Genomic DNA, 57,671 nt, shown 5'->3' with positions numbered 1-57,671 from the left:
TCGAATAGGACGCTAGGTCTGATGCGGTGCTTATTGACGCTCATGCTTGTGTTGTCGCGACTTCACATTTACGCTTTGCCCCATCGCGGTCAATCCCGCGATCGGGTGTCGCAACCTGTATCGAAACCAAGGCGCGGTACGTGCCATATCGCACAGTCAGCACTTCAAGTGCTAGCTGCTGCTTTTCTATGGCGCACCGTGCAGGGCAGGCTTCGGCCTGGCCGGGTTCCTTGGTTTCCGGTTTGCGACCCCTGTACGGTGTGCCACCCATTCGTGTCGCAACGGTGAATGGCACTCCTTAATCAAACCAAGGAGATAAGGAAAATGCCCCGTCCCCCTTTCAAGCTCGTGCGCCGCCCCGGCTGTTTGTTTCGTACTTCAAACTATCTCGGAGGATTCCGCGATGTTTGATCTCTCGCTTCTAATCGGCCTACCTAAACCCAACACCATCGATACTGCTTCGCTTACCCCCGAAGATGCCGCAGTTAAATTACGGCAGGCTGCCACGCTTCGGCTTAATGGCGCGCAGAGTATTCTGCTTCATTTTCCGCAGGACGTTGATCTGGCTGTTGAGCTGCTGGATGACGCGGCAGTGCTTTTCGACAAGGCCTTTCGATATTTGACTGGCATACCCGCTCAGCGCGTTCATCAACAGCTCGGTGAGTACGTCTCTGTCCCGTCCGCTGAAGGTTCGCCCGCGATCCAAACCCCCTGGGGCGATGAGTTCGCTCCGACGATCAAGGATGGCGTTCGGTGTGCTGAGACCTGGCTCAAAGGCTCGTCATTACCGTTATGGTGGGCGCTGGCGCAGAACCGAAAACGTCATCGTCCTGGTGACTTTCAGGAGGCGTTCGAGGCCGGTTTTCTGCTGCGTTTGCAGCAGACGCTGCTCAATCTGCGTGAAGCTACTACATCTCGACCAGCCAGTTTCGATGCTTGAGGCTCTAATTGACGCTTGAGACTTTTCTTTTCCCGCCAAACCCTCTGATCAAGCGATCTTTGATCGCGCCGATCGGAGGGTTCACTCGCTTTTTCTCGAAGCTACCTCGTTCCACCCTTCCATTTCATATTTGATTAGCGCCACGTCTTCTTTTATCCGATTAATTTCCCACGATCTCTATCGAGCGCAACGCAGAGTCAGCGTTAGAGCCGAGCTTTCGTAGGGCTATGGGTAGAGATGTGGCGAAACCGGCGACAGCGGCGACAACCCACGCCTGACGTGGCCTGGAACGTGGCGACAAAAGTGGCGACAGTCGCCACTTTTTGGGCGCTTTGGCCGTGACGCTTGACCGCGTTTTCGAGTGGGTATAAAAATTGGCGCACGGATCGCTGTCGTTGACAGCACCTGCCCAGGTAGCCAGAACCTTCAAGGCTACGCCACTTGCGTGGTGGTTCTTCCCCAAGTGCGATTAGCGTCCGGCGGCTCGCACGGTCACTCCCCAAGAGTGATGGATGCCTATTCTACCAATCTGCCCACTGCGGCAGACAATGGACCTACCTCGCTGCTCTGCAGCAACCTCACCTCTCTGCACACTTCGCTGCGCCAGGCTGCGCCCGTCTCTTTCTCCTGGAAAGAGACGGGCGCTCGTAGCACTGCTGCAAGCCACGTCGTACAGGGCATTGCCGCAACTCTCCTCGTGACAACCGGCCTGACAAATCTGATTCGTCGCCATCCGCAACTACACAGGCACCGGTGCCGCAGCCAATGGAAAGGCTGCACCTGACTGACAGTCAGGCATGCCCCAGGTGTCTAGGTCTTTGCCTTCTCCCCCCCATGATCTCCAGGCGCCGAACTCGTCAGCCGGCACAGCCTCCACCCGCCCGCATCTTCGGATGCGTCTAAGGAGGCCAGATTCATGGGTTTATGCCCTTGCTCCCGGTCGTAAGGAGCCGTTCGTTCCGCGTCAGTGAACACCTCACAGGCCGCAGGGGCCTTGATCCCTGATAACACTCAACAGCCGTGGCGGGACTACGTGAGGACAACCAGTAATGAACGAGGAGAGGGCCCATGCAGCAGTTAGATCCGAAGCTTGAACTACCACGACCACCTCGACCGTTGATTGAGTCGAACCCCGTGCCCCAGCCTTATCCGGTGCAGGCACTGGGTGGGATTCTTGGGCCTGCGGTTCAGCGCATGGCCGAGGTCATCGGCGTGCCCCAAGCACTGGCCGCGCAGTCGGTGTTGGCTGCCTCGGCCCTGGCCACTCAAGGTCATGCGGGCTTACAACTCGACGGGAGACATTATCCCCTGTCGTTGTACCTGATCACGGTGGCTGCGTCCGGTGATCGCAAGACCGCGGCAGACCGATCCGCACTGCTGCCAGCGCGCCAATGGGAGCGTGAACAGTGGCAACACTATCGTGAGCAGCTCTTTCGGTACCGTGCCGCACAGCGACAAGCGCAGCGTATCAATCCTGCCGATCCCGCCCCCACAAACAGCGTACCGCTTGAAGCGGAGCCTTCGGCCCCTCGGCTGATCACCACAGATCCGACGATCGAGGCCCTGATCAAGGGGCTCTGCCATGACTTGCCGAGCATGGGGCTGTTCTGTGACGAGGGCGGACAATTCCTCGGCAGCAGCACCATGAGTCGGGACAACCGTTTGAAAGCGGTCACGACCTTGTCGTCACTCTGGGACGGTAGCCCGATTGATCGTGCTCGCTCTATGGCAGGCGAAAGCCTACGAGCCTATGACCGACGCCTGAGCCTGCACCTGATGCTGCAACCGTATTTGGCCATGCAGTTACTCAGTGACCCGTTGCTGCAGGGGCAAGGCATTCTAGGGCGCTGCTTGATGACCTGGCCAACCAGTCTAGCCGGGCAACGTAGCTACCAGGCTGTCGACTTGTCCAAAGACGCCGCCCTCAAGCGCTATCATCACCGCCTTTCGGCTCTGTTTTATCAGCCTTGGTCAGTTTCCGCTGACGGAGCCTTGCAGCTGTCAAAGCTGAGCCTCAGTCCGCTGGCGCGTCGTCGCTGGATTGATTTGCATGATGCTATCGAAGCTCAGCTGGGGGAGTTTGGCGAGCTGGCCAGCGTACGGCCCAGCGGATCAAAGGCAGCCGATAACCTGCTACGCATCGCCGGCGTTCTTGCAGTTGTGGAGGAGAGCAGCGTCGTGGAGGTCGACCATATCCAGCGGGCCTCCGCTTTAGTCGGCTACTACCTCACCGAGATCCAGCGCCTGACTGAGCAGGAGCCGGTGTGTCGAGTTAAGGAAGAGGCGGACCGGCTGCTGCGCTGGCTGCAGGTCAAGGGTTGGAAGCGCTTCAGTATTCGAGAGCTGAATCGCAACGGTCCCCGTTTTGCCCGTAAGAGCAGTCGTCATGCTTCCAGGCTGTTGGTTGAGTTGCTTGATCATCATTGGCTGATTACCGACGGCCACACCTACGAGGTGCGCCATGTTCAATCTTGATGAGGCGCTGCGCAACCATCTGGCTCAGCGCCAAAAAAAGCCAAAAGCGCAGTTTGTCGCCGCGAGTGTCGCCACTTTGTCGCCACGCTCAAAACCAGGCAGGACAAGGGTTGTCGCCGCTGTCGCCAGTGTCGCCACCACCCATAAAGCTATCGCCTCTACGACAGCCATTATTCAATGGTTGAAAGAGGAGGGTGCGCATCTTTACGTCACCGACAACACGCTGTGTTTTCGCCCGACTGATTGGGCTCAGTTCGCGATTGTAAGTGCGCACTGGCGAGCCCTTTTGCATGATCTCGCGGCAGTCGATCAGGAACAGAAAAATGGCTCGGGTCGGTAAGCGAGCGGGGCGCAATTTCGGCTTCGGTCGCCAGCTTAGCTTTGCTGGACCGCAAGCACTGAAAGACCTGTTTGGCGACGGCCATTTTGCTACCGTCAAAGCCCATAGTGATCGCTGGCAGGCGTTCGTGCATTGGTGTCGATCCGATGAAGGACCGAGGGTCAACGACGCGCGCCAGATAGACCGCGAGATCCTCATGCGGTATGCCGTCCACGTGCGGGAGCAGGTTGATCAGGGCAACGTCGGCATTGCCACCGCGCAGAACCGACTGTCCAGCGTGAACCGAACGATGGCCGCGCTGCGCGGTGATCAGTACGTCAAAATCCCCAGTCCGAGCAAGACGCTGGGTTTGCAGCGCTCAAGCGTGCGCGGGGAGGCACCGCAAGGCCAAGATCGTGGTCAGATCGAGTTGATCGCACGCGCACTGTCAGAGCGAGGTCAGCAACGAGTGGGCGCAATTGTGCATCTGGCCCGGGAGACTGGTATGCGCCTGCGTGAATCGATCTTGGCGGACCTGCCCCGACTGCAACGTGAGGCCGGGCGCCTGGGCAAGATCAACATCCAGGACGGCACCAAAGGCGGCCGGTCAGGCGCATCAGCACCGCGTTGGATCGCGGTCACGGATCAAGTCCGTGTTGCCCTCGATATGGCCACGGAGGCTTCACCCAAGGGGAGTCGGAACCTGTTAGCACCTGATGAAAGCTATAAAGATTTCTTACAGGCAGTCGTGCGACCTGCACGAGATCTCCTGCATGAGAATGGATTGAAAGGCTTTCATGAGCTGCGGGCGGCTTACGCCTGTGAGCGCTATGAGCAGATGACCGGCTTTTCTGCACCTGTAAATAGCGTTCGTGTTCATCGCGAAGATCGAGAGCTTGATCTGTGGGCGCGACAGCAGATCAGCCAAGAGTTGGGGCATAACCGCATCGATGTGGTGAGTGCCTACATCGGAGGTCGGCGATGACGTCTGAGTTCGACATAGCGTTGTTTCTGTGCCCCGTGCTCAAAGGTGCGCATGCCACGCGGCAGCGGCACATCAGACAAGCAGAAAGGATGCACGAGGTGATTCGTGAGCGCTGGGGTTGCGCGACTCCCTGGTCCTGGAGGGAAAAACACGTGAGATGGTTTCTGGAGCACTATTTGCGATGCTCAGCTCCAGCTACCATCTACTACTACGAGTTAACAGCGGGGTTGATCCGCCGTAGAAAGGCAAAAGTCGTGGTTGCCTGATAGACCTTTAAGCGTGAGCCCCTGAGTATGGGAATGCGGAGCCTTCCCATACTCAGGGGCTTGGCTGAAGAGGCGCAGACATACCAGAGATCTAGCGACCGTCGTCACTCCTTTCTCCCTGCTACACGACACGGATCGTGGCCGGCGTCGCGTACCTTTGGACCTCAGCGAATCGGTACGACGTTGCGGTCCCTGGTTTGATTGATGGCCGATGCCGACAGGCTGCCGGTGGCCGCCTTCTGGATATGTTCACTCCACCAGGCCATCATCGGACGCCGGCGTTCCATGTAATCCGTCCGGTTGTAGGCGCTCCGAACTTCGTCTTTGTCGACATGCGCCAGTGCGACCTCGATCAGCTCCGGATCCCAGCCATGCTCATTCAGGATAGTGCTCGCCATCGAGCGCAAGCCGTGGCTGACTAGACGGTCCTGAAAGCCCATGCGTTTCAGCGCCATGTTGGCGGTCTGGCTATTCGCATGGGTGCGAGGATTTCTATCTGAGGGGAACACGTACTCTCGGTTACCGCTGAGTTGCTTGAGCGTCTCCAGTAACGAAAGTGCCTGATCGGTAAGAGGGATTGTGTGCGGCCGACGCTTTTTCATGCGCTCTGGCGGAATGGTCCAAATGCGCTTGTCGAAGTCGATATCTGCCCATCGTGTGGTGGCTGCTTCGGCAGGGCGGGTCATCGTGTGCAGTTGCCATTCGATCAGGCAGCGGGTCGTGCGCTTGATGCTGGCGTTCGCGATTTCCATCATGAGCTCGGGAAGCTCCTCAGGTGGTAGCGCAGCCATGTTCTCTTTTTTGGGTTTCTTGAACACCGCCCGAATTCCATTGAGGGGGTTCGCGAATATCAGTCCGGAATTGACCCCGTAGGTCATGATCTCGTTGAGTCGTTGGCTCAATCGCTTCACGGTTTCGAGGCTCCCTTTGGCCTCGATTGGACGAAGGATCTTGATGACCATCGGAGCAGTGATTTGAGAGAGCGGCGTTGTTTTCATGCTTGGGAATACATGAAGCGTCAGCGATCTCCAAATGTCTTCGGAGTAGGCTTTGGTTACGGAGTCTTTCTTCAGCTCGAACCAGGCGGTGGCCACCTTCTCGAATGTGTGTTCGGTCTTCGCCAGCTTGGCTTGCCTGAGTTCATCGCGGTGAGCCTTGGGATCAATGCCTAGCGCCAGTAGTTCGCGTGCTTCTTGAGCTTTCTTTCTGGCGTTCGCCAACGAAAGAGCCGGGTAAGGGCCCAGCGCCATATTGAGGCGATTTTTGATTACCGGCTCGCGGTAGTTGAAATTCCATATCATCGAGCCACTGGCTCTGACCCTGAGCTGCAGGCCGTCGCCGTCAGTGAGAACGAAGTCTTTTCCTGTTGCCTTGACTGCCTTGAGCTGGCGGTCTGAGAGGCGGGTTGCATTAGTAGGCATGAGAGCTACCTCCGACACCGTTTTGGTATCCCAAAAATAGCACCGGTGGGTCCGGGATACCAAATGGGATACCAAAAAGCTTGGAATTCTAAATTCTTCTACGGAAGCCAATGGCCCTTAAACCATTGTTTTTACTGGATTTCAGACACAAAAAAAGACGTCCGTGGACGTCTTTAGATGTTGAAGTGGTGGAGCCGGGGGGATTTGAACCCCCGTCCGCCAGTACTCCGCTGTCGGTACTACATGCGTAGCCGTTTCTATTAAGTTAACCCTCAGCGACCCGAAGGGCAGGGTGCTTTGGGCGAGTTGTGTAAGTTTTAGCCGCTTCGTCCACAACGTACTGCACGGCGATTCTGTTCTATATGACAATCACTTTGGGTTTACAGACATCCCCTGGTGATTGCTGGACCCGAAGGTACCAGAAGCTCAGGGCTAAGGCTGCTTACGCAGCGAGAGCGAATTCCTGGCCGTAGTTTTCGTCATTGGCAACTATAAGAAGTTGCAACAGTGGATTTACGAGTTCTGTTACCAACTCGGCATGCACCTAAAGTTTCGCGACCGGCGTCGAATCCTAAACGGCCCCGTGCTTGTAACTCGTTGTTTCTTAGTGAGTGACAAGCCTGTGCAGTGTACGCCAAAAGCTTGGCGAAGGCCAACCCGAAGGTTGGCCCTCTCGCTTACTGGCCGCCTTTCTCGCTGTTCTGCAGGTCTTGCAGAGCCTTGGAGGTGATTTCGATGCACTTCTTCTCATCACCTGCGGCGTGGGCGGCCTTGGCCTGGGAGACGGCGGTGTCTATTTCGCCACTTTTACCGCTGGTGTCGGTGGCGAGCAGGGCTTTGCCGTTGTTGATTTTGTCCAGGTTGATCTGGCACAGGTCTTTGTCACTGGCGGCGAAAGCGGGGGAGGCGAGCATCGCAGCGGTCATGAACAAGCCAGCAAGAGCGGAACGCTTCATAGGGTGTCTCCTTGCGCAAAAGGGCTCGACGCTGCTGGCGTGCAACCGCTGCCAGCGACATCACGGATGGGCCTCGTTTGTCGAGGCCTATGCAGATGACTGCGCCGGTGCGCCAGGGTTCGGTTTTTTTGCCGGGTCAGTGGGCGCGGGCGCGGGTGACGCGGTCTACCAGGTAGACCAGGCCGTGGTAGTCGATGCCGCCATGCTGGCTCAGGCCGATCTCGCAGGTGCGGCTGGTGGAGATGCCTTCGCTGCAATATTGCACGGCGTCCTTGAGGGAGCGCAGGGCGTGGGCGTTGAGCTCTGGGGTGGTGAAGCCTTTGTCGCCGGCAAAGCCGCAGCAATGAATGCCTTCGGGGATCACCACGGTTTTTGCGCAGCGTCGCGCCAGTTCGATCAGTGCCTGGCTCTCGCCCAGGTGTTGGGTGCTGCAGGTGACGTGCACGGCGATGGGCGCTTCCTGGGGTGTGAAGTCGAGGCGGTCCATCAGGTGGGTGCGGATAAAGCGCACGGGGTCGTAGAGGTCCAGGCGCGTTTCTCCCAATTCTTGCACCAGGCGCAGGGTGCAGGGGCTGGTGTCGCAGTAGATCGGGTCGAGGCCGCCGCGGCTGGCGTGAAGCAGGGCGCCGATCAGTTCCTGGCGCTTGTGTTCGGCCTGCTCGGCGTAGCCTTTGGAGGCGAAGGGTTGGCCGCAGCAGAGGCTGTCCTGGTTGTCGGGGAAGACTACCTGGTAGCCGGCTTTTTCCAGCAGTTGGCGGGTTTTGTCGTACAGCGACATTTGCTCTTTATCGCCGGCTGCCGGGCCCATGGCGCGAGAGACGCAGGCGGCCAGGTAAACCACGCGCGGGCGCGCGTCCGTCACTGCCGGGCTGAAGCGGATGGCTTTTTCGGGCTGTGGCATGGCGTTGGTCCACTGCGGAATTTGCCCTTTGGACAGCTTGGTCAGCGTGCTCGAGAGCCTAGTCAGCCGTGGAGCACCCAGCAGCATGCGTGCGCCATTGGCGACGTGCAGGGTAAAGCGCGCACCTTGCAGCGCGGTGGCGAAATGGCTGGCGAGCCAGTCGGCGGTTTTCGTACGGTCGGCTTCGCGGCTGCGCAGCTTTTTCACCAGGTCGCCGGTATTGATGCCTACAGGGCAACGTTGCGCGCATAAGCCGGTGGCGGCGCAGGTGTCTATGCCCTGGTAGTGGTAGGCCGCTTCCAGTTCGGAGGTATCGACGCCTGCGCGTTTTTTCGCCTGGATATCGCGCCAGATCACGATGCGCTGGCGCGGGCTCAGGGTCAGGCCTTTTGAAGGGCACACCGGTTCGCAGAACCCGCATTCGATGCACTTATCCACAAGCTCATCGGCGGCGGGCAGGGGCTTGAGGTGTTTGAGGTGGATTTGCGGGTCTTCGCTGAGCACCACATCGGGGTTGAGGATGCCGTTAGGGTCGAGCAGGCGCTTGAGTTGCCACATCAGTTGATAGGCGTCGCTGCCCCATTCCAGTTCAACGAACGGCGCCATATTGCGGCCGGTGCCGTGTTCAGCCTTCAGCGAGCCACCGAACTCCACGGCCACCAGTTGCGCGACGTCGTCCATGAACGCTTGATAGCGTGCGACTTCTTCGCTGCTATTGAAGCCTTGAGTGAACACAAAGTGCAGATTGCCTTCCAGGGCGTGTCCGAAAAGGATGGCTTCGTCGTAGTGATGTTTGTCGAACAGTGAGATCAGGCGGTTCACGCCAATCGCCAGTTGTTCGACCGGGAAGGTCACGTCTTCGATGATCACGGTGGTGCCGGTTTTGCGTACGGCGCCTACGGCGGGGAAGGTGTCTTTGCGGATCGCCCACAGGCGGGCGTTTTCCAGTGGGTCTTCGGTGAAGTCGACTTGTTTCTCCACGGGAAACGCCGCCAGGGACGCCATGATGCGCGTCAGTTGTTCGTGCAGCAGTGATGACGAAGCGGCGCGGGATTCGATCAGCAGTGCGCAGGCGTTTTCCGATAGGTGCTGTACGAAAGCAGGCATGCCCGGTTTGTCCTGCACCGAACGCATGCTGCGTCGGTCCAGCAGTTCAACGGCGGAGACCGGCTGGGTTTTCAGCACGGTGACGGCGTTGCAGCAGGTTTCGACATCCGGGAAGACGATCAGCGCCGAGGCTTTGTTGGGGTGATCGATCACGGTGTCGTAGGTGACCGCACTGATAAACCCCAGGGTGCCCTCGGAGCCGACCAGCAGGTGGCTGAGGATATCCAGCGGGTCATCGAAATCCACCAAGGCATTGAGTGACAGGCCGGTGGTATTTTTCAGGCGGTATTTGTGGCGGATCTTTGCCGCCAGCTCATTATTTGCCCGTGTTTCGCGACCCAACAGGGCCAGGCGTTCAAGCAGTGCGCTATGTGACTGGCGGAAGGCTTGCACGCTGGCGGCATCTTCGGTGTCCAGGCGGCTGCCATCGGCCAGCACCAGACGGATGCCCGCCAGGGTGTGGTAGGTGTTTTGCGCCGTGCCGCAGCACATGCCACTGGCGTTGTTGGCGACGATACCGCCGATCTTGCAAGCATTGATGGACGCAGGGTCCGGGCCGATCTTGCGCCCGAACGGTGCGAGCCAGGCGTTGGCCTGGGCGCCGATCACACCCGGTTGCAGGCGGATCTGGGTGCCTTGCCCGCGAATTTCGCGGTGATTCCAGTTATCACCCAGCACGATCAGCACCGAGTCGCTGATGGCTTGGCCCGAGAGGCTGGTGCCTGCGGCACGGAAGGTCACCGGTACGCGGTCGCGCTGGGCCAGTTGCAGCAGAGTTACCACTTCGTCTTCTGACTCCACGCGAATCACCAACTGTGGGATCAGTCGGTAGAAGCTGGCGTCGGTGCCGAAGGCGAGGGTGGAAAGTGGATCGTCGAAGCGGCGATCTTGCGGGATCAGTTGTGCGACGTCGCTCAAAAAAGCAGCAGGCAGGCTCATCGGTCCTCCAGAAATAGCAGACGCCGGAAGGATGCCCCGGCGTCGATTCTTACCCTATTACGTGCAGGCCTCAGTGCACCAGCATACCGGTGAACCAGTACGCCTGCGCCAAGGTGATCAGCCCGACGATGGTGGCAAAAAACAGGCTGTGCTTAAGGGTAAAGCGGAACAGGTCGGATTCCTTGCCCACCAGGCCGGTGGCGGCGCAGGCCACGGCGATCGATTGCGGCGAGATCATTTTGCCGGTCACGCCACCGCTGGTGTTCGCGGCTACCAGTAGGGTGTCGTTGACGCCGATCTGGTGCGCGGTAGTGGCTTGCAATGAGCTGAACAGGGCGTTGGATGAGGTATCGGAGCCTGTCAGGAAAACCCCCAGCCAGCCAAGGAATGGCGAGAAGAACGGGAAGGCAGCACCCGTGCCGGCCAGAACCAAGGCCATGGTCGAGGACATGCCGGAGTAGTTGGTGACGAAGGCGAACGCCAGCACCATGCCGATGGACAGGATCGGCCAGCGCAGCTCAAAGAAGGTCTCTTTTAAAGTGGTAAGACCAGTTTTGACGTCGATTTTCAAGACCAGCATGGAGACCAGTGCCGAGAAGAAGATCGCAGTGCCGGTGGCCGAAATCGGATCCAGCTTGAAGACGGCCGGGATGGCGGTTGGGTTGGTCACGATGGGCGCGACTTTAACCACCAGTTGATCCAGGTGCGGGATCGCAAAATTGAACACCCAGCCGTACATCGAACCGCCCGCGGCGAACAGGGCCTTGAAGGGTTTGAGGGTCCAGATGGTCACCAGTACGGTGAGGATCAGGAACGGCGACCACGCCTTGAAAATTTGCCCCAGGCTGTAGGGCGAAACCACGGTGTTGCGCGGCAAGCCGAAGCCGCCGGCGCTGGAGGTGACCGCCACGCTGGATGTAGCGCCGGCAATTTGTGCGCCTGCGGTGCGCTTGGGTTGCCAGACTTTCAGGAACAGCGTCAGGGCAATCAGGCTGGCGAGTGCCGAGGTAATGTCCGGCAGTTCCGGGCCAATGAAGTTCGAGGTGAAATATTGGGTGACGGCAAAGCTCAAGCCCGCCACCAAGGCTGCCGGCCAGGTTTCGCGAACGCCGCGCAGGCCGTCCATCATGAACACCAGCCAGAACGGCACGAACAGCGACAGCAGCGGCAGTTGGCGGCCGGTCATGGCGCCAATCTTGAACGCGTCAATACCGGTGACCTGGCCGGCGACGATGATCGGAATGCCCAATGCGCCGAAGGCCACAGGCGCGGTATTGGCGATCAGGCACAGGCCTGCGGCGTACAGCGGGTTGAAACCCAGGCCTACCAGCAGCGCGGCGGTGATCGCCACGGGCGCGCCGAAACCGGCCGCGCCTTCGAGGAAGGCGCCAAAGCAAAAACCGATCAACAACACCTGCAAGCGCTGGTCGTCGGTGATCGACAAAACGGAGCTGCGGATGATTTCGAACTGGCCGCTCTTGACCGTCAATTTGTACAGGAATACAGCCGCGACGATGATCCAGGCGATGGGCCACAGGCCGTAGGCAAAACCATAACCGGCCGCAGCCAGTGCCATGTCTACGGGCATCTGGAAGGCGAAAATGGCGACCAGGATCGACAGGGCCAGGGTGATGCTGCCGGCTACATGGCCTTTGAGGCGGAACACGGCCAGCGCCAGGAAGAAGAATACGATAGGAATGACGGCGGCCAGTGCGGACAGGCCGAGGCTGCCGAGTGGGCTGTAAAGCTGTTGCCAGGTTTGCATATGGGGTGGCCCCTGATTGTTGTTGTTTGGTGAGCTTGGGTAATTGGTAATACCAATTTACAATCTCTGTGGGCTAGATTAAAAGCCTGGGCGGGGGTATGTCAATTTGCCGCCTGCGAAACTTTGGTCGTAGGTCGGGAGGCGGAGTGTTCTGATCGGCGAAATTGAAGGCGTTCTGATAGGTGCTGCCGGCACGTCGATAGGCCAGAATAGGGGCCCCGGCGAGTGGTCGGGATGGCGGAGAGTGAGTTATGGGGTTTGATCAGGTGCGTCAGCGCCGTTTGTCTGACGATATTGTCGAGCAGCTTGAGGGGATGATTCTCGAGGGCACGCTGAAGTCGGGCGAGCGCTTGCCGGCCGAGCGCGCGTTGGCTGAGCGCTTTGGTGTGTCGCGCCCGTCGTTGCGTGAGGCGATTCAGAAACTGGCGGCCAAGGGGTTGCTGGTCAGTCGCCAGGGCGGTGGCAACTATGTGGTGGACTCCCTGGGTTCGACCTTCAGCGATCCGCTGCTGCACTTGTTGGAAAGCAATCCCGAAGCGCAGCGCGATCTGCTGGAGTTTCGCCAGACCCTTGAGGCTTCGTGTGCTTATTACGCGGCGTTACGCGCCACGGAGGTTGACCGTGAACGGCTGACCGCAGCGTTTGAAGCGTTGCAGGATTGCTATGCGCGCGCCGACGAGGTGAGCCGAGTGGAGGAGGGTGCTGCGGATGCAAGGTTTCACTTGGCGATTGCCGAAGCCAGTCATAACGCCGTGTTGCTGCACACCATTCGCGGGCTGTTCGACCTGCTCAAGCGTAACGTGGTGACGAATATTGGTGGCATGTACCAGCAGCGTACCGAGACCCGCGACATGCTGATCAATCAGCATCGGGACTTGTACCTGGCCATCATCGAGGGGCGGGCCGAGCAGGCGCGCGAAGTCTCGACACGGCATCTGTTGTATGTGCAGGAGGTGTTGGAGGAGGTGCGTCAGGAGGTTCAGCGTGTGGCTCGGGCGGAGCGACGCAAAGGGATGTAGCCCGCGTGGGCTACACCGTCACAAGGATTACTCTTCCTTGCCTTTGTTGCGCACGGCGCGATGCAGCTCGCGATTGGAGTCGCGCTCGCGTTCGGTGTCGCGCTTGTCGTATTCCTTCTTGCCCTTGCCCAATGCGATCTCGCATTTGACCAAGTGCTTGCTCCAGTACCAGGACAAGCAGACGCACGCGTAACCTTTTTGCTGCACGGCTGCGGCGAGCTTTTCGAGTTCGCGGGCATTGAGCAACAGCTTGCGCGTACGCACCGGGTCGGCAATCACGTGGGTGCTCGCGGTGGTCAACGGGGTGATATGACTGCCAAGCAGCCATGCCTCGCCATCCTTGAGCAGCACATAACTGTCGACCAGCTGCAGTTTGCTGGCACGCAGACTTTTTACTTCCCAGCCGGCCAGGACCAGACCAGCCTCGAACCGATGTTCGATGAAGTAATCGTGTCGCGCTTTTTTATTTTGCGCGATGGTCCCTGTGGGGTGTTTCTTTTGTTTAGCCATAGGGGCGGCATTATAGGGAGTTGCGAGCGTGTCGGCTACGGTCAACCTGTGTGCTTGAGCGAGTTGGACGAATCCCGGACAATGCGGGCAGTTCTTTGGTTTTTTTCTCTCGCGGATTGGGCTGTTCTTTCGCGATGTTTGCCTTAAGCAGTGGAAGTAACGCTCACATGACGACGCATATTCAACGTTCGGCCCTGTTGCCCTATCCGGCCCAGGCGCTCTATGACCTGGTCAACGACGTGGCGCGTTACCCAGAGTTTCTGCCTTGGTGCTCGACAGCCGAGGTTCTGGAGAGCAGTGACGAGCACATGGTTGCCAGTGTGGGGGTGGCCAAGGGCGGCCTCAGCCAGCATTTTGTGACGCGCAATGTGCTGGTGCCGGGCCAGTCCATCGAAATGAACCTGCAGGAAGGACCGTTCACCCAGCTACATGGCGTGTGGGTGTTCAAGGCGCTGACGGACAAGGCCTGCAAGATCAGCCTGGATCTTTCGTTTGATTATGCCGGGCCGATTGTTCGTGCGACTTTAGGGCCTTTGTTCAATCAGGCAGCCAATACTCTGGTGGACGCGTTCTGTCAGCGCGCCAAGCAACTGCATGGTTGAGATTGAGGTGGTGTTCGCCGCTGAGGATCGCCAGGTGTTGCTGGGGGTAAAGGTGGCTGAAGGCACTAGTTTGCGCGAAGCGGTGCGAGCGTCGGGAATGGCGGCCCATTTTCCTGATGTTGATCTGGTTGATTGCCCGGTGGGTATCTTTGGCAAGGTTGTCGCGGATGCCGGGACGCGTTTCGTACAAGCGGGCGACCGTATTGAGGTCTACCGGCCTTTGCTGGCCGACCCTAAAGAGGTGCGCAGGTTGCGCGCGGCCAAGGCGGCATTGGCCAGGCAAACGAACTCTTGAGCTTGCCAAATGGCAGCCTAGCTATCTGGAGCGCCGCGATCCAACTGTGGGAGCTGGCTTGCCTGCGATGACGCCCTGATAGCCGGCGCATATCTACCTGATGCCCACGATCCAAATGTGGAAGGGGGCGGTCCCGATAACGGATATGTACTCGATCTGATCCAGGATCCTGGTCGACTGTCAGATCGCTCGCAGGCAAGCCAGCTCCCACAGGTTCACGTCGCACCAAGGTTATGTAGATGCCTATGTAAATGGCAGGCAACAAAAAGCCCGGCATGCCGGGCTTTTTATCGAGCGCAAAATTATTGCGGGCTGGTGTCCAGAGGCTGAGGCGTCGGGACGGGCACGGTTTCCACGTTGTCGATGTCTTTCTGGATGGTGTCCAGCAACGAACCTGGCTTGGCCGGTACCTCGGATTTCGGTTTTTCGGCTTCTTGCGCAGGTGCGGTCACGTTGGTGCCGCTGTCCTTGCCCAGCAAGGCTTCATCGCGGCTTACGCCGGGCATGAAGTCACCGGACAGGCTCACGAGCTGGTCATTGCCATTGAAGATGACACTGACGCGCTCCTGCTGGCGTTCACCGCCACCCGGCTGCAGGCTGTAGAGATAATCCCAGCGATCGGCATGGAAAGTGTCGGTCAGCAGGGGATTACCCATGATAAACCGTACTTGCCGTCGGGTCATTCCCGGGCGTAACTGGTCTATCATGTCCTGCGTGACGACATTGCCCTGCTGGATGTCGATTTTGTAAACCCCGGGGAATGAACAACCGGCGAGTGCGAGCAGTCCCACAAAGGTGAAACTGGTTAGCAAGAGCTTGGTGTTTTGCATCGGTGGGCGACTTCCACTATCTTGGCTGGGACAACGTAAACGCCGATCATACCCGTATTAAGAGAAGCTGCGAAGCAGCATCCGCGAGAAAGCTAACCATGGTTGAAAATAGCGAACTACGCAAAGCCGGTCTCAAAGTGACTCTGCCACGAGTCAAGATTCTACAAATGCTCGATTCTGCTGAGCAGCGCCACATGAGTGCCGAAGATGTTTACAAGGCGCTGATGGAGTCTAATGAGGACGTCGGCCTGGCCACGGTCTACCGTGTACTGACCCAGTTTGAAGCCGCAGGGCTGGTGGTTCGTCATAATTTCGACGGCGGTCATGCGGTGTTTGAATTGGCTGACGGTGGTCATCATGACCACATGGTTGACTTGGATACCAATGAGGTTATCGAGTTCACCAGCCCTGAAATCGAAGCGCTGCAGCACAAGATTGCTGAGGAGCACGGGTTCGATTTGGTCGACCACAATCTCGTGTTGTACATCCGTAAGAAAAAGTAAAAATCGACGCAGTTTTGCTTTGCGAAACGATTGAAGGCGACCCTCGGGTCGCCTTCGTGCTTTCTATAGAGTGGAAAATGTCGCTTCAAGCCTTCGCGGCCACCACCATTTTTTTCGCGTGAGCCAAGGACTCCTTGGTCAAGTCGATACCGCCGAGCATCCGCGCCACTTCTTCCACCCGTTCCGACTTATTCAGCTTGGAGACGGCGGTGTGTGTCGCGTCGCTACCGCGCACCTTATGCACAAACAGGTGCTGATGCCCTTGGGCTGCCACTTGCGGCAAGTGGGTCACCGTAAGCACCTGGCCGCGATCCCCCAGGCGACGCAGCAATTGGCCAACAATTTCTGCGGTCGGCCCGCCAATGCCCACATCCACTTCATCGAATACCAATGTGGGTACCCGTGAGGTCTGGGCGGTAATCACTTGGATCGCCAGGCTGATGCGCGAGAGTTCGCCGCCGGAGGCCACTTTGGCCAGGGCCTTGAGCGGTTGCCCGGGGTTGGCACTCACCAGCAGTTCGACGTGCTCCAGCCCATGGGGCTGCAATTCTTGAGTGGCGTTGGGATGCAACTCGATGGTGAAGCGCCCGCCTGGCATGCCCAGGCGTTGGATTTCCAGCTCAACGGCGCTTGCCAGGCTAGTAGCTGCCTGCTGGCGCAGAGCGCTCAGCTCCCGGGCCTTTTCCTGATAATGACGGGCAAACGAAGCGAGCTCCTCGCCCAGTCGTTCGATGGATTCGTCGTTCGCGTTGAGTGTTTCGATTTCATCCAGCAGTTTCTGCTGCATGGTTGCGACTTCAGTCGGCTGGATTCGATGCTTGCGAGCCAGGGTATAAATAGTGTCCAGGCGTTCTTCTATTTCCTGCAGGCGAGCTGGGTCAGCGTCGAAGTGGTCCAGGAAGCGATTGAGTTCGCCCACGGCCTCTTCAACCTGGATCTGCGCGCTGGTCAACAGGGTGGTCGCTTCGCTCAGTGAACCGGAAGCATTGTTCACACTGGACAGGCGGTTGAGGCTGGCGGTCAGTGCATTAAGGACATTGCCGGAGTCGCTCTCACTACATTGCTCGACGACCTGGCGGCAGATACCCAGCAGGGTCTCGGCGTTGGTCAGGTTCTTGTGTTCCTGCTCAAGTTGCTCAAGCTCTGTCTCACCCAGGCCCAGACTCTCGAGCTCTTCCAGTTGATAGCTGAGCAACTGGTGGCGGGCGCGTTGTTCGTCGCCGGAGTTGGAGAGGCGTTCCAGTTCCTGGCGTGTCTGGCGCCAGCGTTGGGCGGCCAGTTGAACTTGCCGGGAAAGATCGGTGGCGCCGGCGTACTCATCGAGCAGGCGACGGTGGGTATCGGTTTTCAACAGGGATTGGTGTTCGTGCTGACTGTGAATATCGATCAGCAATTCGCCCAGGGCTTTCAAGTCGCCCAGTGGGCAAGGCGTGCCGTTGATATAGCCGCGCGAGCGGCCCTCGGCGGTGATCACCCGGCGCAGAATGCAGGGGCCTTCATTATTAAGGTCGCGCTCGGCCAGCCATGCCTCGGCTTCGGGGATGTCCGCCAGGTCGAAAGTGGCCAGGATGTCGGCCTTGTCGGAGCCAGGGCGTACCACGCCACTGTCGGCGCGGTCGCCAAGCGTCAGGCCGAGGGCGTCGAGCATGATCGACTTGCCGGCGCCGGTTTCGCCTGTGATTACGCTCATCCCGCGATCCAGTTCAAGATCCAGATGTTCAACGATGGCGTAGTTATGTACAGACAGGTGCACGAGCATGACGGCCGCTCCCAGGCTTTAGGTCTGGTTATTTATACAGTGTTTTGTTCGGGCCTGACAATCCTGGCGCTTAGCTCGATTTGCTTGAGTCGTTAATTTTTTTAGCGCGATGTGGAATGAGCGAGAAGGAAATGATCCAGGTCAATCGAAAGACTTTTGGTAACGCCTGCGCCCTTGAACCTGAAAATTGTGGCCCCATATACCGGAGCAGAAGCGCGAGTTGAGTTCGCGCATGATTTTGAAAGGAGAAATCTATGGCTGACGAACAGACGCAGGATACGCAAACTCCAGACGCCAATTCGGCTGCCGGTGATGAACTGGCGACTCGTGTGCAAGTGCTCGAAGAGCAATTGGCCGCTGCGCAGGATCAATCGTTGCGTGTTGCCGCCGATCTGCAGAACGTCCGCCGCCGTGCCGAGCAGGATGTAGAGAAGGCTCACAAGTTCGCGCTGGAAAAATTCGCCGGTGACCTGCTGCCGATCATCGACAGCCTGGAGCGTGGTCTTGAGTTGTCCAACCCGGACGATGAAAACATCCGCCCAATGCGTGAAGGCATCGAGCTGACCCTGAAAATGTTCCAGGACACCCTGAAGCGTTATCAGTTGGAAGCGATCGATCCGCAAGCCGGCGAGCCGTTCAATGCTGAACATCACCAAGCCATGGCCATGCAGGAAAGCCATGACCTGGAACCCAATAGCGTCATCAAGGTGTTCCAGAAGGGCTACCAGCTCAACGGTCGCCTGATGCGTCCGGCAATGGTGGTGGTGAGCAAGGCTCCTTCACCCGTTGCACCTTCTATTGATGAGCAGGCTTGAAATTCGCCGCAAGGCCCCCATCTATAAGTCAAGCGTTTAAGTGCTACCGCAGTTAGCCAAAACTGCTGCGGCAACCAAATTCAAGTTTCGGGAGAGTAAATCATGGGCAAAATTATCGGTATCGACCTGGGGACCACCAACTCCTGCGTCTCCGTGCTGGAAAACGGCGTTGCAAAAGTTATTGAAAACGCCGAAGGCGCACGTACCACTCCGTCGATCATCGCTTACGCCAACGACGGTGAAATCCTCGTCGGTCAATCGGCCAAGCGTCAGGCGGTGACCAACCCGCATAACACCCTGTACGCGGTAAAACGTCTGATCGGTCGTAAGTTCGACGAAGAAGTCGTACAGAAAGACATCAAGATGGTGCCTTACAAAATCGCCAAGGCCGACAACGGTGACGCCTGGGTTGAAGTGAACGGCCAGAAAATGTCGCCGCCGCAAATCTCGGCTGAAATCTTGAAAAAGATGAAGAAGACCGCCGAAGACTACCTCGGTGAAGCAGTGACTGAAGCGGTGATCACCGTTCCTGCCTACTTCAACGACAGCCAGCGTCAGGCCACCAAAGACGCCGGCCGCATCGCGGGCCTGGATGTAAAACGTATCATCAACGAACCAACCGCAGCCGCGCTGGCTTACGGTATGGACAAGGCCAAGGGCGACCACACCGTGATCGTTTACGACCTGGGTGGCGGTACGTTCGACGTCTCCGTGATCGAGATCGCAGAAGTTGACGGCGAGCACCAGTTCGAAGTGTTGGCCACCAACGGTGACACCTTCCTGGGTGGTGAAGACTTTGACATTCGTCTGATCGACTACCTCGTTGACGAATTCAAGAAAGAAAGCGGCATGAACCTCAAGGGCGACCCGCTGGCCATGCAGCGCCTGAAAGAAGCCGCTGAAAAAGCCAAGATCGAACTGTCTTCCGCTCAGTCGACTGACGTGAACCTGCCGTACATCACTGCAGACGCTACCGGTCCTAAGCACTTGAACGTGAAGATCTCGCGTTCCAAGCTCGAAGCACTGGTTGAAGACCTGGTTCAGCGCACCATCGAGCCTTGCCGCATCGCGCTGAAAGACTCCGGTATCGACGTTGGCTCGATCAACGACGTGATCCTGGTGGGCGGTCAGACCCGTATGCCACTGGTTCAGAAGCTGGTCACCGAGTTCTTCGGCAAAGAAGCCCGTAAAGACGTGAACCCGGACGAAGCCGTTGCCATGGGTGCTGCCATCCAGGGTGCCGTACTGGCCGGTGATGTGAAAGACGTGCTGCTGCTGGACGTAAGCCCGCTGACCCTGGGTATCGAAACCATGGGTGGCGTGATGACTGCGCTGATCGAGAAAAACACCACGATTCCTACCAAGAAATCCCAGGTGTTCTCGACTGCCGATGACAACCAGGGCGCCGTGACTATCCACGTGCTGCAGGGCGAGCGTAAGCAAGCCGCACAGAACAAGTCCCTGGGCAAGTTCGACCTGGCTGAGATTCCACCAGCACCACGTGGCGTGCCACAAATCGAAGTGACCTTCGACATCGACGCCAACGGCATCCTGCACGTCGGCGCGAAAGACAAGGCCACCGGCAAAGAGCAGAAGATCACCATCAAGGCCAACTCCGGCCTGTCTGATGAAGAAATTCAACAGATGATCCGTGATGCTGAAACCAATGCTGAAGCCGACAAGAAGTTCGAAGAGTTGGCAGGCGCCCGTAACCAGGGTGACGCGCTGGTTCACTCGACTCGCAAAATGATTGCTGATGCTGGCGACAAAGTGACCGACGAAGAGAAAACTGCAATCGAAGCGGCAGTGGTTGCCCTGGAAGCCGCTATTAAAGGCGACGACAAGGCTGCCATCGAAGCCAAGGTTGAGGAACTGTCGAAAGTCTCCGCGCCAGTTGCTCAGAAAATGTACGCCGAGCAAGGCCAGCCGGCTGACGGCGCTGCGCAACAAGCAGAGCCTGAAGCCAAGCACGACGATGTTGTCGATGCCGAGTTCGAAGAAGTTAAAGACAACAAGTAAGTTGTCGCCCGGTTGACCGCGCACAAGCGGTGACTGGTAGGATGTCGCCGCGCGGGAGCTTGCTCCCGCGTTGGCGTGTCTGGGGTATGCGAATTTTTACAGCATGCGACAACGCTCGGATGCTGGCGGTGTGAACGGGAATGCTCCTGCTTTCCGAATGACAGTCACCGCGTTTTTGGCCGGCTCCCTGGCTAAAAGCAGTAATGACCAGGATCGTTGAATTGACGTGAGTTGGGTCCGGGCCTGTATTGGGGCTCAACGAGTTTGGCAGGGTTCAGGAGGGCCAGGTCGAACGTCCTTAAGAGTGCAAAGACTTATGGCAAAGCGTGACTATTACGAAGTATTGGGTGTGGAGCGTGGCGCCAGCGAGGCGGACCTGAAGAAGGCCTACCGTCGCCTGGCGATGAAACACCACCCGGACCGTAATCCGGATAACAAAGAATCCGAAGAGATGTTCAAAGAGGCCAACGAGGCCTACGAATGCCTGTGTGATCCCAATAAGCGTGCGGCTTACGACCAGTATGGCCATGCTGGCGTCGACCCGAGCATGGGCGGCGGCGGTGCCGGTTTTGGTGGTCAGAACTTCTCCGATATTTTCGGCGACGTATTCAGCGACTTCTTCGGCGGCGGCCGGGGCGGCCAGCGTGGCGGCCCTCAGCGCGGCAGTGACTTGCGTTACACCCTGGAGCTGAACCTGGAAGAAGCCGTGCGCGGCACCAGCGTCAATATCCGTGTGCCGACGCTGGTCAACTGCAAGCCGTGCGACGGCTCGGGTGCGAAGAAAGGCTCTTCGCCGATCACTTGCCCGACCTGCGGCGGTATCGGGCAGGTGCGCATGCAGCAGGGCTTCTTCTCGGTGCAGCAAACCTGCCCGCGTTGCCATGGCCAGGGCAAGATCATTTCCGATCCGTGCGATTCCTGCCACGGCGAAGGCCGCGTTGAAGAGTACAAGACGCTGTCGGTGAAGGTACCGGCGGGTGTGGATACCGGTGATCGTATTCGCCTGTCGGGCGAAGGCGAGGCGGGTGCCCAGGGCGGCCCTACGGGCGACCTGTACGTGGTGATCAATGTGCGCGAGCACTCGATCTTCCAGCGTGACGGCAAGCACTTGTTCTGCGAAGTGCCGATCAGCTTTGTTGATGCGGCCCTGGGTGGCGAGTTGGAGATTCCGACGCTGGATGGTCGGGTCAAACTCAAGATTCCCGAGGGGACTCAAACCGGCAAGCAGTTCCGCATTCGTGGCAAGGGCGTTGCGCCCGTGCGCGGTGGCGGTGCTGGCGACCTGATGTGCCGTGTGGCGGTGGAAACTCCGGTGAACCTGAATCGTCGTCAGCGTGAACTGCTGGAAGAGTTCCGCAGCTCGCTGGAAGGCGATGACTCGCACTCGCCGAAGACTACGGGCTTCTTCGACGGTGTAAAACGCTTCTTCGGCGACCTGTAAGGATCTGAATATGCGACGTATAGCCGTAATGGGCGCTGCCGGGCGCATGGGCAAGACGCTGGTCGAGGCGGTGCAGCAACGCTCGCCGGCCTCCGGGCTGACGGCGGCGATTGTTCGCCCAGGCAGTACGTTGATCGGCGCGGACGCAGGTGAGTTGGCCTCGTTGGGTCGCATCGGTGTTTCGTTGTCTGGCAACCTCGAGCAGGTGGCGGACGAATTCGACGTGCTGATCGACTTCACCCTGCCGGAAGTGATGCTGAAAAATCTGGCCTTCTGCCGTAAGGCGGGCAAGGCCATGGTGATTGGTACCACCGGTTTGAGTGCCGAGCAGAAACAGTTGCTAGTGGAGGCGGGCAAGGATATTCCGATCGTCTTCGCCGCCAATTTCAGCGTGGGCGTAAACCTGTCGCTGAAATTGCTGGACCTGGCGGCGCGCGTGCTGGGTGATGAAGCGGATATCGAGATTATCGAGACCCACCATCGTCACAAGATCGACGCTCCGTCGGGCACTGCGTTGCGCATGGGTGAAGCTATTGCCGATGCGCTGGGCCGCGATTTGTCGAAAGTGGCGGTATACGGGCGTGAAGGCCACACCGGTGAGCGCGCACGCGACACCATCGGTTTTGCAACCGTGCGCGGTGGTGATGTGGTTGGCGATCACACCGTGCTGTTCGCCACCGAAGGCGAGCGCCTGGAGATCACGCACAAAGCCTCCAGCCGCATGACTTTCGCCAAGGGCGCGGTGCGTGCTGCGCTTTGGTTGGACGGCCGCGAGCCGGGCCTGTACGACATGCGTGACGTGCTGGACCTGCACTAAGCAGTAGCTAAAACGGGGGCTCAGGATTATCCTGTGGCCCCGTTTTTACCCGCTAGGCGACGTCCTGTCGCATTCCCCTGCCTTTAAGGCTCATTAGCGGTGGACCAAAAAAGCCTTTTTCTGTAAGCTACAGCTTTAGTGTGTCCACTAAAAGCGCGCAGAATAATTCAGTGAAGAAGCGGGGTGACGTGTCCATACGTCACTCCGCTTTTTTACAACCTGCGATCGCCCTTTCAGGCTTTATTTACGGGAGGTCTTCTTGACTAAGCCAGCCATACTCGCCCTTGCTGATGGCAGCATTTTTCGCGGCGAAGCCATTGGAGCCGACGGTCAGACCGTTGGAGAGGTGGTGTTTAACACTGCCATGACCGGCTATCAGGAAATCCTTACCGATCCTTCCTACGCCCAACAGATCGTTACCCTGACCTATCCGCACATCGGCAACACCGGCACTACGCCGGAAGATGTCGAGTCTGATCGTGTCTGGTCGGCGGGCCTGGTGATTCGTGACCTGCCACTGGTTGCGAGCAACTGGCGTAACACGATGTCGCTGTCCGATTACCTGAAAGCCAACAACGTTGTGGCGATCGCCGGTATCGATACGCGCCGCCTCACGCGCATCCTGCGTGAAAAAGGCTCGCAGAACGGCTGCATCATGGTCGGTGACAATATCTCCGAAGAGGCGGCGATTGCCGCGGCGCAAGGTTTCCCTGGCCTGAAGGGCATGGACCTGGCGAAAGTCGTCAGCGTCAAAGAGAAGTACGAGTGGCGTTCCACTGTGTGGGATCTGAAGACCGACAGCCACGCGACTATCGAGGCTGCCGATCTGCCTTACCACGTGGTCGCCTATGACTACGGCGTCAAGTACAACATCCTGCGCATGCTGGTCGAGCGCGGTTGCCGTGTGACCGTGGTGCCCGCGCAAACCCCTGCCAGCGATGTGCTCGCGATGCAGCCGGACGGTGTGTTCCTGTCCAACGGCCCGGGTGACCCTGAGCCATGCGACTACGCTATCCAGGCCATCAAGGACGTGCTGGAGACCGAGATTCCGGTGTTCGGCATCTGCCTTGGCCACCAGTTGCTGGCTTTGGCCTCCGGCGCCAAGACCCTGAAAATGGGCCACGGCCACCACGGCGCCAACCACCCGGTACAAGACCTGGACACCGGCGTTGTGATGATCACCAGCCAGAACCACGGTTTTGCGGTGGATGAAGCCTCCCTGCCGAGCAATGTGCGCGCCATTCACAAGTCGCTGTTCGACGGTTCCCTGCAAGGCATCGAGCGCACCGACAAGAGCGCGTTCAGCTTCCAGGGCCACCCTGAAGCCAGCCCGGGCCCGAACGACGTAGCGCCGCTGTTCGACCGTTTCATCAATGAGATGGCCAAGCGACGCTGACTGAGTGGCCTGCGGGCGGCCCCGGATTGCGGTGGCCCCCGCAGGCTCTTCAAAGATTGTTCAAGACGGCTTGCCGACTGACCTGCGGATTTGAGTGACAAACCCATGCCAAAACGTACAGACATAAAAAGCATCCTGATTCTCGGCGCTGGCCCGATCGTGATCGGCCAGGCCTGCGAATTCGACTACTCCGGCGCCCAGGCCTGTAAAGCCCTGCGCGAGGAGGGCTACCGCGTCATCCTGGTGAACTCCAACCCGGCCACCATCATGACCGACCCGGCCATGGCCGACGCCACCTACATCGAGCCGATCAAGTGGCAGACCGTTGCCAAGATCATCGAAAAAGAGCGTCCGGACGCGCTGCTGCCAACCATGGGTGGCCAGACCGCTCTGAACTGCGCCTTGGACCTAGAGCGCGAAGGCGTCCTGGAAAAGTTCGGCGTAGAGATGATCGGCGCCAATGCCGACACCATCGACAAGGCTGAAGACCGTTCGCGTTTCGACAAGGCCATGAAGTCCATCGGCCTGGCGTGCCCGCGTTCCGGTATCGCCCACAGCATGGAAGAGGCCAACGCGGTCCTCGAGACCCTGGGCTTCCCATGCATCATCCGTCCGTCGTTCACCATGGGCGGCACCGGCGGCGGTATCGCTTACAACCGTGAAGAGTTCGAAGAAATCTGCGCGCGTGGCCTGGATCTGTCGCCGACCAAAGAGCTGCTGATCGACGAGTCGCTGATCGGCTGGAAAGAATACGAGATGGAGGTGGTCCGCGATAAGAAGGACAACTGCATCATCGTCTGCTCCATCGAAAACTTCGACCCGATGGGCGTGCACACCGGTGACTCGATCACCGTGGCTCCGGCACAGACCCTGACCGACAAGGAATACCAGATCCTGCGTAACGCCTCCCTGGCGGTACTGCGCGAGATCGGCGTTGAAACCGGCGGTTCCAACGTTCAGTTCGGCATCTGCCCGGACACCGGCCGCATGGTCGTGATCGAGATGAACCCACGTGTATCGCGTTCTTCGGCGCTGGCCTCGAAAGCGACCGGCTTCCCGATTGCGCGTATCGCCGCCAAGCTGGCTATCGGCTACACCCTGGACGAGCTGCAAAACGAAATCACCGGCGGCGCTATGCCGGCGTCTTTCGAGCCGTCTATCGACTACGTCGTGACCAAGCTGCCGCGCTTTGCCTTCGAGAAATTCGCCAAGGCTGATGCGCGCCTGACCACCCAGATGAAGTCTGTTGGTGAAGTCATGGCGATCGGCCGCACCTTCCAGGAATCCTTGCAGAAAGCCCTGCGCGGCCTGGAAGTTGGTGTTTGCGGCCTGGACGAGAAGCTCGACCTGAGCAGCCCGGAAAGCATGAGCATCCTCAAGCGCGAGCTGACCGTGCCGGGTGCCGAGCGTATCTGGTACGTGGCTGACGCCTTCCGTGCCGGCCTGAGCGTCGAAGATATCTTCGGCATGAACATGATCGACCCGTGGTTCCTGGTGCAGATCGAAGATCTGATCAAGGAAGAAGAGAAGGTCAAGACGCTGGGTCTGTCGTCTATCGACCGCGACCTGATGTTCCGCCTCAAGCGCAAAGGTTTCTCCGACCAGCGTCTGGCCAAGCTGCTGGGTGTGACCGAGAAGAACCTGCGTACTCATCGCCACAAGCTGGATATCTTCCCGGTCTACAAGCGCGTTGATACCTGCGCCGCAGAGTTCGCCACCGACACGGCCTACATGTACTCCACCTACGAGGAAGAGTGCGAAGCCGCGCCGACGGGCCGCGACAAGATCATCATCCTGGGTGGCGGTCCGAACCGTATCGGCCAGGGCATCGAGTTCGACTACTGCTGCGTACACGCCGCCCTCGCCCTGCGCGAAGACGGGTACGAGACCATCATGGTCAACTGCAACCCGGAAACGGTTTCCACTGACTACGACACTTCCGACCGTCTGTACTTCGAGCCGGTAACGCTGGAAGACGTATTGGAAATCTGCCGCGTCGAGAAACCTAAAGGCGTGATCGTCCAGTACGGCGGCCAGACCCCGCTGAAGCTGGCGCGTGCCCTCGAAGCCGCTGGCGTGCCGATCATCGGTACCAGCCCGGATGCAATCGACCGTGCCGAAGACCGTGAGCGTTTCCAGCAGATGGTTGAGCGCCTGAACCTGCGTCAGCCGCCGAACGCCACCGTGCGCAGCGAAGACGAAGCCATTCGCGCGGCCAGCAAGATCGGCTACCCGCTGGTGGTGCGTCCGTCCTACGTACTGGGCGGCCGGGCGATGGAAATCGTCTACGAAGAAGAAGAACTCAAGCGCTACCTGCGTGATGCGGTGAAAGTCTCCAACGACAGCCCGGTGCTGCTGGACCACTTCCTCAACTGCGCCATCGAAATGGACGTGGACGCGGTCTGCGACGGTACTGACGTCGTGATCGGCGCGATCATGCAGCACATCGAGCAGGCCGGCGTTCACTCCGGTGATTCCGCGTGCTCCCTGCCGCCGTACTCACTGCCGGCGCACATCCAGGACGAGATGCGCGAACAGGTCAAGAAGATGGCCCTGGAACTGGGTGTGGTCGGCCTTATGAACGTACAGTTGGCGCTGCAAGGCGAAGACATCTACGTCATCGAAGTCAACCCGCGTGCTTCGCGTACCGTACCGTTTGTGTCCAAGTGCATCGGTGTGTCCCTGGCCATGATCGCTGCGCGTGTGATGGCTGGTAAGACCCTGAAGGAAATCGGCTTTACCAAGGAAATCATTCCGAACTTCTACAGTGTGAAAGAGGCGGTGTTCCCGTTCGCCAAATTCCCTGGTGTGGACCCGATCCTGGGCCCAGAGATGAAGTCCACCGGTGAAGTGATGGGTGTGGGCGATACCTTCGGTGAAGCGTTCGCCAAGGCCCAGATGGGTGCCAGCGAAGTGCTGCCGACCGGCGGTACTGCGTTTATCAGCGTGCGTGATGATGACAAACCACTGGTTGCAGGGGTCGCCCGCGATCTGATCAACTTGGGCTTTGAAGTCGTGGCTACCGCCGGGACCGCCAAGCTGATCGAAGCTGCCGGCCTGAAAGTACGTCGCGTGAACAAGGTGACGGAAGGCCGTCCGCATGTGGTCGACATGATCAAGAATGACGAAGTCACCCTGATCATCAACACCACCGAAGGTCGCCAGTCGATCGCGGACTCCTATTCCATTCGTCGTAATGCCTTGCAGCACAAGATTTACTGCACCACTACCATTGCTGCTGGCGAAGCTATCTGTGAAGCGCTGAAGTTCGGTCCGGAAAAGACCGTGCGTCGCTTGCAGGATCTACACGCAGGATTGAAGGCATGAGCATAACCAAATACCCGATGACCGTTCAGGGCGCGCGCGCCCTGGAAGAGGAGCACGCCCATCTGACCAAGGTCGTACGTCCGAAGCTGAGCCAGGACATCGGTACGGCCCGCGAACTGGGTGACTTGAAGGAAAACGCCGAATATCACGCTGCTCGCGAGCAGCAGGGTATGGTCGAGGCGCGGATTCGTGACATCGAGGGCCGTATGCAGAATGCGGTGATCATCGATGTCACCACCATCCCGCATACCGGCAAGGTGATTTTCGGCACGACCGTGGAAATCGCCAACGTCGAGACCGACGAAAGCGTGACCTACCAGATCGTGGGTGAGGATGAGGCTGACTTCAAGCAAGGCAAGATCTCTGTCGGCTCGCCGATTGCTCGCGCCTTGATTGCCAAGGAAGAAGGCGACGTGGTTGCCGTGAAAACGCCGAGCGGCGTCATTGAGTACGAGATTGTCGAAGTTCGTCACATCTGAAAGGCGGCGCCCGCTGCGTGCGGGCGCCATGCTTTGGCAGCTCTCTCAGATGCTTTGGGTGGGTGGCCTATGGCTGTTACATATTGGCGTGTTGCCGGCGTTGGGCCTGATTGGCCTGGCGCCGCTGCTGATCGATGAGATCGACGGATTGCTGAGTGCGTTGCTGGTGGGTTTTGCGGCGGCGTGCGTGATGCTTCAGGCGTTGGTGCTGATCACGGCCGAAGGCTTGAAGAGTTTGTGGCGGGATATTCGCGGGCAACTGCTGTTGATGGCGCTGTATGCATGCGCAATGTTTTGTATGGTGCATGTGTGGCTGCCGCAAGCGTTGCGCTGGCAGTTGTTCAGCTATCTTGTGCTAGGGTTCTCTGGCTTGGTGCTGGTTGCGCAGCCTGCGCCGGGATGGAGTGGCGGGGCGCGCGAAGCACGCCCTTGACCCTTTTCATCATTTGAAGCGATGAACGTTCGACAGTTGCTTGTTGACGCTGAAGTTCTTGCGATACAGCAGCGCCATCTTGCCGATGACCTGAACCAGGTCCGCTTTGCCGACCTTGCACAGTTCTGCAACGGCAGCCAGGCGCGCTTCGCGATCAAGGATGTTGACCTTGATCTTGATCAGTTCGTGATCGTTCAGTGCGCGCTCGAATTCGGCTAGCACACCCTCAGTCAAACCGTTGTCTGCCACAATCAGAACTGGTTTCAGATGGTGGCCAATGGATTTGTACTGTTTCTTCTGCTCTTGAGTGAGCGGCATAATCTGACCCCTGCGTCTGATCTTGTAAAAAGCGGCGGCCAGTTTACCCGAGCGAGTCCGGGACCGCCCAGTTAATCACGACCCGTTTTATTTTTTCGAGGTGGCCCGTGGCCCGTTCCAAAACCAGCCTTAAGTGGCTACAAGAACATTTCAATGATCCTTACGTCAAAAAGGCGCAAAAGGACGGCTACCGTTCCCGGGCCAGCTACAAGTTGCTGGAGATCCAGGACAAGGACAAATTGATTCGTCCAGGCATGAGCGTTATCGATCTCGGCGCGGCCCCCGGTGGCTGGTCCCAGGTGACCAGTCGTCTGATTGGTGGGCAAGGCCGATTGATCGCTTCGGACATCCTCGAGATGGACAGCATCCCGGACGTGACCTTTGTTCACGGCGATTTCACCGAGGACAAAGTATTGGCCGAGATCCTGGAGGCTGTGGGAAATTCGCAGGTAGACCTTGTGATTTCCGACATGGCCCCCAATATGAGTGGATTACCGGCTGTTGATATGCCGCGTGCCATGTTCCTGTGTGAACTGGCGCTGGATTTGGCAGGTCGGGTGTTGCGTCCGGGTGGTGATTTCCTGGTGAAGGTCTTCCAGGGCGAAGGTTTCGACGAGTACCACAAGAACATTCGCAAGTTGTTCGACAAGGTACAAACCCGCAAGCCGGACTCATCCCGTGACCGGTCCAGGGAGCAGTATCTGCTGTGCCGTGGCTACCGCGGGGTCGAAGGCGCGGCAAGTGAAGAGCGTTTTTGAGAAATTCGAGGGGGGCGATAGGTTTTTTTATATCGCTTTCGTCACGAAGCTTTACGAATATTGTGTAGTCAAAGTTTCACAAAGGGTTACAGACGGCGCCTGCCAGAGTTGTAGGTAATGTAGTAAGTTAGGCCGGTGAATATCATGCGAAGCGCGCGCCAGTAGCGGAGCTTGCTTCAGAGGGTAGTTAATTGAACGATATGGCAAAGAATTTGATCCTGTGGTTGATCATCGCGGCTGTCCTGGTGACGGTGATGAACAACTTCTCCAGCCCTAACGAGCCGCAGACCCTCAACTATTCCGACTTCATCCAGCAAGTTAAGGATGGCAAGGTCGAGCGCGTAGCGGTTGATGGCTACGTGATTACCGGTAAGCGCAACGATGGCGACAGCTTCAAGACCATTCGTCCTGCCATTCAGGACAACGGTCTCATCGGTGACCTGGTGGATAACAAGGTCATTGTGGAAGGCAAGCAGCCTGAACAGCAAAGCATCTGGACCCAGCTCCTGGTGGCCAGCTTCCCGATCCTGGTGATTATCGCCGTGTTCATGTTCTTCATGCGCCAGATGCAAGGTGGTGCGGGAGGCAAGGGCGGGCCGATGAGCTTCGGCAAGAGCAAGGCGCGCCTGCTCTCCGAAGACCAGGTGAAGACCACCCTGGCTGACGTTGCGGGTTGCGACGAAGCCAAGGAAGAAGTCGGTGAGTTGGTCGAGTTCCTGCGTGATCCGGGCAAGTTCCAGCGCCTGGGTGGCCGTATTCCTCGCGGTGTGCTGATGGTGGGCCCACCGGGTACCGGTAAAACCTTGCTGGCCAAGGCGATTGCCGGCGAAGCCAAGGTGCCTTTCTTCACGATTTCCGGTTCTGACTTTGTCGAAATGTTTGTCGGCGTTGGCGCCAGCCGTGTTCGCGATATGTTCGAGCAGGCCAAGAAGCACGCGCCATGCATCATCTTCATCGACGAAATCGATGCCGTTGGTCGCCATCGTGGCGCTGGCATGGGTGGCGGTCACGATGAGCGTGAGCAGACCCTCAACCAGTTGCTGGTAGAGATGGATGGTTTCGAGATGAATGACGGCATTATCGTCATCGCCGCAACCAACCGTCCGGACGTGCTGGACCCTGCGTTGCTGCGTCCGGGCCGTTTCGACCGCCAGGTTGTGGTCGGCCTGCCGGATATCCGCGGTCGTGAGCAGATCCTGAAAGTGCACATGCGCAAGGTGCCAATGGGTGACGACGTAGCTCCGGCTGTGATCGCCCGTGGTACTCCCGGTTTCTCCGGTGCTGATTTGGCGAACCTGGTGAACGAGGCTTCGCTGTTCGCTGCCCGTACTGGCAAGCGCATCGTTGAGATGAAAGAGTTCGAATTGGCGAAAGACAAGATCATGATGGGCGCCGAGCGCAAATCCATGGTCATGTCCGAGAAAGAGAAGCAGAACACCGCTTATCACGAGGCCGGCCACGCCATTGTAGGTCGCGTTGTGCCAGAGCATGACCCCGTCTACAAAGTGTCGATCATTCCCCGTGGTCGGGCACTGGGCGTGACGATGTTCCTGCCGGAAGAGGATCGTTACAGCCTCTCCAAGCGTGCGCTGATCAGCCAGATCTGCTCGCTGTATGGTGGCCGTATTGCTGAAGAAATGACCCTTGGCTTCGACGGTGTGACCACTGGTGCCTCCAATGACATCATGCGTGCCAGCCAGATCGCACGAAACATGGTGACCAAGTGGGGCTTGTCGGAAAAACTCGGCCCATTGATGTACGCCGAAGAAGAAGGCGAAGTGTTCCTCGGCCGTGGCGGCGGTGGGCAAAGCGCCAGCTTCTCGGGTGAGACAGCCAAGCTGATCGACTCCGAGGTTCGCAGCATCATTGACCAGTGCTACGGCACGGCCAAGCAGATCCTGACTGACAACCGTGACAAGCTGGACGCCATGGCTGATGCGTTGATGAAGTACGAAACCATCGATGCCGACCAGATCGACGACATCATGTCGGGCCGTACGCCGCGTGAGCCGCGCGACTGGGAAGGTGGTTCGGGTACTTCAGGCACTCCGCCTGTGGTGCAGAATGAGCGCCCTGAAACGCCTATCGGCGGCCCGGCAGCTGATCACTAAGGTTTGAAATGACTTCTGCTTTGTCCTCTACCCGGTTGCCTTGCGGCAACCGGGTTCTTGATTTGGCCCGGACGCATGTCATGGGCATCCTCAATGTAACCCCTGACTCCTTTTCCGATGGTGGCCGCTTCAGCCAGTTGGATGCCGCGTTGCGTCATGCCGAGGCGATGGTGGCTGCCGGTGCGACGCTGATTGATGTGGGTGGGGAATCGACCCGCCCCGGCGCCCGCGTTGTTTCTCCTTTGGAGGAGCTGGAGCGGGTGGCGCCCGTGGTCGAACGTATTGCCCGTGAGCTGGATGTCATCATCTCGGTAGACACCTCCACCCCGGCAGTGATGCGCGAAACCGCGCGGCTGGGGGCTGGGTTGATCAATGATGTGCGTTCGCTGCAGCGTGATGGAGCCCTTGATGCGGCCGCCGCAACGGGCCTGCCCGTCTGTCTGATGCATATGCTGGGTGAGCCCGGCAACATGCAGGACAATCCGCACTACGACGATCTGGTCGGCGAGGTGAGTGGGTTTCTTGCTGAGAGGATTGCCCAATGTGTGGCTGTGGGTATTGCGCCTGAGCAGATCATCCTCGATCCGGGGTTTGGCTTTGCCAAGACCCTGCAGCACAATCTAAGCCTGTTCAAACACATGGAAGCGCTGCACGCCCTTGGTCGCCCGCTGTTGGTCGGTGTGTCGCGCAAGAGCATGATAGGGCTCGCCCTGAATCGCCCGGTCGGCGAACGCCTGTATGGCGGCCTGGCGCTTGCGGCGCTTGCCGTGACCAAGGGCGCACGTATTTTGCGTGTGCATGATGTCGCCGAAACGGTCGATGTGGTGCGCATGCTCGCTGCTGTAGAATCAGCCGAATAAGAATGATGGAGTACTTATGACTAAAAAATATTTTGGCACCGACGGCATTCGTGGTCGGGTCGGCGAATTCCCGATCACCCCTGATTTCATGCTCAAGCTGGGTTGGGCGGCAGGCATGGCGTTCCGCAGCATGGGCGCGTGTCGCATCCTGGTGGGCAAGGACACCCGTATTTCGGGCTACATGTTTGAGTCTGCGCTGGAGGCCGGGTTGTCCGCCGCCGGGGCTGATGTGATGCTGCTGGGCCCCATGCCCACGCCGGCAATCGCTTACCTCACGCGTACCTTTCACGCCGAAGCCGGTATTGTGATCAGCGCCTCCCACAATCCTCATGATGACAACGGCATCAAGTTTTTCTCGGGGCAGGGCACCAAGCTGCCTGACGAGATCGAGTTGATGATCGAGGAACTGCTGGATGCGCCGATGACGGTGGTTGAGTCGAGCAAGCTGGGCAAGGTGTCGCGCATTAACGACGCGTCAGGTCGCTATATCGAATTCTGTAAAAGCAGCGTTCCGAGCAGCACCAATTTCGCAGGCTTGAAGATTGTTGTCGATTGCGCTCATGGTGCGACTTACAAGGTGGCGCCGAGCGTCTTCAAGGAGTTGGGCGCACAGGTCACCGTGCTGTCGGCTCAGCCCAACGGCTTGAACATCAACGACAATTGCGGTTCCACCCACATGGAGCAGCTGCAGGCTGCTGTGCTGGCTGAGCATGCGGACCTGGGCATCGCTTTTGACGGCGATGGCGACCGTGTCCTGATGGTGGATCACACCGGCATGATCGTGGATGGTGATGACCTGTTGTTCATCATTGCCCGTGACCTGCATGAGCGTAACAAGCTGCAAGGTGGCGTGGTCGGCACTCTGATGAGTAATCTCGGGCTGGAATTGGCATTGGCAGAACTGGGGATTCCCTTTATTCGCGCCAATGTCGGTGACCGCTACGTGATCGCCGAGCTGCTGGAGCGTAACTGGTTGGTCGGCGGCGAGAACTCCGGGCACGTGGTTTGCTTCCAGCACACCACCACGGGTGACGCTATCATCGCCGCGCTACAGGTGCTGCTGGCCCTGCGTCGCCGCGAGGAGAGCCTGGCCCAGGCGCGCCAAGCCCTGCGCAAGTGTCCGCAAGTGCTGCTCAATGTGCGTTTTGCCGGTGGCGAAAACCCCATCGAGCACCCTGCTGTCAAAGAGGCTTGCGAGCGCGTGACCCAGGCAATGGCGGGGCGCGGGCGGGTTTTGCTGCGCAAGTCCGGCACAGAGCCGCTGGTGCGCGTGATGGTCGAAGGTGAGGACGAAACACAGGTTCGTGGCCATGCCGAAGACCTGGCAAAACTGGTAACTGAAGTTTGCGCCTGAATTCGGCTTGCCAGTGATGATGTGGTTGGGTAACATCTGCGCCCACTTTGACCGACGGGGTACAGCATGCGTCGCACTATGGTAGCTGGTAACTGGAAGATGCACGGTACCCGCGCCAGTGTCGCTGAGCTGATCAACGGCCTTCGTCACTTGGCCTTGCCTAGCGGTGTTGACGTCGCGGTGTTCCCGCCTTGCTTGCATATCAACCAAGTGGTTGATGGCTTGAAGGGCAAGTCGATTCAGGTCGGCGCGCAGAACTCTGCGGTAGAACCGATGCAAGGTGCGTTGACCGGCGAGATTTCGCCGAGTCAGCTGGTTGATGCGGGTTGTTCCTATGTGCTTGTCGGGCACTCCGAGCGTCGCCAGATGATGGGCGAGCGAGATGGGACGCTCAACCGCAAGTTCGCCGCAGCACAGGCTTGTGGCTTGATTCCGGTGTTGTGCATAGGGGAGACCCTTGAACAGCGCGAATCGGGCAAGACTCTTGAAGTTGTCTCGCGTCAGCTGGGCAGCATCATCGAGGAGCTGGGTGTTGGTGCATTTGCAAAGGCGGTCATTGCTTACGAGCCGGTCTGGGCCATTGGCACCGGGCTGACTGCTACACCGCAACAGGCGCAGGATGTGCACGCAGCCATCCGCGCGCAGTTGGCGGCAGAGAATTCTGAAGTCGCACAAGGTGTGCGGCTTCTATACGGCGGCAGCGTGAAGGCGGCCAATGCGGTCGAACTGTTCGGCATGCCGGATATCGATGGGGGGCTCATTGGTGGAGCTTCCCTGAATGCAGATGAGTTCGGTGCGATCTGTCGCGCCGCGGGAAACTGAAAAAATGCTGGAAACAGTCGTAGTCGTTTTTCATCTGTTGGCTGCCCTGAGCGTAGTTGCTCTGGTTTTGTTGCAACAGGGTAAAGGTGCGGATGCTGGTGCGTCTTTCGGTGCAGGTGCTTCAAATACTGTGTTCGGAAGCCAAGGTTCCTCTACCTTTCTTAGTAAGTTTACTGCTATACTTGCCGCAGGTTTCTTCATAACCAGCTTAGGGTTAGGTTACTTTGCTAAAGAGAAAGCTCATGTGCTGACTCAAGTAGGTTTGCCAAACCCAGCAGTGTTGGAAGTTCCAAAAGCAAAACCGGCTTCTGATGATGTCCCGGTGCTTCAAGAGCAAAAGTCGGCTACTCCAGCGACTGACGTACCTCCAGCTCAAGAGCAGAAGTAAGAAGGGTTGTAAACGCTGTATTGCCGAGGTGGTGGAATTGGTAGACACGCAACCTTGAGGTGGTTGTGCCCATAGGGTGTAGGGGTTCGAGTCCCCTTCTCGGTACCAATTATCAGGAGAGCCCGCTGTTGCGGGCTTTCTTGTAGGTGGAAGGTTACATTGACCCTGTAAGGGATCGGTCGTATACTTCCGCCCCAGCTTTGTCGCGGGGTGGAGCAGTCTGGTAGCTCGTCGGGCTCATAACCCGAAGGTCGTCGGTTCAAATCCGGCCCCCGCAACCAGTTTTAGCGGAGCCCCTTTTAAGGGGCTTTTTGTTAGCTGGACACTTTCAACGCCGCTGTTCGACGGCGTTTCAAGGATGGGCGTTTCGCCCATTTTTTTATTTTGCACAGCATGCACATACATGCACGAGGGGGTTCAGGTGTCGAGCAAGCTAGAAGAGTTGCAGGCCTTGTTGGCCCCGGTGGTCGTGGCCCTAGGCTATGAATGCTGGGGTATTGAGTTTTCGGCTCAAGGTCGCCACTCAATGTTGCGCGTTTATATCGATAAAGAGGGCGGCGTGCTGGTGGACGATTGTGCCATTGTCAGCCGTCAGATCAGCGGTGTGCTGGATGTTGAAGATCCAATCTCCGTTGAATACACCCTTGAAGTTTCCTCGCCAGGCATGGAACGCCCACTGTTCACTATCGAGCAGTTTGCTAAATATGCCGGTGAACAAGTGAAGATCAAGCTGCGCTCCCCCTTTGAAGGGCGACGCAACTTTCAGGGCCTTCTGCGCGGTGTAGAAGAGCAGGATGTCGTGGTGCAGGTAGAAGACCACGAGTTCCTGTTGCCGATCGATATGATCGACAAGGCCAACATTATTCCCAGTTTTGACTGAGACGCGGATCCCGCGGATCCAATGGCTTGCGAAAGGCGAGGCGTACGATGAGCAAAGAAGTACTGCTGGTTGTTGAGTCGGTATCCAATGAAAAGGGTGTACCGGCAAGCGTGATTTTTGAAGCGTTGGAGCTGGCCCTGGCCACTGCTACCAAGAAACGTTTTGAAGACGAAGTAGATCTGCGTGTGGAAATCAACCGCCACACCGGTGCCTATGAGACTTTCCGTCGCTGGACGGTGGTCGAAGAGGACGATCTTGATGATCCGGCCATCGAAACCTGGCCAAGCAAGGTTGCGCAAACGCATCCGGGCGCTCAGGTTGGCGATGTTGTCGAAGAAAAGATCGAGTCGATCGAATTCGGCCGTATTGCTGCACAGACCGCCAAGCAGGTCATTGTGCAGAAGGTTCGCGAAGCCGAGCGCGCTCAAGTCGTTGACGCCTATCGCGAACGCCTGGGTGAAATCATCTCTGGCACCGTGAAAAAAGTTACCCGCGACAACGTGATCGTCGACCTGGGCAACAACGCCGAAGCGTTGCTGGCCCGCGAAGACATCATCTCTCGCGAAACCTTCCGTGTTGGCGTGCGTCTGCGTGCGCTGCTCAAGGAAATCCGCACCGAGAACCGCGGCCCGCAGTTGATCCTGTCGCGTACCGCGCCGGAAATGCTGATCGAGCTGTTCCGTATCGAAGTGCCGGAAATCGCCGAAGGCCTGATCGAAGTGATGGCTGCGTCCCGTGACCCGGGTTCGCGTGCCAAGATCGCGGTCCGCTCCAAGGACAAACGCATCGACCCGCAAGGCGCTTGCATCGGGATGCGCGGTTCGCGCGTCCAGGCAGTGTCGGGCGAATTGGGCGGTGAGCGTGTGGACATCGTCCTGTGGGACGATAACCCGGCGCAGTTCGTGATCAACGCCATGTCGCCAGCTGAAGTGGCGGCAATTATCGTTGACGAAGATGCCCATGCAATGGACATCGCCGTTGGCGCAGACAATCTGGCTCAGGCCATTGGTCGTGGTGGTCAGAACGTGCGTCTGGCCAGCCAACTGACCGGCTGGACCCTGAACGTGATGACCGAATCGGACATCCAGGCTAAGCAGCAAGCTGAAACCGGTGACATCCTGCGCAACTTCATCGAAGAGTTGGAAGTCGATGAAGAACTGGCACAGGTGCTGGTAGATGAAGGCTTCACCAGCCTGGAAGAGATTGCCTACGTACCGTTGGAAGAAATGCTCAACATCGACGGCTTTGACGAGGATATCGTCAACGAGCTCCGCGCTCGGGCCAAGGATCGTTTGTTGACTAAAGCCATCGCTACTGAGGAAAAGCTGGCAGACGCCCATCCGGCCGAAGACCTGCTCTCGCTTGAGGGTATGGACAAGGATTTGGCGATGGAACTGGCGGTGCGCGGCGTAATTACCCGCGAAGACCTGGCCGAGCAGTCTATTGACGATCTGCTCGACATCGACGGCATTGACGAAGATCGTGCCGGCAAGTTGATCATGGCCGCCCGAGCCCATTGGTTCGAGTAATTAGGCGCGGCCTGAGGAGAGAAGTGCATGACGCAAGTCACGGTGAAACAACTGGCCGATGAGGTCAAAACACCGGTAGAGCGCCTGTTGCAGCAGATGCGTGAGGCAGGTCTGCCGCACACCGCCGCCGATGAAGGTGTGAGCGATAGTGAGAAGCAGTCTTTGCTGACTCACTTGAAGAGCAGCCACAAGGCGAAAGTGGAAGAACCGCGCAAGATTACATTGCAGCGCAAAACCACCAGCACCCTGCGGGTTGCAGGTAGCAAGAGCATCAGCGTTGAAGTACGCAAGAAGAAAGTCTTCGTACAGCGCAGCCCGGAAGAAATCGAAGCCGAGCGCAAACGCGAGCTGGAAGAACGTCGCGCAGTAGAAAATGCTGCACGTCAGAAGGCTGAAGAAGAAGCCAAGCGTCGCGCCGAAGAAGAAGCGCGTCGCCAGCCTGCTGCTGCGCAACCTGCTGCCACTGACGCGGTCGCCGCCCCTGTTGAAGCTGTGCGTGAGGCTGCCCCGGCTGCCGCCGCACCTGCTCCTGCAGCAGACGCCCGCAAGCGCGACGAGCCTCGTCGTCCGGACAAACCACGTGCTGACGACAACAATCGTCGCGGTGGTGGTGGCGATGGCGAGCGTAAAAACGCTCCGCACCGCGCCTCGGTCAAAGAGAAAGCGCCTGCGCCACGCGTTGCCCCACGTACCACCGACGAAGAAAGCGATGGCTTCCGTCGTGGTGGTCGCGGCAAGGCCAAGCTGAAGAAGCGCAACGCCCACGGTTTCCAGAGCCCAACCGGCCCTGTCGTGCGTGAAGTGAAGATCGGCGAGACCATCACTGTGGGCGATCTGGCCCAGCAGATGTCGGTCAAGGCTGCTGAAATCATCAAGTTCATGTTCAAGCTGGGCACTCCAGCCACCATCAACCAGGTACTGGACCAGGAAACTGCCCAGTTGGTTGCTGAAGAGCTGGGCCACAAAGTGACCCTGGTCAGCGACACCGCCCTGGAAGATTCCCTGGCCGAGTCCCTGAAGTTTGAAGGTGAAGCGGTTTCCCGTGCGCCGGTCGTGACCGTAATGGGCCACGTTGACCACGGTAAGACTTCCCTGCTCGACTACATCCGTCGTGCCAAGGTTGCCGCAGGCGAAGCCGGTGGTATTACCCAGCACATCGGTGCATACCACGTTGAAACCGAGCGCGGCATGGTCACCTTCCTCGACACCCCAGGTCACGCCGCGTTTACCGCAATGCGTGCCCGTGGTGCCAAGGCGACCGACATCGTGATTCTGGTGGTTGCAGCGGACGACGGCGTAATGCCGCAGACCATTGAAGCTGTCCAGCACGCCAAGGCTGCCGGTGTTCCTCTGGTCGTTGCCGTGAACAAAATCGACAAGCCGGGCGCCGATCTCGATCGCATCCGTAGCGAACTGTCGGTTCACGGCGTGACGTCCGAGGAATGGGGTGGCGAGACGCCATTCGTATCGGTCTCGGCGAAAATGGGTACCGGCGTTGACGAACTGCTCGAAGCGGTCCTGTTGCAAGCCGAAGTCCTGGAACTGACCGCTACTCCATCGGCTCCTGGCCGTGGCGTCGTGGTTGAGTCCCGTCTCGACAAGGGCCGTGGCCCGGTTGCCACCGTGCTGGTCCAAGACGGTACCCTGCGCCAAGGCGACATGGTGCTGGTCGGTTCGAACTACGGCCGTGTACGTGCCATGCTCGACGAGAACGGCAAGCCAATCAAGGAAGCAGGTCCTGCTATCCCAGTCGAGATTCTCGGCCTGGACGGTACGCCGGACGCTGGCGACGAGATGAGCGTAGTGGCTGATGAGAAGAAAGCCCGTGAAGTGGCTCTGTTCCGTCAAGGCAAGTTCCGCGAGGTCAAGCTGGCCCGTGCTCACGCCGGCAAGCTGGAAAACATCTTCGAGAACATGGGCCAGGAAGAGAAGAAGACGCTTAACATCGTCCTCAAGTCTGACGTTCGTGGTTCCCTCGAAGCGTTGAACGGCGCCTTGAACGGCCTGGGTAACGACGAAGTGCAAGTGCGCGTTGTCGGTGGCGGTGTCGGTGGTATCACCGAATCCGACGCCAACCTGGCACTGGCTTCCAACGCTGTACTGTTCGGCTTCAACGTGCGTGCCGATGCTGGCGCTCGCAAGATCGTCGAGCAGGAAGGCCTGGACATGCGTTACTACAACGTCATCTACGACATCATCGAAGACGTCAAGAAAGCACTTACCGGTATGCTTGGCAGCGACGTCCGGGAGAACATCCTGGGTATCGCCGAGGTGCGTGACGTGTTCCGCTCGCCGAAATTCGGTGCGATCGCCGGCTGCATGGTGGTTGAAGGCACTGTGTACCGTAACCGTCCAATCCGTGTACTGCGTGAAGACATCGTTATCTTCGAAGGCGAGCTGGAATCCCTGCGCCGCTTCAAGGATGACGCTGCCGAAGTACGTGCCGGCATGGAATGCGGTATCGGCGTCAAGAGCTACAACGACGTCAAGGTTGGCGACAAGATCGAAGTCTTCGAGAAGGTTCAGGTTGCTCGCAGCCTCTAACTCGCGCACTTCAGGAGCCGCGCAGCGTGTGGGCATGCAGATGCCCCGCGTAGCGTCAGGACTCTAAACGCAACGCCCGGTCTGGCTTTTGTCAGGCCGGGCGTTTGCCGCTTTCAGACCCCACGGGTTTCACCGTGTGGCAGTAACAGGTAACAAGACATGGCAAAAGAATACAGCCGTACCCAGCGTATCGGCGATCAGATGCAGCGTGAGCTGGCCCAACTGATCCGCCGCGAAGTCAAAGACCCACGCGTTGGCCTGGTCACCATTACCGCTGTTGAAGTGAGCCGTGACGTGGGTCACGCCAAGATCTTCATCACTGTGATGGGGCAGGACAACAGCGAAGAAATCGCGCAAAGCATCAAGGTGCTCAACTCCGCCGCAGGTTTCCTGCGTATGCAGTTGGCCCGTGAAATGAAGCTGCGCAGCGTTCCACAGTTGCACTTCCACTACGACGAAAGCGTCGTGCGTGGCGCGCACCTGTCGGCCCTGATCGAGCGCGCCGTGGCTGAAGACAGCCAGCATCCGTCCACACCTGAAGACGCCAAGGAGTAAGCGGTGGCTCAGGTCAAACGTATTCGTCGCAACGTCAGTGGCATCATTCTGCTCGACAAACCCATTGGCTTTACCTCCAATGCCGCGTTGCAGAAGGTTCGCTGGCTGCTCAACGCCGAGAAGGCCGGGCATACCGGCAGCCTTGATCCATTGGCCACCGGTGTATTGCCGTTGTGCTTTGGCGAGGCCACCAAGTTTTCGCAATACCTGCTTGATTCCGACAAGGGTTACGAAACCCTGATGCAACTGGGCAAGACCACCACCACGGCGGATGCCGAAGGTGATGTTTTGCAGGTTCGCGACGTGACCGTTGGTCGTGCGGATATCGAAGCTGCCTTACCCGCTTTTCGTGGGCAAATCAGTCAGATACCGCCGATGTACTCGGCACTCAAGCGCGATGGCCAGCCACTTTACAAGCTGGCACGTGCGGGCGAAGTAGTGGAGCGCGAACCGCGTTCTGTTACTATTGCGCGCTTGGAATTGCTCGCTTGTGAAGGCGACACTGCCCGTTTGGCCGTGGACTGCAGCAAAGGCACCTATATCCGTACTCTGGTGGAAGATATTGGTGAAAAGCTCGGTTGCGGCGCGTACGTTGCAGAACTGCGACGCACCCAGGCCGGGCCTTTCAGTCTGGCCCAGACGGTCACGCTGGAAGAGTTGGAAGCGGTACACGCCGAGGGCGGCAATGAAGCGGTTGATCGCTTCCTCATGCCATCGGACAGCGGTTTGCTCGATTGGCCGCTGCTGCACTTCTCGGAGCACAGCGCGTTCTACTGGCTCAACGGCCAGCCGGTACGCGCCCCGGATGCCCCGAAGTTCGGCATGGTGCGAGTACAGGATCATAACGGTCGCTTTATCGGTATCGGTGAAGTGAGCGAAGACGGGCGCATCGCGCCGCGTCGGCTGATTCGGTCAGAATGACCGAACGAGTGTGGCTGTTAACAGGCATGGTCAACACTCATTTTTAGATACAGGGATTTGTCCCTGGCCTGTTGAAACTGCCCTTTGGGTGGTTTCCTGAAAAAAGGATTGCCTCATGGCTCTCGACGTTCAAGAAAAAGCACAAATCGTAGCTGACTATCAGCAAGCTGTTGGTGACACTGGTTCGCCAGAAGTGCAAGTTGCACTGCTGACCCACAACATCAACAAACTGCAAGGTCACTTCAAGGCCAACGGTAAAGACCACCACTCCCGTCGTGGTCTGATCCGCATGGTAAACCAGCGCCGTAAGCTGCTGGACTACCTGAAAGGCAAGGATCTGGGTCGTTATCAGACTCTGATCGGTCGCCTGGGTCTGCGTCGCTAATAAGCGATTGCGCTAGAGGTTGGTTGTCTGCCGCGTGTCATCGGGATTCCCGGTGGCCCGTGGTAGGCTCCCAGCCTCAAGTTTTATCTGGATACACGTTTTACCCTGGACGAGCGTCGGGCCGATTCCCGGCATTGCCCAAGAATTTCGCAAGAAGACAAGTTCCCCCAAGAGCCACAAAGAAGGTAGGACACCGTGAACCCGGTTATCAAAAAATTCCAGTTCGGTCAGTCGACCGTTACCCTCGAGACAGGCCGTATCGCCCGTCAAGCCTCCGGCGCAGTGCTGGTTACCGTTGACGACGACGTGACCGTACTGGTGACCGTTGTTGGCGCCAAGACCGCTGACCCGAGCAAGGGCTTCTTCCCTCTGTCCGTTCACTACCAGGAAAAGACTTACGCTGCCGGTAAGATCCCTGGCGGTTTCTTCAAGCGCGAAGGCCGTCCTTCCGAGAAAGAAACCCTGACTTCCCGACTGATCGACCGTCCGATCCGTCCGCTGTTCCCAGAAGGCTTCATGAACGAAGTGCAGGTTGTCTGCACCGTCGTTTCCACCAGCAAGAAGACCGATCCGGACATCGCTGCGATGATCGGTACCTCGGCTGCCTTGGCCATCTCCGGTATTCCTTTCGATGGCCCGATCGGCGCTGCCCGCGTTGCGTTCCACGAAAGCACCGGCTACCTGCTGAACCCGACTTACGAGCAACAGAAAGCCTCGAGCCTGGACATGGTCGTTGCCGGTACGTCCGAAGCCGTATTGATGGTTGAATCGGAAGCCAAAGAGCTGACCGAAGACCAGATGCTGGGTGCCGTACTGTTTGCTCACGACGAGTTCCAGGTTGTGATCAACGCGGTTAAAGAATTGGCTGCCGAAGCTGCCAAGCCGACCTGGACCTGGGCTGCTGCCCCGGAAGCCACCGAACTGCTGGGCGCTATCCGCTCCGAGTTCGGCGCTGCCATCTCCGACGCCTACACCATCACCGTCAAGGCCGACCGCTACGCTCGCCTGGGTGAGCTGAAGGACCAGGTCGTTGCCAAGCTGTCCGGTGAAGAAGGCCAGCCTTCTTCCAGCGAAGTCAAAGCTGCTTTCGGTGAGATCGAATACCGCACCGTTCGCGAAAACATCGTTAACGGCAAGCCACGTATCGACGGTCGCGACACCCGCACCGTGCGTCCGCTGAACATCGAAGTCGGCGTTCTGCCGAAGACTCACGGTTCGGCGCTGTTCACCCGTGGCGAAACCCAGGCCCTGGTCGTTGCGACCCTGGGTACTGCCCGTGACGCACAACTGCTGGACACCTTGGAAGGCGAGAAAAAAGACCCCTTCATGCTGCACTACAACTTCCCTCCGTTCTCGGTGGGCGAGTGTGGTCGTATGGGCGGCGCGGGTCGTCGCGAAATCGGTCACGGCCGTCTGGCCCGTCGTTCGGTTCAGGCCATGCTGCCTGCCGCTGACGTGTTCCCGTACACCATCCGTGTCGTATCGGAAATCACCGAGTCCAACGGTTCCAGCTCCATGGCTTCGGTCTGCGGTGCTTCCCTGGCTCTGATGGACGCCGGTGTGCCAATGAAGGCGCCGGTTGCCGGTATCGCCATGGGCCTGGTTAAAGAAGGCGAGAAGTTCGCCATCCTGACCGACATCCTGGGTGACGAAGACCACCTGGGCGACATGGACTTCAAAGTAGCCGGTACCGCCAAAGGTGTGACCGCGCTGCAGATGGACATCAAGATCAAAGGCATCACCGAAGAGATCATGGAAATCGCCCTGGGCCAAGCCCTGGAAGCGCGCCTGAACATCCTCGGCCAGATGAACCAGATCATTGGTCAGTCCCGCACCGAACTGTCGGAAAATGCTCCGACCATGATCGCGATGAAAATCGACACCGACAAAATCCGTGATGTCATCGGTAAAGGCGGCGCGACCATCCGTGCGATCTGTGAAGAGACCAAGGCTTCGATCGACATCGAAGACGACGGTTCGATCAAGATCTTCGGCGAAACCAAGGAAGCGGCTGAAGCAGCACGCCAGCGCGTCCTGGGTATCACCGCTGAGGCTGAGATCGGCAAGATCTACGTTGGTAAGGTTGAGCGCATCGTCGACTTCGGCGCGTTCGTCAACATCCTCCCGGGCAAAGACGGTCTGGTTCACATCTCCATGCTGAGCGATGCTCGTGTTGAGAAAGTGACCGACATTCTGAAAGAAGGCCAGGAAGTGGAAGTGCTGGTACTGGACGTGGACAACCGCGGCCGTATCAAGCTGTCCATCAAGGACGTAGCAGCAGCCAAGGCTTCGGGCGTTTAATCACCCGCAGGCTTCACGCTGAAAAAAGGACTCCTCGGAGTCCTTTTTTTATGGGCGCGAGAAAATGAAGCAGAATCAGCTGTTTAGCGTCGCCCAAAAGCCGCAACTTGCATGCAGGCACGACGGGCTTCATGCAAGTTGCACGATTTCGAAAATTCATAGATTTCATAACTCGTTGTTTATTAAGGAATTTAATCCGTTCGGCGAGTTGGCACACTGCCTGCAATATCCCTGGTAGCGCTGCAGCATGAAGGTTTACGCCTGCAGACTTTTAATAAAACAGGAGTTACTCGTATGAAGAAGTTCGCTCTCGCTACTGCTACCGCTCTGACCCTGGCCATGGGTGCTAACGTAGCCTTTGCTCAGACTTCCCAAGCCCCTATGACTTTGGCGGCGGGTGAAGCGACCAAGGCTAAGGAAAGCGTTTCGGATACTTGGATCACCACTAAAGTCAAAGCTGACCTGCTGACCGAAAAAGGCATTCCAGGTTCGGACATCAAGGTTGAGACCAACAAAGGTGTGGTTTCCCTGTCCTCCGACGTAGCTATCTCGGATTCGCAGAAAGAAATGGCTGTAGGGATCACCAAGAAAATCAAAGGTGTGACTGCTGTTTCTGCTGACGGCCTGCTGGCTGGCGGCGCTACCAAAGCTGACGGCATCGACAAAACCAAAGGCGCTGCCCACGACGCTAAAGAGACCACCAGCGATACCTGGATCACTACCAAAGTGAAGGCTGACTTGGTAACTGAAAAAGGCATTCCTGGCACCGACATCAAGGTTGAAACCAACAAAGGTGTTGTATCCCTGTCGTCGCCTACCGCTGTGACCGCTTCGCAGAAAGAAACGGCTGTAGCGATCACCAAGAAAATCAAAGGCGTTAAAGCTGTATCGGCCGACGGCCTGAAAGCAGAGTAACGCTGACGTTTCGTTTGAACTGAATAGCGGCGGCTTAGGGTGAGTTAGATATCCACCTGACGCACCTCTGGAGTTCATGCGACCGGCCACACGGATGTGGTCATTACAGGCCCCGGCACTTGTGTCGGGGCCTGTTCTATTTCAGGCTGAAACAGAATGATCAGGCCAAAAAAATGTGGGAGCTGGCTTGCCTGCGATGCTGGCACCTCGGTCATTCAGTTGCACCGAGGTGATGCTATCGCAGGCAAGCCAGCTCCCACATTAGGATGGGCGGTGCTTAGAAGTTACTCAGCGTCCAGGTGCATTGGAGTGATCACTCGGCCATCTTTCTCGGCCTGCCCCAGCTGCGCATCGATGAAGTACACGCGGTCATCTTCCAACTGGCCCTTGTCCACCAGGTAATCCTTGATCGTGCTGGCTCGGTCCTGCCCCAACTGGCGCAGTAGCACGTCACTGCCACTCCAGAACTTGATCACACCGTCCTTGAGCTTCGCCGAGCGCTCATCGCTGCCCAGGTCTTTCCATTCGGCCGGGGGTTGCTGTTTGAGGCGGGTGCGGTAGATGCCTTCCAGCAATGGTGCTTTTTCCTTCTCCGGCACCTCAAGCAAAGAGGCTTGGGCCGGGACCTTGTCGCCACGGCGCTGGAGAATCTTGTAGTAGTTATATTGGTATTCACGCTCCAGTCGCTGTGCGGCCAGGAACGGCCCGTCACTGCTGGCGGCGGCTGTGCCTTCAATTTCCAGGCGCAGGGCAGGGCGCTCTTTCAGCGCCTTGGCCAGGGTGTTCAGAGCGCCTTCGGCGTCTTTGTTCAGTTCACTGGAGCCTGCGGCGAACGACACATTGCCCAAGTCTTCAGAGCCACCACCAGTGACCAGCCCGCCAATGAACTTGAAGGGCGCGGTTGCCGCACGCACCACGAGGTTGCGCAGGGTCTGCCACACAATCGGCATCACGCTGAATTGCGGGTTGTTCAGGTCGCCGCTTACCGGCAGTTCGATGGAGATCTTGCCGTCGGAGTCCTTGAGCAGGGCGACAGCCAGGCGAATCGGTAAATCGACGGCATCAGAGCTGTCGACTTTTTCACCCAACTGCAGTTGCTCGACCACCACTTTGTTTTCAGCCTTCAATTGGCCTTTGGTGATCACGTAGTGCAGATCGAGATTCAGGCGGCCCTTGCGGATGCGGAAGCCTGCGAATTTACCTGAGTAAGGCGTCAGGTTGGTCAGCTCGACACGCTTGAAGCTGGTGGCGATGTCCAGCGCGGCCATCGGATCAAACGGGTTCACGCTGCCTTTGATCGTCACTGGCGCGTAACGGTCCACCTTGCCCTTGATATCGACGCTGGCCGGTTTGGCCTGGCGACTGTCGATGGTGCCAATCTGGCCGTTGAGCTGTTGAATCGCGGTGGCAAAGTTGGGGGTGAGGCTGAAGTCGGCAAAGTTGGCCGAACCGTCGTTGATCGCGATCTGCCCGATATGAATGCCCAGGGGCTTGTCGTTACTAGCGGCAGGTTTGGCTGCCGACTTGCTGCCGCTGTCGGCCGGCTGCGGAATCAGCAGGTCGTCGATGTTAGTGGTGCGATCTTCGTTGATCATGAAGCGCGCATACGGCTGCAACAGGTTGACCTTGTCGATCGACAGGCTTTGGCCGTGCTGGTAGTTCACGCCCTCTAGCACCAGGCGCTGCCACTTGAGGAAGTCGCGGGTCTTCAGGGTGTCCAGGGTATGCAACTGGTCAACCTGGGCGCGGCCGGTGACCTGAAGGGCCAGTGGCTCGGTGCTTTTGAGGTTTACGTCCAGGTTGCTGCCGAGCATGCCGCTGCGCAATTCCAGGCGAATAAACGGGCTGATATAGGCCTGGGCGACCCGCAGGTCGATGTCCTGGGTGTTCACTTTCAGCTTGGCGCTGACCGGGTTGAGGTTAACTTCGCCGGTTGCCTGGATCTTGCCTTGCTTGCCCAGGCCGGTGTCGACCTTCAAGGCGAAGGGGCTCTGGTTGAGGCTGTCGAAGTTCTGTACGTCGACATTCAACGGGCCCAGTTCCAGCGCGACCGCAGGTTTAGCCTGGCGGTCGGCCAAGTGCACCTGATAGTTACGCAGTTGCACGTCCTTGAGCAGCACTTGCCACGGCTTGCTCGGGACCGCCGGTTGCGCCGACGGCGCGTCGGCAGCGATTGGTTCCGGAGTCTTGGCCGGTTTGCTCGGTTGGCTGGCGAACAGCTTCTGCCAATCCAGTTGACCATCGGCCTCACGGGCGGCCCAGGTTTCCAGCTTGTTGCTGCGGATCTTACCGACAATGACCTGCTGCTTGGCCAGGTCTACCGTGGTTTCGCTGACGTCCAGGCGCTCCAGGCGCGCCAGTGGCCGGCCATCGGGGGCCTTTATAGCAAAGGGGGCGATGCTGGCGGCGGTGTTGGTCAGGTTCAGCTCGGTTTCTTTGGCCAGGCTGAATTTGTAGTCAGTGCTGAAGTTGAGCACCCCGTCTTCCAGCACCAGTGGCAGGGCGTCACGTACATACGGCCACCAGGCTTTCATTTTGCCGTCGGTCACCTTCAAGGTGCCTTCGGAGGTGATCGGTACCAGGCTGAAGTTGCCTTTCCAGTCGATCTGGCCACCTTCGGGGCCGGCGGCGACCAGCGTCATGTCGGCATTGTCGTCAGGCAAGGTGCTCAGGTTTTTCAGCTCGAAGTCGAGTTCGTCGTAGAGGAATTCGATGGGCTCGCTGGGGCGTAGGTCCTGGAAGTGCAGGTTGCCGCCCGCCAGCTTGATGCTGTCGATACGCAGTGGGAACGGCTTGGCATCGGGATCGGCCGGGGTTGGCTCGCTCGGTGGCAGTTTGAACAACTGCGCCAGGTTCAGTTGGCCGGACTTGTCGAACAGCAGTTCGGTCTTGGGCTTGTCCAGTTGCACATCGGCCAGGTGCAGGGCGCGGGTCCAGAGGCTGTCGATCTGCAGGTTGGCGTAGAGGCGTTCGAAACCTACTTGCTCTTTGCCTGGCTCGCCGATCTTCAGGCCCCACAGCGTCAGTTCCAGGCTGAAGGGGTTGAGCTCGATGCGCTCGATTCGCGACGGCACCGTGGCGTAATTGGCCAACTGTTGGTTGGCAATGCGAAGGGCGATGCCGGGTAATATCAGAAAGCCCAGCAAGCTGTACAAAGCAAGGGCGGTCAACAAGGCGCCTACGGCGCGGATCAATCCTTTGGGCATGGGTGAACGCCATCTATGTCGAACGAGAGTGCCTTGGAGTATGGCACGGGAATTCGGTTCCGAAGAACCGTGGGCGCTGGGAAACTTCCTACAAATGCAGGATCAGCGTCTTCAGCGGAGGCTGTTGGTCTCTGGAGGGAAAGTCGGCTCCAGGTGTCATAACCTGCCATTCGCGCACCGGGCGCCCGGCTTTTTCTGCGCAGCGCAGCACCTGCTCACGCCAGTCTTCCATGCTGACCTTTGCCAGGTTGTTGCAGCAAATCAGCACGCCATTGTCGGCGGTGGCCAGCAGTGCGGGTTTGAGCAGGCTTTGATAGTCGCGCAACAAATCGACCGTGCCGAAGGCGCTCTTGGCCCAGGCGGGAGGATCGAGCAGTACCAGGTCGTACTGGCGTTGCTCCAGGCGCGGATAGCTCGGCAGCTTCTGCCCGCGCCGCTGGGTGATGGGCAGGCCCGCCAGTTGGCGAATGGCCGGGAAGTAATCGGATTGTACAAACTCCATGCTCGGCAACTGCGGGTTGAGCTGGCCGTTTTCACGCCCCACTGCCAGGTTGCCCTCGGCAAAGTCCAGGTTGCACACCTCGCGTGCGCCGCCCGCTGCCGCGCTCAAACCTACACCGCAGGTATAGGCGAACAGGTTCAGCACGCTTTTGCCGGCGCTGTGGTCCTTGACCCAGCCCCGGGTGTTGCGCAGGTCGAGGAACAGCAGTGGGTCTTGCCCGGCGTGGCGCCCGCGCACACGGTAGTTGAGGCCCCACTCGTGGCCGACCAGGTCTTCCAAGGCGCCAGGCTCCGCGCGGTACACCGTGTCTTCGCGGTCGATGCGCGAGTTGCCGCGGGCACGGTCGTTGTACACCAGCAACAATTCCAGGCCCATGTATTGGTTGATCAGTTGGTGCAGGTCCAGCAGGTCTGCAGTTTCCAGGGACTGGTGGAAGCTTTGTACCAGCAATTGCGGGCCGTAGCGGTCGATGGTCAAGCCGCCGGCGCCTTCCTGGCTGCCGTGAAACAGCCGATAGCAGTCCGTACCCTGGGCGTGCAGCGTGTTGATCAGGTTTTGGCGGTGATCGAGGGCGGCGCGCAGCGCCTGATTCAAGGGAGTCATGGAGCGCGCCTTGCTGGTTGATGAATAAGAAAAATGGGGCGCGAAGTTTAACAGCTAACCCCGGCCTGCACAGGCCGGGGATAATCCTGGCGCTATCGGTTGAGGCGTTTGTCGATCAAACCGTCCACCACGCTGGGGTCTGCCAGGGTCGAGGTGTCGCCCAGGCTGTCCAGTTCGTTACAGGCGATTTTGCGCAAGATGCGCCGCATGATCTTGCCGGAGCGGGTTTTCGGCAGGGCAGGGGCCCATTGGATCAATTCCGGTTTGGCGAAGCTGCCAATCTCCTTGCTGACCAATTCCAACAGGTGCTTTTTCAACGCGTCGCTGGGTTCGACGCCATTCATGGGGGTGACAAAAGCGTAGATACCCTGGCCCTTGACGTCGTGGGGGTAGCCCACCACGGCGGCTTCGGCGACCTGATCATGCAGCACTAGGGCGCTCTCCACTTCAGCAGTGCCGATGCGATGGCCCGAGACGTTGATCACATCGTCGATCCGCCCGGTGATCCAGTAGTCGCCGTCTTCATCGCGCCGTGCGCCATCCCCGGTGAAGTAGTAGCCGGGGTAGGGCTTGAAGTAGGTGTCGATCATGCGCTGCGTGTCGCCGTAGACGCTGCGAATCTGCCCCGGCCAGCTTGATCTGATGGCGAGTACACCACTGCCGGCGCCACTGATTTCCTTGCCATGTTCATCGAGCAACACCGGTTGTACGCCGAACATGGGCTGTGTCGCGCAGCCCGGTTTGATGCGCTGGGCACTGACCAGCGGGCTGAGCATGATGCCGCCGGTTTCGGTCTGCCACCAGGTATCGACAATCGGGCAGCGCTGTTCGCCGACGGCGTTGAAATACCAGTCCCAGGCTTCCGGGTTGATCGGCTCACCTACGCTGCCCAACAGGCGCAGGCTGGCGCGGGATGTACTCTGCAGCGGGCCGTGTCCTTCACGCATCAGGGCGCGCAGGGCGGTGGGCGCGGTATAGAAAATATTCACCTGATGTTTATCGATGACCTGCCAGAAGCGCGAACTGTCCGGATAACTCGGCACGCCTTCGAACATCAGCGAGGTGGCGCCATTGGCCAGCGGGCCGTAGACGATATAGCTGTGGCCGGTGACCCAGCCCACGTCGGCGGTGCACCAGAACACTTCGCCTTCCTGGTAATCGAGCACGTACTTGAAGGTCATCGCCGCTTGCAGCAGGTAGCCAGCGGTGGTGTGCAACACGCCTTTGGGTTTGCCGGTGCTGCCGGAGGTATAGAGGATGAACAGCGGGTCTTCAGCGTCCATCGGCTCGGGTGGGCAGTTGTCGCTGGCGGCGTCCAGGGCAGCTTGGTACTTGAGGTCGCGGCCCTCGTGCCAATTCACGCTCGCCCCGGTGCGCTCCACTACCAGTACCGTGCTGACGTTCGGACAACTGGCCAGGGCTTTGTCGACGTTATGTTTCAACGCCACGGGCTTGCCACCGCGTACGCCCTCGTCGGCGGTGATCACGGTGCGGCAATCAGCGTCGAGGATGCGGTCGCGCAGGGCGTCAGGAGAGAAACCACCAAACACCACCGAGTGCACTGCGCCAATTCGCGTGCAGGCCAGCATGGCGAAGGCCGCCTCGGGGATCATCGGCATGTAGATGCAAACGCGATCACCTTTGTTCACGCCACGGCTTTTCAACACATTGGCCAGGCGGCTGACGTTTTGGTGCAGTTGACGGTAAGTAATCGTGCAGGATTTTGACGGATCGTCGCCTTCCCAGATGAAGGCCGGCTGATCGGCGCGTTGCGCCAGGTGCCGGTCAATGCAGTTGTAGCTGACGTTCAATTGACCGCCGGCAAACCATTGGGCGGCCCCGGTGTGGATGTCTGACTGCTGCACGCTGTGCCAAGGTTTTATCCAGTCGAGAAAGCCCTTGGCCTGTTCGGCCCAGAAGGTGTCTGGCTGGTCGATGGATTGGCGATAGAGGCGCTGGTAGTCCTCTTGACTGAGCTGCGCAGCCCGGCGGACGGCATCGGCGGTGGGAAAGGTGCTGATATCGAACATGAGCGCTCCTTATTCTTGTTTTTGCGACAAGTCATAAAGATGCACCCTGGGACGGGAGGGTTCAAGGCCAACGTCCAAACGCACGTTGACCTTGAATGAACGGCTTCAGCCGCGGTGACGACCGCGGAAGTAGTTGATCAGGCCCTGGGTCGACGCATCTTCGGCCAAGGTTTCTTCGGCGCCGGTCAGGCGGTTGTACACGCCTTTGCCCAGCTCCTTGCCCAGTTCAACGCCCCATTGGTCGAAGGCGTTGATGCCCCACACCACGCTCTGCACGAACACCTTGTGTTCATACATAGCCACCAGTGCGCCCAGGCGGCGCGGGCTGATGCGCTCGACCACCAGGGTGTTGCTCGGACGGTTACCCGGGATCACCTTGTGCGGTGCCAGCTTCTGTACTTCGGCTTCCGGCAGGCTCTTCTCACGCAGCTCGGTTTCGGCCTCGCTGCGGGTCTTGCCGAGCATCAGCGCCTGGCTCTGGGACAGGCAGTTGGCGTACAGCCACTGATGGTGGTCGGACACAGGGTTGAAACTGACGATCGGCACGATGAAGTCGGCCGGGATCAGTTGAGTCCCTTGGTGCAGCAACTGGTGGTAAGCGTGCTGGCCATTGCAGCCTACGCCGCCCCAGATCACCGGGCCGGTATCGGTGGACACTGGCGTGCCGTCCTGGCGCACGCTCTTGCCATTGGATTCCATGTCCAACTGCTGCAAATGCTTGGTGATGTTACGCAGGTAATGGTCGTACGGCAGGATCGCATGGCTCTGCGCACCCCAGAAGTTGCCGTACCACACCCCCAGCAAGCCCAGCAGCACGGGCATGTTGGCTTCGAACGGCGCGTTCAGGAAGTGCTGGTCCATGGTGTAGGCACCCGACAGCAGTTCCTTGAAGTTGGACATGCCGATAGCCAGGGCAATTGGCAAGCCGATGGCAGACCACAGCGAGTAGCGCCCACCGACCCAGTCCCACATTGGGAAGATGTTTTCTTCGCGAATACCGAAAGCCACGGCCGCGGCATTGTTGCTCGAGACGGCGATGAAGTGGCGATACAGCTCGGCTTCCGAGCCCCCCTGGGCCAGGTACCAGGCGCGGGCGGCCTGGGCGTTTTTCAGGGTTTCCAGGGTGTTGAAGGATTTGGACGAGACGATAAACAGCGTGGTCTCGGCGCGCAGCTTCATGGTCAGTTCGTGGAACTCGCTGCCGTCGATGTTCGCCAGGTAGTGGCAACGCACACCTTTATGGGCGTAGGACAGCAAGGCCTCCGAGACCAGTTCCGGGCCGAGGAATGAGCCACCGATACCGATGTTCACCACATCGGTGATCGGCTTCTCGGTGTAGCCGCGCCACAGGCCGTCGTGGATACGGCCGACCAGGTCAGTGATCTGGTTCAGCACCTTGTGCACGTCCGGCATGATGTTCACGCCGTTGACCGACAGCTTGTCGCCCACCGGGCGGCGCAGGGCGGTGTGCAGGGCAGGGCGGCCCTCGGAGGAGTTGACCGGTTCGCCAGCGTACTGCGCGTCGATCGCCGCCTTGAGATTGACTTCCTTGGCCAGGCCCACCAACAGGTCGCGGGTTTCGCTGGTGATCAGGTTTTTCGAGTAATCGAGGAAAAGTCCGCAGCTGCTCAAGGTGAACTGGGAAAAACGCTGAGGATCGGCATTGAACGCCTCGCGCATGCTGAAATCCTGCATGGCTTGGCGATGTTGAACAAGCGCTTGCCAGGCGGGCAGCGCGGTAACGTCATGAGGGGTGCGGTAGTACGCCATCGCTGCGGGTTTCCTTTTATTACGGGGACTGCCTTTAGGACACTTCAAAGCCCGGAACATCCAGTCTTATCGCAAGGATTGGGTTCCAGACAGCGCTAACCATAGCGCAGGGCAGTTACATTAAACCTAGCGTGTGGATATGTCTTGGCTTTGTCTGCGCTGTGGCCGGTACTTTTTTATACCGGCACAGCCGTCGGGGCAACAGGTTGAGGTAAAGCGGGCGTCAGGCGAGGTTCAGGTGCAGGTTATCGATGAGGCGTGTTGCCCCCAGATAAGCGGCGACCAGGATCACCACATCGCGATCTTCAGCCGTGGCCGGGCGCAGATGCACGCCTTGGCGCACTTCCAGGTAGTCCATGCGCAGCCCCGCGGCTTCAATCTGCTGGATGTGCTCGGCGCGAAGCCTGGCAAAATCGTGATCGCCGCTTTTGATGGCCGTGGCGATCTGGCTGAGCGCGCGGTACAGCACTGGCGCGACCGCCCGTTGCTCATCGGTGAGGTAACCGTTGCGTGATGACAGCGCGAGGCCGTCCTCGGCGCGCACGGTGGGCTCGCCGATGATCTGGATCGGCATGTTCAGGTCGCGGACCATGGCGCGGATCACCGCCAACTGCTGGTAGTCCTTCTGGCCAAATACGGCCATGTCCGGCTGGACCATGTTGAACAGCTTGCTGACCACCGTGGCCACCCCTTCAAAGTGCCCTGGGCGGCTGGCGCCGCACAAGCCTTCGGACAGCTGAGGCACGCTGACGCGGGTCTGGCCGTTCATGCCGTCGGGGTACATTTCCTCGACCGTGGGCGCGAACAGCAGGTTGCAGCCGGCCTGCAGGAGTTTTTCCTGATCGGCGGCCAACGTGCGCGGGTATTTGTCCAGGTCTTCGCCAGCACCGAATTGCAGCGGGTTGACGAAAATGCTCGCCACCACGAAATCCGCTTGCTGCGCGGCCTTGGTCACCAGGGTGGCGTGGCCGCTGTGCAGGTTGCCCATGGTGGGTACAAAGCCGATGCGCTTGCCGGCGCTACGGGCGTGGGTTACGGCAGCCCGCAGTTCGCGGACGGTTTTAACGGTGTTCATGCCGAGAATCCGTGTTCAACGCCTGGGAACGTCACGTTTTTGACTTCGCTGACGTAGGCGCTCAGGGCGGCGTGGATGCTGTCCTGGCCAGCCATGAAGTTCTTCACGAACTTGGGCACGTGGCCGGTGATCGACAGGCCGAGCATGTCGTGCAGGACCAGCACCTGGCCGTCGGTGGCGGAACCGGCGCCAATCCCGATCACGGGCACTTTGACGGCCTGGGTGATTTCGGCAGCCAGTTCGCTAGGCACGCACTCCAGCAGAATCATCGCTGCACCGGCCTGTTCCAGGGCGATGGCATCGGCGCGCATCTGGCGGGCCTGGGCTTCATTGCGGCCCTGAACCTTGTAGCCACCGAGGATATTCACCGACTGCGGTGTCAGGCCCATGTGCGCGCACACTGGCACGCCGCGCTCGGCCAGCAGCCGGATCGACTCGGCCAGCCACACGGCTCCTTCGACTTTGATCATGTGCGCGCCGGCCTGCATCAGCTTTCCGGCGTTCAGGAAGGTTTGCTCAAGGGTGGCGTAACCCATGAACGGCAGGTCCGCGATGATAAAGGCGCCATCGTTGCCACGCTTGACGCTGGCGGTGTGGTAGGCGAGTTCATCGGTGGTCACAGGCAGCGTGCTGTCATTCCCTTGAAGAACCATGCCCAAGGAGTCGCCCACCAGCAGCACTTCGACTCCAGCCTGGCAGCTGGCGTGGGCGAAAGTGGCGTCATAGCAGGTCAGCATGGTGATTTTTTCACCTTTGAGCTTGAGGCTCTGCAAGGTGGTCAGGGTAATGTCTGGCATGAAAGGGTCCTCGTTCAGGCGCTTGGAAACAGCGAGTAACGCGCGTGAGTCTTCGTTTATACAGGCGCACTGTCTTGAAAGCAGTGCTTATAAGGCCTGGATTGCGCCCTGTCGCGCCGGGTTGGCGGCAGCGGGACGCCTATAGTCGTGAGGAGGACACGGGAAGTCAATTGGATGTGTTACCGCATTGTTACGATGGAGGTGTTACCGCTGTTACTGACGCGATTCAGCAAGCTGGGCACAGGTTGGGGGCGCACTGAATATCTGATGTGGGAGCTGGCTTGCCTGCGATGGCATCACCTCGGTGTGGCTGATACACCGTGTCGCTTGCATCGCAGGCAAGCCAGCTTGCCCCCACATTGACCGAGTCATTCTTGAGGTAGGCGTTCCAGGCCGACGAACGGGCAGGCGGTGAGCAGGTCGCTCAAACGCTGGCCGTCAGGTAGCTGCAGGTCGGCAGGCGCCAACTCAGCCAACGGATACAGCACAAACGCGCGCAGATGCATCTGGTAATGCGGCACCTTGAGGCGCGGCTCGTCGATCAGGCGATCACCGAACAGCAGGATATCCAGGTCCAAGGTGCGCGGGCCCCAGCGTTCCAGGCGTTCGCGGCCCTGATCGTTCTCGATGGCTTGCAGCGCATCAAGCAGGTCCAATGGCGCCAGGCGACTGTCCAGCGCCGCAACGGCGTTGGTGTAGCGCGGTTGGCCTGGCAGCAGTGAATCGCTTTGATAGAAGGCGGACACCCCGGCGAGGTGGGTGCCAGGCAGTTGCGCCAGCGCCTCGATCGCGCTGCGCAATTGTTGTTGCGGGGCAGCCAGGTTGCTGCCCATGCCGATGTAGATACGTTCCACGTTTATTCGCCCGCAGCGCCCGAGGCATCGGCACTGCTGCGTTTACGCTTGGTGCCGCTACGGCGACGCTTTTTCGGCCCTTCGCCGGCGCTATCGCCTTTGCTGCCCAACTCACGAATCATTTCGCGGCGCTGGCTGTCATTGGCGTCCTGATAATCGGTCCACCATTCGCCCAGGCCATCGGTCTGCTCGCCCGCGCTTTCACGTAGCAGCAGGAAGTCGTAGCCGGCACGGAAACGCGGGTTGTCCAGCAACAGATCGGCGCGCTTGCCGCTGCGGCGTGGCAGGCGCTCCTGCATGTCCCAGATTTCGCGGATCGGCATGGTGAAACGTTTAGGGATGGCGATGCGTTGGCACTGTTCGGCGATCAACTCGTGAGCCGCTTCCTGCATGGCCGGGATCGGCGGCATGCCACGGTCCTGCAGGCGCAGTACGCGTTTGGGCAGGGCCGGCCACAACAAGGCGGCAAACAGGAACGCCGGGGTCACCGGTTTGTTCTGCTTGATGCGCAGGTCGGTGTTGATCAAGGCTTCGCTGATCAAGGTGTGGGTGTACGTCGGGTTGTACTCCAGGGCCTCGGCGCTGGCCGGGAACAGGGGGTCGAACAACTGCAAGTCCACCAGCATTTCAAAGGTGTCGGCGGCGTAGCCCGAAAGGAACAGCTTGAGCACTTCCTCAAACAGGCGTGCCGAGGGGATTTCCCGCAGCATCGGCGCCAGTTCGCGAATCGGCGCGGCGGTGTGTTTTTCGATGCCGAAGTTGAGCTTGGCGGCGAATCGCACGGCACGCAGCATGCGCACCGGGTCTTCCTGGTAGCGCTGCGTAGGATCGCCGATCAGCCGGATCAGGTTGTTGCGAATGTCGTGTACGCCGTTGGCGTAATCGAGGATGCGCTCGCTGACCGGGTCGTAATACAAGGCGTTGATGGTGAAGTCGCGACGTTGCGCGTCCTCTTCCAGGGTGCCATACACGTTATCGCGCAGGATGCGCCCGCTCTCGTTGCGGGAAGACTGGTTAGTGTCCTCCTCTTCATCGTTTTGCGGGTGACCGGCGCGGAACGTTGCGACCTCGATGATTTCGCGACCAAAGTGGATATGCACCAGCTTGAAGCGCCGGCCGATGATTCGTGCATTACGAAACTCGGCGCGCACTTGTTCAGGCGTGGCGCTGGTGGCGACGTCGAAATCCTTGGGCGTGATGTTGAGCAGCATGTCGCGTACGCAACCACCCACCAGGTAGGCCTGGTAGCCGGCGTTCTGCAAACGTTCGACGATGTTCACTGCATAACGGCTGAATTGAGCGCGCTGCAGCGAATGCTGGCTGCTATTGAGCACTTCAGGCGTGCTGCGTTTGTGTTGCGTTCGACGCAAGGGAGAACGGAATGACTGGAACAACTTCTTCAGCATGGGATGCACTGTTTGAAGGAATGTTCGGCCATAACGAAGAATGACCGCATGATGGGCGGGGATTCTAGCATTTAGTCAGGGGATGGTGTAGGAACAAGCTAAAGGCATTGCGCCATAAGCGTTTGAAGGTCAAATCCCGGAAACTACAAGGGGAGCCGAAGCTCCCCCAGAAGTAGTTGCGTGCTCTATTTTTATTATTGATGTCGGGCTTCTTGTTTTTGTTGATCGCCCTCGCCACGAAGCTTCCTTCATGACACTCCCAATCGGGAGCCAAGAGCAAACGGATTGCTTTGGTCGCTGTGTTGCTGATCTACGATCCAACCAGTTCAGGCTCTGCCTTAGGGAAATCCTGAAAAAGACTTCCTGATTTGGCAAAATCCCCGGACACCAATCGCCGAGCTTTTCGATGATGAAACAAATGACCTTCGCCGATGCCGAGTACGCCGGTAAGCGCAAGCAGACCCGCAA

47 protein-coding genes, 2 tRNA genes and 1 other RNA gene are annotated in these 57,671 nt (G+C 58.7%); 33 read left to right on the top strand and 17 right to left on the bottom strand.

The features are described 5' to 3' along the window. Positions 1 to 403: 403 nt before the first annotated feature. The 5 genes from GIW79_RS10605 to GIW79_RS10585 all read left to right on the top strand — a co-directional run bounded on the left by GIW79_RS10605 (position 404) and on the right by GIW79_RS10585 (position 4,985). Positions 404 to 940, top strand: a complete 537-nt coding sequence (locus GIW79_RS10605) for a LasR-specific antiactivator QslA (protein WP_200645673.1) — start codon at positions 404 to 406, stop codon at positions 938 to 940. Between the two features lie 1,068 nt (positions 941 to 2,008). Further along, the gene (locus tag GIW79_RS10600; RefSeq protein ID WP_200645672.1) at positions 2,009 to 3,415 is read left to right on the top strand and encodes a YfjI family protein; all 1,407 of its coding nucleotides are present in this window, start codon (positions 2,009 to 2,011) and stop codon (positions 3,413 to 3,415) included. After that, complete coding sequence (locus tag GIW79_RS10595; RefSeq protein ID WP_236477367.1) at positions 3,402 to 3,755, top strand: hypothetical protein; 354 nt, start codon at positions 3,402 to 3,404, stop codon at positions 3,753 to 3,755. The genes GIW79_RS10600 and GIW79_RS10595 overlap by 14 nt, the downstream gene beginning before the upstream one ends. After that, the gene (locus GIW79_RS10590; protein ID WP_200645671.1) at positions 3,739 to 4,719 is read left to right on the top strand and encodes an integrase domain-containing protein; all 981 of its coding nucleotides are present in this window, start codon (positions 3,739 to 3,741) and stop codon (positions 4,717 to 4,719) included. The genes GIW79_RS10595 and GIW79_RS10590 overlap by 17 nt, the downstream gene beginning before the upstream one ends. After that, on the top strand, positions 4,716 to 4,985 hold the full coding sequence (locus tag GIW79_RS10585; RefSeq protein ID WP_150804663.1) for a hypothetical protein: 270 nt from the start codon (positions 4,716 to 4,718) through the stop codon (positions 4,983 to 4,985). Before GIW79_RS10590 ends, GIW79_RS10585 begins: the two co-directional genes overlap by 4 nt. A 164-nt stretch (positions 4,986 to 5,149) precedes the next feature. On the opposite strand, the gene GIW79_RS10580 is transcribed toward GIW79_RS10585, so the two are convergent. The 5 genes from GIW79_RS10580 to GIW79_RS10560 form a co-directional block, all read right to left on the bottom strand. Beyond that, complete coding sequence (locus GIW79_RS10580; RefSeq protein ID WP_150804664.1) at positions 5,150 to 6,406, bottom strand: integrase domain-containing protein; 1,257 nt, start codon at positions 6,404 to 6,406, stop codon at positions 5,150 to 5,152. Between the two features lie 186 nt (positions 6,407 to 6,592). Further along, positions 6,593 to 6,989, bottom strand: a transfer-messenger RNA (tmRNA) gene (gene ssrA, locus GIW79_RS10575). A gap of 94 nt (positions 6,990 to 7,083) precedes the next feature. After that, the gene (locus GIW79_RS10570) at positions 7,084 to 7,362 is read right to left on the bottom strand and encodes a hypothetical protein (RefSeq protein WP_003194233.1); all 279 of its coding nucleotides are present in this window, start codon (positions 7,360 to 7,362) and stop codon (positions 7,084 to 7,086) included. Between the two features lie 136 nt (positions 7,363 to 7,498). Next, entirely contained in the window at positions 7,499 to 10,309 is a 2,811-nt protein-coding gene (locus GIW79_RS10565; RefSeq protein WP_236454212.1) for an FAD-binding and (Fe-S)-binding domain-containing protein, read from the bottom strand. Between the two features lie 70 nt (positions 10,310 to 10,379). Next, positions 10,380 to 12,074 carry a lactate permease LctP family transporter gene (locus tag GIW79_RS10560; protein WP_020301770.1) on the bottom strand — a complete coding sequence of 565 codons (1,695 nt, stop codon included), beginning with the start codon at positions 12,072 to 12,074 and terminating at the stop codon, positions 10,380 to 10,382. Between the two features lie 251 nt (positions 12,075 to 12,325). On the opposite strand from GIW79_RS10560, the gene GIW79_RS10555 reads away from it, so the two are divergent. Continuing rightward, a complete protein-coding gene (locus tag GIW79_RS10555; protein ID WP_014719963.1) occupies positions 12,326 to 13,093 on the top strand; it encodes an FCD domain-containing protein in 768 nt (255 codons plus the stop codon). Between the two features lie 27 nt (positions 13,094 to 13,120). Here GIW79_RS10555 and smpB read toward each other — a convergent pair whose 3' ends face one another. Beyond that, entirely contained in the window at positions 13,121 to 13,603 is a 483-nt protein-coding gene (gene smpB, locus GIW79_RS10550) for an SsrA-binding protein SmpB (RefSeq protein WP_014719962.1), read from the bottom strand. A gap of 167 nt (positions 13,604 to 13,770) precedes the next feature. On the opposite strand from smpB, the gene GIW79_RS10545 reads away from it, so the two are divergent. Both GIW79_RS10545 and GIW79_RS10540 read left to right on the top strand, forming a co-directional pair. Beyond that, positions 13,771 to 14,205, top strand: a complete 435-nt coding sequence (locus GIW79_RS10545) for a type II toxin-antitoxin system RatA family toxin (protein ID WP_003194226.1) — start codon at positions 13,771 to 13,773, stop codon at positions 14,203 to 14,205. After that, positions 14,198 to 14,500: an RnfH family protein gene (locus GIW79_RS10540; RefSeq protein ID WP_236454209.1), complete on the top strand. Its 303-nt coding sequence runs from the start codon at positions 14,198 to 14,200 to the stop codon at positions 14,498 to 14,500. The genes GIW79_RS10545 and GIW79_RS10540 overlap by 8 nt, the downstream gene beginning before the upstream one ends. Positions 14,501 to 14,802: 302 nt before the next feature. Here the strand turns inward: GIW79_RS10540 and GIW79_RS10535 are convergent, their stop codons facing one another. Beyond that, complete coding sequence (locus GIW79_RS10535) at positions 14,803 to 15,330, bottom strand: outer membrane protein assembly factor BamE (RefSeq protein WP_034126997.1); 528 nt, start codon at positions 15,328 to 15,330, stop codon at positions 14,803 to 14,805. A 98-nt stretch (positions 15,331 to 15,428) separates the two neighbouring features. Between GIW79_RS10535 and fur the strand changes: the two genes are divergently transcribed. Further along, positions 15,429 to 15,833, top strand: a complete 405-nt coding sequence (gene fur / locus GIW79_RS10530; protein WP_003194220.1) for a ferric iron uptake transcriptional regulator — start codon at positions 15,429 to 15,431, stop codon at positions 15,831 to 15,833. An 85-nt stretch (positions 15,834 to 15,918) separates the two neighbouring features. On the opposite strand, the gene recN is transcribed toward fur, so the two are convergent. Then, a complete protein-coding gene (recN, locus tag GIW79_RS10525; RefSeq protein WP_054896115.1) occupies positions 15,919 to 17,592 on the bottom strand; it encodes a DNA repair protein RecN in 1,674 nt (557 codons plus the stop codon). A 254-nt stretch (positions 17,593 to 17,846) separates the two neighbouring features. Between recN and grpE the strand changes: the two genes are divergently transcribed. The 8 genes from grpE to GIW79_RS10485 all read left to right on the top strand — a co-directional run bounded on the left by grpE (position 17,847) and on the right by GIW79_RS10485 (position 28,319). After that, positions 17,847 to 18,407: a nucleotide exchange factor GrpE gene (grpE, locus tag GIW79_RS10520; protein WP_034126999.1), complete on the top strand. Its 561-nt coding sequence runs from the start codon at positions 17,847 to 17,849 to the stop codon at positions 18,405 to 18,407. Between the two features lie 102 nt (positions 18,408 to 18,509). Beyond that, positions 18,510 to 20,426: a molecular chaperone DnaK gene (gene dnaK, locus GIW79_RS10515; protein ID WP_014719959.1), complete on the top strand. Its 1,917-nt coding sequence runs from the start codon at positions 18,510 to 18,512 to the stop codon at positions 20,424 to 20,426. Between the two features lie 316 nt (positions 20,427 to 20,742). Then, positions 20,743 to 21,867, top strand: a complete 1,125-nt coding sequence (dnaJ, locus tag GIW79_RS10510; RefSeq protein ID WP_054896114.1) for a molecular chaperone DnaJ — start codon at positions 20,743 to 20,745, stop codon at positions 21,865 to 21,867. A gap of 10 nt (positions 21,868 to 21,877) precedes the next feature. Continuing rightward, complete coding sequence (gene dapB / locus GIW79_RS10505) at positions 21,878 to 22,684, top strand: 4-hydroxy-tetrahydrodipicolinate reductase (RefSeq protein WP_014719957.1); 807 nt, start codon at positions 21,878 to 21,880, stop codon at positions 22,682 to 22,684. A 259-nt stretch (positions 22,685 to 22,943) separates the two neighbouring features. Next, positions 22,944 to 24,080 (top strand): glutamine-hydrolyzing carbamoyl-phosphate synthase small subunit, encoded by a 1,137-nt coding sequence (gene carA / locus GIW79_RS10500; RefSeq protein ID WP_003194208.1) that lies wholly within the window; start codon positions 22,944 to 22,946, stop codon positions 24,078 to 24,080. Between the two features lie 105 nt (positions 24,081 to 24,185). Continuing rightward, the gene (carB, locus tag GIW79_RS10495; RefSeq protein WP_054898018.1) at positions 24,186 to 27,407 is read left to right on the top strand and encodes a carbamoyl-phosphate synthase large subunit; all 3,222 of its coding nucleotides are present in this window, start codon (positions 24,186 to 24,188) and stop codon (positions 27,405 to 27,407) included. Positions 27,408 to 27,409: 2 nt separating this feature from the next. Further along, on the top strand, positions 27,410 to 27,886 hold the full coding sequence (gene greA, locus GIW79_RS10490) for a transcription elongation factor GreA (protein WP_032873232.1): 477 nt from the start codon (positions 27,410 to 27,412) through the stop codon (positions 27,884 to 27,886). Between the two features lie 28 nt (positions 27,887 to 27,914). After that, positions 27,915 to 28,319, top strand: a complete 405-nt coding sequence (locus GIW79_RS10485) for a hypothetical protein (RefSeq protein ID WP_054898019.1) — start codon at positions 27,915 to 27,917, stop codon at positions 28,317 to 28,319. Between the two features lie 9 nt (positions 28,320 to 28,328). Here GIW79_RS10485 and GIW79_RS10480 read toward each other — a convergent pair whose 3' ends face one another. Further along, complete coding sequence (locus GIW79_RS10480; RefSeq protein WP_003176146.1) at positions 28,329 to 28,637, bottom strand: YhbY family RNA-binding protein; 309 nt, start codon at positions 28,635 to 28,637, stop codon at positions 28,329 to 28,331. 107 nt (positions 28,638 to 28,744) lie between these two features. Here GIW79_RS10480 and rlmE point away from each other — a divergent pair, with 107 nt between their 5' ends. The 16 genes from rlmE to GIW79_RS10400 all read left to right on the top strand — a co-directional run bounded on the left by rlmE (position 28,745) and on the right by GIW79_RS10400 (position 44,960). After that, positions 28,745 to 29,395, top strand: coding sequence for a 23S rRNA (uridine(2552)-2'-O)-methyltransferase RlmE (gene rlmE, locus GIW79_RS10475; protein ID WP_003194199.1), 651 nt, complete (start codon positions 28,745 to 28,747; stop codon positions 29,393 to 29,395). Between the two features lie 200 nt (positions 29,396 to 29,595). Then, complete coding sequence (ftsH, locus tag GIW79_RS10470; protein WP_034127004.1) at positions 29,596 to 31,506, top strand: ATP-dependent zinc metalloprotease FtsH; 1,911 nt, start codon at positions 29,596 to 29,598, stop codon at positions 31,504 to 31,506. A gap of 8 nt (positions 31,507 to 31,514) precedes the next feature. Next, a complete protein-coding gene (gene folP / locus GIW79_RS10465; RefSeq protein WP_054898020.1) occupies positions 31,515 to 32,366 on the top strand; it encodes a dihydropteroate synthase in 852 nt (283 codons plus the stop codon). 16 nt (positions 32,367 to 32,382) lie between these two features. After that, complete coding sequence (gene glmM / locus GIW79_RS10460; RefSeq protein WP_054917976.1) at positions 32,383 to 33,720, top strand: phosphoglucosamine mutase; 1,338 nt, start codon at positions 32,383 to 32,385, stop codon at positions 33,718 to 33,720. Positions 33,721 to 33,786: 66 nt separating this feature from the next. Continuing rightward, a complete protein-coding gene (gene tpiA, locus GIW79_RS10455; RefSeq protein ID WP_003194193.1) occupies positions 33,787 to 34,542 on the top strand; it encodes a triose-phosphate isomerase in 756 nt (251 codons plus the stop codon). 4 nt (positions 34,543 to 34,546) lie between these two features. Beyond that, entirely contained in the window at positions 34,547 to 34,930 is a 384-nt protein-coding gene (gene secG / locus GIW79_RS10450) for a preprotein translocase subunit SecG (RefSeq protein WP_003194191.1), read from the top strand. Between the two features lie 22 nt (positions 34,931 to 34,952). After that, a tRNA-Leu gene (locus tag GIW79_RS10445) sits at positions 34,953 to 35,038 on the top strand. A 96-nt stretch (positions 35,039 to 35,134) separates the two neighbouring features. Beyond that, positions 35,135 to 35,211 (top strand) — tRNA-Met (locus tag GIW79_RS10440). 140 nt (positions 35,212 to 35,351) lie between these two features. Beyond that, entirely contained in the window at positions 35,352 to 35,810 is a 459-nt protein-coding gene (gene rimP, locus GIW79_RS10435) for a ribosome maturation factor RimP (RefSeq protein ID WP_032873230.1), read from the top strand. Between the two features lie 47 nt (positions 35,811 to 35,857). Further along, complete coding sequence (gene nusA / locus GIW79_RS10430; protein ID WP_003194187.1) at positions 35,858 to 37,339, top strand: transcription termination factor NusA; 1,482 nt, start codon at positions 35,858 to 35,860, stop codon at positions 37,337 to 37,339. Between the two features lie 27 nt (positions 37,340 to 37,366). Beyond that, positions 37,367 to 39,883: a translation initiation factor IF-2 gene (infB, locus tag GIW79_RS10425; RefSeq protein ID WP_003194185.1), complete on the top strand. Its 2,517-nt coding sequence runs from the start codon at positions 37,367 to 37,369 to the stop codon at positions 39,881 to 39,883. 159 nt (positions 39,884 to 40,042) lie between these two features. After that, positions 40,043 to 40,438 (top strand): 30S ribosome-binding factor RbfA, encoded by a 396-nt coding sequence (gene rbfA, locus GIW79_RS10420; RefSeq protein WP_003176137.1) that lies wholly within the window; start codon positions 40,043 to 40,045, stop codon positions 40,436 to 40,438. Between the two features lie 3 nt (positions 40,439 to 40,441). After that, positions 40,442 to 41,359 carry a tRNA pseudouridine(55) synthase TruB gene (truB, locus tag GIW79_RS10415; protein ID WP_014719950.1) on the top strand — a complete coding sequence of 306 codons (918 nt, stop codon included), beginning with the start codon at positions 40,442 to 40,444 and terminating at the stop codon, positions 41,357 to 41,359. Positions 41,360 to 41,474: 115 nt separating this feature from the next. Next, a complete protein-coding gene (gene rpsO, locus GIW79_RS10410; protein ID WP_003177875.1) occupies positions 41,475 to 41,744 on the top strand; it encodes a 30S ribosomal protein S15 in 270 nt (89 codons plus the stop codon). A 195-nt stretch (positions 41,745 to 41,939) separates the two neighbouring features. After that, positions 41,940 to 44,045: a polyribonucleotide nucleotidyltransferase gene (gene pnp, locus GIW79_RS10405; RefSeq protein WP_003194180.1), complete on the top strand. Its 2,106-nt coding sequence runs from the start codon at positions 41,940 to 41,942 to the stop codon at positions 44,043 to 44,045. A gap of 294 nt (positions 44,046 to 44,339) precedes the next feature. Continuing rightward, the gene (locus GIW79_RS10400; RefSeq protein ID WP_054898021.1) at positions 44,340 to 44,960 is read left to right on the top strand and encodes a BON domain-containing protein; all 621 of its coding nucleotides are present in this window, start codon (positions 44,340 to 44,342) and stop codon (positions 44,958 to 44,960) included. A gap of 284 nt (positions 44,961 to 45,244) precedes the next feature. Here the strand turns inward: GIW79_RS10400 and GIW79_RS10395 are convergent, their stop codons facing one another. The 8 genes from GIW79_RS10395 to GIW79_RS10360 form a co-directional block, all read right to left on the bottom strand. Beyond that, entirely contained in the window at positions 45,245 to 48,166 is a 2,922-nt protein-coding gene (locus tag GIW79_RS10395; protein ID WP_236454206.1) for a DUF748 domain-containing protein, read from the bottom strand. Between the two features lie 88 nt (positions 48,167 to 48,254). After that, entirely contained in the window at positions 48,255 to 49,271 is a 1,017-nt protein-coding gene (locus GIW79_RS10390; RefSeq protein WP_054898023.1) for a class I SAM-dependent rRNA methyltransferase, read from the bottom strand. Positions 49,272 to 49,363: 92 nt separating this feature from the next. Next, positions 49,364 to 51,301, bottom strand: a complete 1,938-nt coding sequence (gene acs, locus GIW79_RS10385; protein ID WP_236454203.1) for an acetate--CoA ligase — start codon at positions 51,299 to 51,301, stop codon at positions 49,364 to 49,366. 105 nt (positions 51,302 to 51,406) lie between these two features. Further along, positions 51,407 to 53,071, bottom strand: coding sequence for a glucose-6-phosphate isomerase (gene pgi / locus GIW79_RS10380; RefSeq protein WP_236454200.1), 1,665 nt, complete (start codon positions 53,069 to 53,071; stop codon positions 51,407 to 51,409). 223 nt (positions 53,072 to 53,294) lie between these two features. Continuing rightward, a complete protein-coding gene (gene panC / locus GIW79_RS10375) occupies positions 53,295 to 54,146 on the bottom strand; it encodes a pantoate--beta-alanine ligase (RefSeq protein ID WP_057975465.1) in 852 nt (283 codons plus the stop codon). Then, positions 54,143 to 54,943, bottom strand: a complete 801-nt coding sequence (gene panB, locus GIW79_RS10370) for a 3-methyl-2-oxobutanoate hydroxymethyltransferase (protein ID WP_034127012.1) — start codon at positions 54,941 to 54,943, stop codon at positions 54,143 to 54,145. The genes panC and panB overlap by 4 nt, the downstream gene beginning before the upstream one ends. 368 nt (positions 54,944 to 55,311) lie before the next feature. After that, the gene (gene folK, locus GIW79_RS10365; protein WP_236454197.1) at positions 55,312 to 55,797 is read right to left on the bottom strand and encodes a 2-amino-4-hydroxy-6-hydroxymethyldihydropteridine diphosphokinase; all 486 of its coding nucleotides are present in this window, start codon (positions 55,795 to 55,797) and stop codon (positions 55,312 to 55,314) included. A 2-nt stretch (positions 55,798 to 55,799) separates the two neighbouring features. Next, positions 55,800 to 57,203, bottom strand: a complete 1,404-nt coding sequence (locus tag GIW79_RS10360; protein ID WP_003194157.1) for a polynucleotide adenylyltransferase PcnB — start codon at positions 57,201 to 57,203, stop codon at positions 55,800 to 55,802. Between the last annotated feature and the right edge of the window lie 468 nt (positions 57,204 to 57,671).

The sequence above is a fragment of the Pseudomonas sp. PA-7-1E genome (assembly GCF_021605325.1).
Classification (GTDB): domain Bacteria; phylum Pseudomonadota; class Gammaproteobacteria; order Pseudomonadales; family Pseudomonadaceae; genus Aquipseudomonas; species Aquipseudomonas fluorescens_BV.
Note: the sequence above shows the minus strand (reverse complement) of the source record. Positions and strands in the feature narration are given on the sequence as shown.

What these genes read in the sequence shown, in the direction of transcription:
- GIW79_RS10605 (WP_200645673.1), top strand. Translation starts at nt 404, where the DNA reads ATGTTTGATCTCTCGCTTCTAATCGGCCTACCTAAACCCAACACCATC.
- GIW79_RS10600 (WP_200645672.1), top strand. Translation starts at nt 2,009, where the DNA reads ATGCAGCAGTTAGATCCGAAGCTTGAACTACCACGACCACCTCGACCG.
- GIW79_RS10595 (WP_236477367.1), top strand. Translation starts at nt 3,402, where the DNA reads ATGTTCAATCTTGATGAGGCGCTGCGCAACCATCTGGCTCAGCGCCAA.
- GIW79_RS10590 (WP_200645671.1), top strand. Translation starts at nt 3,739, where the DNA reads ATGGCTCGGGTCGGTAAGCGAGCGGGGCGCAATTTCGGCTTCGGTCGC.
- GIW79_RS10585 (WP_150804663.1), top strand. Translation starts at nt 4,716, where the DNA reads ATGACGTCTGAGTTCGACATAGCGTTGTTTCTGTGCCCCGTGCTCAAA.
- GIW79_RS10580 (WP_150804664.1), bottom strand. Translation starts at nt 6,406, where the DNA reads ATGCCTACTAATGCAACCCGCCTCTCAGACCGCCAGCTCAAGGCAGTC.
- GIW79_RS10570 (WP_003194233.1), bottom strand. Translation starts at nt 7,362, where the DNA reads ATGAAGCGTTCCGCTCTTGCTGGCTTGTTCATGACCGCTGCGATGCTC.
- GIW79_RS10565 (WP_236454212.1), bottom strand. Translation starts at nt 10,309, where the DNA reads ATGAGCCTGCCTGCTGCTTTTTTGAGCGACGTCGCACAACTGATCCCG.
- GIW79_RS10560 (WP_020301770.1), bottom strand. Translation starts at nt 12,074, where the DNA reads ATGCAAACCTGGCAACAGCTTTACAGCCCACTCGGCAGCCTCGGCCTG.
- GIW79_RS10555 (WP_014719963.1), top strand. Translation starts at nt 12,326, where the DNA reads ATGGGGTTTGATCAGGTGCGTCAGCGCCGTTTGTCTGACGATATTGTC.
- smpB (WP_014719962.1), bottom strand. Translation starts at nt 13,603, where the DNA reads ATGGCTAAACAAAAGAAACACCCCACAGGGACCATCGCGCAAAATAAA.
- GIW79_RS10545 (WP_003194226.1), top strand. Translation starts at nt 13,771, where the DNA reads ATGACGACGCATATTCAACGTTCGGCCCTGTTGCCCTATCCGGCCCAG.
- GIW79_RS10540 (WP_236454209.1), top strand. Translation starts at nt 14,198, where the DNA reads ATGGTTGAGATTGAGGTGGTGTTCGCCGCTGAGGATCGCCAGGTGTTG.
- GIW79_RS10535 (WP_034126997.1), bottom strand. Translation starts at nt 15,330, where the DNA reads ATGCAAAACACCAAGCTCTTGCTAACCAGTTTCACCTTTGTGGGACTG.
- fur (WP_003194220.1), top strand. Translation starts at nt 15,429, where the DNA reads ATGGTTGAAAATAGCGAACTACGCAAAGCCGGTCTCAAAGTGACTCTG.
- recN (WP_054896115.1), bottom strand. Translation starts at nt 17,592, where the DNA reads ATGCTCGTGCACCTGTCTGTACATAACTACGCCATCGTTGAACATCTG.
- grpE (WP_034126999.1), top strand. Translation starts at nt 17,847, where the DNA reads ATGGCTGACGAACAGACGCAGGATACGCAAACTCCAGACGCCAATTCG.
- dnaK (WP_014719959.1), top strand. Translation starts at nt 18,510, where the DNA reads ATGGGCAAAATTATCGGTATCGACCTGGGGACCACCAACTCCTGCGTC.
- dnaJ (WP_054896114.1), top strand. Translation starts at nt 20,743, where the DNA reads ATGGCAAAGCGTGACTATTACGAAGTATTGGGTGTGGAGCGTGGCGCC.
- dapB (WP_014719957.1), top strand. Translation starts at nt 21,878, where the DNA reads ATGCGACGTATAGCCGTAATGGGCGCTGCCGGGCGCATGGGCAAGACG.
- carB (WP_054898018.1), top strand. Translation starts at nt 24,186, where the DNA reads ATGCCAAAACGTACAGACATAAAAAGCATCCTGATTCTCGGCGCTGGC.
- GIW79_RS10485 (WP_054898019.1), top strand. Translation starts at nt 27,915, where the DNA reads ATGCTTTGGCAGCTCTCTCAGATGCTTTGGGTGGGTGGCCTATGGCTG.
- GIW79_RS10480 (WP_003176146.1), bottom strand. Translation starts at nt 28,637, where the DNA reads ATGCCGCTCACTCAAGAGCAGAAGAAACAGTACAAATCCATTGGCCAC.
- ftsH (WP_034127004.1), top strand. Translation starts at nt 29,596, where the DNA reads ATGGCAAAGAATTTGATCCTGTGGTTGATCATCGCGGCTGTCCTGGTG.
- folP (WP_054898020.1), top strand. Translation starts at nt 31,515, where the DNA reads ATGACTTCTGCTTTGTCCTCTACCCGGTTGCCTTGCGGCAACCGGGTT.
- glmM (WP_054917976.1), top strand. Translation starts at nt 32,383, where the DNA reads ATGACTAAAAAATATTTTGGCACCGACGGCATTCGTGGTCGGGTCGGC.
- tpiA (WP_003194193.1), top strand. Translation starts at nt 33,787, where the DNA reads ATGCGTCGCACTATGGTAGCTGGTAACTGGAAGATGCACGGTACCCGC.
- secG (WP_003194191.1), top strand. Translation starts at nt 34,547, where the DNA reads ATGCTGGAAACAGTCGTAGTCGTTTTTCATCTGTTGGCTGCCCTGAGC.
- nusA (WP_003194187.1), top strand. Translation starts at nt 35,858, where the DNA reads ATGAGCAAAGAAGTACTGCTGGTTGTTGAGTCGGTATCCAATGAAAAG.
- infB (WP_003194185.1), top strand. Translation starts at nt 37,367, where the DNA reads ATGACGCAAGTCACGGTGAAACAACTGGCCGATGAGGTCAAAACACCG.
- rbfA (WP_003176137.1), top strand. Translation starts at nt 40,043, where the DNA reads ATGGCAAAAGAATACAGCCGTACCCAGCGTATCGGCGATCAGATGCAG.
- rpsO (WP_003177875.1), top strand. Translation starts at nt 41,475, where the DNA reads ATGGCTCTCGACGTTCAAGAAAAAGCACAAATCGTAGCTGACTATCAG.
- GIW79_RS10400 (WP_054898021.1), top strand. Translation starts at nt 44,340, where the DNA reads ATGAAGAAGTTCGCTCTCGCTACTGCTACCGCTCTGACCCTGGCCATG.
- GIW79_RS10395 (WP_236454206.1), bottom strand. Translation starts at nt 48,166, where the DNA reads ATGCCCAAAGGATTGATCCGCGCCGTAGGCGCCTTGTTGACCGCCCTT.
- GIW79_RS10390 (WP_054898023.1), bottom strand. Translation starts at nt 49,271, where the DNA reads ATGACTCCCTTGAATCAGGCGCTGCGCGCCGCCCTCGATCACCGCCAA.
- acs (WP_236454203.1), bottom strand. Translation starts at nt 51,301, where the DNA reads ATGTTCGATATCAGCACCTTTCCCACCGCCGATGCCGTCCGCCGGGCT.
- pgi (WP_236454200.1), bottom strand. Translation starts at nt 53,071, where the DNA reads ATGGCGTACTACCGCACCCCTCATGACGTTACCGCGCTGCCCGCCTGG.
- panC (WP_057975465.1), bottom strand. Translation starts at nt 54,146, where the DNA reads ATGAACACCGTTAAAACCGTCCGCGAACTGCGGGCTGCCGTAACCCAC.
- panB (WP_034127012.1), bottom strand. Translation starts at nt 54,943, where the DNA reads ATGCCAGACATTACCCTGACCACCTTGCAGAGCCTCAAGCTCAAAGGT.
- GIW79_RS10360 (WP_003194157.1), bottom strand. Translation starts at nt 57,203, where the DNA reads ATGCTGAAGAAGTTGTTCCAGTCATTCCGTTCTCCCTTGCGTCGAACG.